This window comes from Christiangramia oceanisediminis (assembly GCF_022570735.2).
In the GTDB taxonomy this organism is placed as follows: Bacteria; Bacteroidota; Bacteroidia; order Flavobacteriales; family Flavobacteriaceae; genus Christiangramia; species Christiangramia oceanisediminis.
Map to the genome: position 1 here is coordinate 1325533 of NZ_JANCNS010000001.1, position 56531 is coordinate 1382063.

Consider the following 56531-nt stretch of genomic DNA (forward strand, 5'->3'; position numbering starts at 1 on the left):
GTGAAACCAAATTCAAACCTACCCTGGTAAACGGAAACCGTGTTTTGAGGATATCGGCCTACAATACGCTGGAAAGTCCGCTGGAGGCCTGGCTGGTCACGCCGGAGATCAAACTTTCAGAAACCGAAAATGAAAGGCTGAGCTTCGATATTCGCTCCTCCTATGATAATGGCCTATTGTTGAAGGTTTTTATAAGCCAGGATTTTTCAGGTGATATCCGAACGGCTACCTGGATCCCGGTAGATGCAGAGATACCTTTAGGACCTTCGAACCGCAATTCCACCATTTTTACAACTTCCAGGATCAACCTGTCCTGCCTGGAAGGGAAGGTCTGGGTCGGCTTTCAGTATTTGGGCTCGGCGCCAGATAAGACCACGACCTATGACCTCGATAATTTCAGGCTAACGGGAGATTGATATTGGGTTTGGTATGGAGGCTGCTTTTTTAAAGATGCTGAAACAAATCCGGCCTGTTTTTTTTTAGCTCACTTTTGACTCCTCTTTCTTCTCCCGGAAATCCAGCGGCTGCAAAACCTTTAATGCTTTTTCCACAGAGGTGATCTTTTCAAAGGTCAATAACAAACGCAGCCCATTCCTGGTTTGTTTTTCCTTCATCTTGCAGGTATGCGGATGTGTTTGCACGTATTGGAGGATCTTCGTGAAATTCTTTGTTTGGTAGAATCTCGATTTCTGGTCGGCGATAAAATAACCCACGAACTTGCCTTGTTTCATCACCACTCTTTCGAGGCCTAAATGAGATGCGATCCACTTGATACGAACCGAATTTAAAAGGTCTACCGCCTGTGCAGGTAATTCGCCAAAGCGGTCTACCAGTTCAGCTTCATATTTCTGAAGTTCCTCCTCGTTCTTCAGCTCATTAAGCTTGGTATAAAGGTTAAGGCGTTCGGTAATATTGTTGATATAATCATCGGGGAACAGCAGTTCAAAATCGGTATCGATCTGAGTATCCTTCACGAAATCCTTTTGCTCCACGTCTTCGGTTTCGGCATAAAGATCGCGGAACTCATTTTCCTTCAGTTCTTCGATAGCCTCGTTCAGTATCTTTTGGTAGGTGTCGAATCCAATCTCGTTTATGAAACCGCTCTGCTCGCCTCCAAGCAGGTCTCCCGCACCTCGAATCTCCAGGTCCTTCATGGCGATATTGAATCCGCTTCCCAGCTCCGAGAACTGCTCCAGCGCAGTAATTCGCTTCCTGGCGTCATCGGTCATTGCCGAATAAGGAGGGGTTATAAAATAACAGAATGCCTTTTTATTGCTTCGGCCAACCCGTCCGCGCATCTGGTGCAGGTCTGATAGCCCGAAATTGTTGGCGTTATTGATAAAAATAGTGTTGGCCTCTGGAACGTCCAGTCCGCTTTCCACGATTGTCGTAGAAACAAGTACATCAAATTCCCCGTTGATAAAGCTCAGCATCAGTTTTTCCAGCTTCTTTCCTTCCATCTGCCCATGACCCACGCCAATCTTCGCGTCAGGAACCAAACGTTGTATCATCCCGGCAACCTCTTTAATATTTTCAACCCGGTTGTGTATGAAAAAAACCTGTCCGCCACGCTGTATCTCGTAAGAGATCGCATCCCTGATCACTTCCTCGTTAAATCGAACCACATGGGTTTCGATAGGATATCGGTTAGGTGGGGGAGTGGTGATGGTAGATAAATCCCTGGCTGCCATTAAACTGAACTGAAGCGTTCTAGGAATTGGTGTTGCAGTTAGCGTTAGTGTATCCACATTTTCACGGATCGTCTTCAGTTTATCCTTGACAGCAACCCCGAACTTTTGCTCTTCATCCACAACCAGTAAGCCAAGGTCTTTGAATTTTACCGATTTGTTCACCAGCTGGTGAGTACCAATAATGATATCTACTTTACCATCTTCAAGATCCTGTAAAGTTTCCTTACGCTCCTTTGCTGTTCGGAAGCGGTTCAGGTAATCGATGCGAACAGGGAAATCCTTGAGTCTTTCGGTAAATGTTTGGTGATGCTGAAAAGCTAAAATGGTCGTTGGAACCAGGACTGCAACCTGTTTGTTATTATCCACAGCCTTGAAGGCAGCACGAATCGCCACTTCCGTTTTTCCGAAGCCAACATCCCCGCAAACAAGCCGGTCCATAGGTCGTTCGCTTTCCATGTCCTTTTTAACCGCTTCGGTGGCCGAGCTTTGATCTGGAGTATCCTCGTACATAAAAGAGGCTTCCAGTTCGTGCTGGAGATAGGAATCTGGATCATACCTGAAACCTTTTTCGAGCCTTCGCTTCGCATATAACTGAATAAGGTCATAGGCAATATGCTTGACCCTCGCCTTGGTCTTTTTCTTTAGATTTTTCCATGCGTTGCTACCCAGTTTATAGATCTTAGGAGGTTTCCCGTCTTTCCCATTAAACTTGGAGATCTTATGCAGGGAATGTATACTCAGATACAGGATGTCACGTTCACCATAAATGAGCTTGATGGCCTCCTGTTTTTTTCCTTCTACATCTATCTTCTGAAGTCCGCCAAACTTCCCAATCCCGTGATCTATATGAGTCACGTAATCTCCAACTTCGAGGTTGGTAAGTTCCTTCAGGGTAATGGCCTGCTTCTTGGCATAACCATTTTTCAAGTGGAATTTATGATATCGCTCAAAGATCTGGTGATCTGTATAACAAACCATTTTGGAATCTTCGTCGATGAACCCCTGGAACATTGAAAATACCGGGGTCTGGTATTTTACTTCCTTTTCCTGGTCGTCAAAAATATCATGGAAACGCCTGGCCTGTTGTTCACTTACACAACAAATGAAGTTGGTGTAACCAGCCTCCTGGTTTTCGATCAGGTTTTCGATAAGTAATTCGAACTGTTTATTGAAGGAGGGCTGTGGTTTGGTGTTGAACAGGATCTGTTTTCCAGGCTTCATATAGGCCTGGTTGCTCAGTTCTACAGCTGTATATTCCAGAAGCTGTTTTTTTATAAGTGCTTCATTACAAAAAAGTTCTTTTGGTTCGCTGTGCTTGATATCTTCTGAAAGACCTTTAAAGGCTTCTTCAGCTTTTTTAAAAAGCTTGTTCACTGAAGCTGAAAGCAGGTCCAGGTTCTTGATAAAAACAACCGTTTTTGGAGAGATATATTTGAGAAAACTTTCCCTTACTTCGTCAAGGTGCTTGTTTTCCACGTTCGGCATCACCGAGATCTTTTTCTTCTTATCGGTTGAAAGCTGTGTTTCCACATCAAAAGTTCGGATGCTGTCTACCTCGTCACCGAAGAATTCGATACGGTAAGGCTCGTCATGGCTAAAGGAGAACACGTCTATGATCCCTCCACGAACTGAAAATTCACCGGGTTCGGTCACAAAATCCACTCGTTTGAACTGGTATTCAAATAGTACCTCGTTTACAAAATCGATACTAAGCTCGTCCCCAACGGCTATTTTTAGGGTGCTTTTGTCCAGTTCTTTTCGGGTAACCACTTTTTCGAATAGCGCATCAGGGTAGGTAACGATGAGAGCCGGCTTTTTTCGTGAATTGATACGGTTAAGGACTTCGGCCCGCAGCAGTACATTGGCATTATCGGTTTCTTCGATCTGGTAAGGGCGCCGGTAACTTCCCGGGTAAAAAAGAACGTTCTTCTCACCTACGAGCTGTTCCAGGTCGTTGAGGTAATAAGCTGCTTCTTCCTTGTCATTAAAGATCATGAGAAAAGGCCTATCCACTTCCTTAAAGGCATTGGCTACCACGAAAGAAAGGGCCGAACCTACAAGGCCTTTAAGATGTAATTTTTGATCTAAATTTTCAGATTTGGAAATAGCATTCTGCAATTCCTGCTGCAGCGGGGATTGTGCAAAATTTTTGGCGATAAGACTCGTACTCATTAGCGCAAAGATAATTGGCAACAAAAAGTCCTACAACTACATAAAGTATTTTTAACGATTAAATAGCATTCAGCCATTTTTACCATTTTGCTAACGCAGTTTCCACGAAATCTTAGGTATTTTCACTCAAAATGAAATTGTTTATGGGATTCGAGGAGTTTGATGTTTTCGTGATAGGTACCGGAACTGCCGGTAAAAGTGTGGCTAAGGAATGCGTGGCTGAAGGTTTGAAAGTAGCCATTGCCGATAATAGGGAATTTGGAGGAACCTGTGCCAACAGGGGGTGTGATCCTAAAAAAGTCCTGGTGGGGCTTACCGAGATCCTGGAACGTGCCCGGAAAATGCAGGGAAATGGGATCACCAAAATGCCAGAGTTCAGCTGGAAGGATCTCATGGAATTCAAAAAGAAATTCACCGATGCCGTTCCCGCTGCTACCGAAAAGGACTTGGAAAAGCTAGGCATCAAAATGTACCACCAGTCCCCTAAATTTTTGGATGAAAATACCCTTTCTGTCGAAGGAAAGACGGTAACGGCAAAAAAGATAGTGATCGCTACCGGTCAGAAACCTCTTGAATTGCCTATCCCTGGAAGACATTTTCCAATAACAAGTGATGATTTCCTGGAACTGGAGGAATTACCGGAGAGTATGATCTTCATAGGTGCCGGATATATTGGGATGGAATTTTCTCATATAGCAGCAAGATGTGGAGTGAAGGTTACCGTCATAGATGGGGAATCCAGGGCGCTGAATAATTTTGATGAAGATATGGTGGAATACCTCAGCCAGGCTTCTGAAGATATCGGGATCGAATTCATTTTTGATGCTGAAGTGACCGAAATTGAAAAACTTCGGAAGAATTACCGGGTTACAGCCAACCAGAATGGAAAGGAGATTTCCTTAAATGCAGGAATGGTCGTGAATTGTGCCGGGAGAGTGCCTGCTATTGATGAACTCGACCTGGAAAAGGCAAATATAGAATTCAATAAAAAGGGGGTTGTGGTGAACGATCGCCTGCAGTGTCCAGGTAATTTGGATGTCTACGCCTGTGGTGACGTTTCGGCTAGTGAAGGTTTGCCATTAACACCGCTTTCCTCCCAGGAAGCACGCATCGTCGCTGCCAATATCCTGGATAAGGACAGGGCTCAGAAAGTAGATTATCCTCCGCAGCCGTCGGTGGTATTTACACTGCCCAATTTAGCTTCGGTAGGACTTAATGAAAAACAGGCGCGCGAAAAAGGATATGATTTTACGGTGGAAAAGAAGAATGTCCCGGGATGGTTCAATGCAAAGCGCATCAACGATTCCTATTACGCCTATAAAACACTGGTGGATAAAGAGACCGGACTCATCCTGGGCGCACACCTGGTAAGTAACGAGGCTTCTGAAATGATCAATATGTTCGTAATGGCCATGTGCGGTAAACTGGATTGCAGGACTCTTAAGGGAATGATCTTCTCCTATCCCAGCTGGGCCAGCGATATCAAGGCGATGGTCTAAAAATTCAAGATTCAAGAATCAAGATTCAAGATTCAGGATTCAGGATTCAAAATTTTGGATTCAGGATTCAGGATTCCGAATTGAGCATTTTGGAGATGGGGTTGGTTTTCCTGTTCAGGAAGCCGTGATAAGCCACATTTAAAAAAAGCAGGACCGCACCGGCAATAGCCGTATTGGCAATAAGATCTTCGTTTCCGTTATGTCTTACATAGATAGCGATGAGTGCCCAGATGCCCACTGCAGCGAATTCCCTCATATTTCTTAACCAGATCATCAAAAGATTGATTATCACCGCGACTCCTATCATGATGACGGTCCATTCAACTTCAGAAAAGAGAGCTCTGTCCCAGCCAACCATGGCAAGATATGAAGCCATGTTGGCTATGGAGGCCACCGCGATCCAGCCCGAATACAGGCAAATAGGCCACCAGTAGAAGGCGATCACCTTAATTGGGGCATCCCAGCGTTCCATATTATTGTTGATCACGATCTTGAGCAATTTGGCGAGGATCAAAAACATGATAATGACCGAAATCGCTACATATTCATAAAGCCAGGCCACCAGCCAGAGGCAGGTTCCCACATTGGCTATTATAAACCAGCCGGAAGTGTCTTTTATAAAATCGGTATGTTTTCCATTCGTATAAGCCTGGTAAACCATAAAAGTTGCGAATGCCAGCAGTGATAGATAAATGAGCCCCCAGATCGAAAACGCGTATCCGGCTGGAGTAAAAAGATTGGCGTACTTGTCACTAATTTCGCCTACTGTGTTTCCATTGAAGATTCCGCTTTGAGCGAAATAGTTGAAAATGATGGCCAGGACGACCGATAGCAGGTTAAAAATCGCAAGCCTTTTAAGCATAACATGGTTTTTTAGTTCACTAAAATTACCTCTTTTCCTGTGATCGCGAAAACCTGCTCCTTTTCACCCGGATCCAGGAAGTAATTTCCGGTAAACTCTCCAAATGCTGGGAGGATTAGTTGGTCTTCTGATAGGAAAAAACAGGATAATTTGAGCAATTGCTTTCCGGGGCCCTTCATTTTATAGCCGGGATGTATATGGCCGCAAATATTGAAGTCCTGTATTTCGCCCTGAGGATGGTGAGTTAACAGGAATTCGCCGGCTTTTACCTGCTCATGGACCGAAATTCCCAAATCCTCATATAAAAGCGGGGAAATAATATCATGATTTCCGGCAATTAAGTGAATCTGGTTATTAATGCCATTCACCCAATTGCTGAAAAGGTCCCATTCCATATTTATGGAGCTATGAAACAGGTCGCCCAGGAAAACCACATGTTCCGGATCGAACTCCTTGAGCAAAAGATCCATTTTATTAAAATTGATCTTGATCGCCTCCACGGGAACCGCACTACCATGTTTCCTGAAATGTGAAACCTTTCCCAGGTGTACATCTGCGATAAGCAAAACTTCCTGTTCTACCCAGTATGCTGCGCCAGTTGGGTGAAGCACAAAATGCTCACCCTTGATCTTAATTGTGAAACTCATCTTATAGTTTACAAATGATTTCGGCCGCTCGCTCTAAAGTTTCATCGGTCTTGGCGAAACAGAACCTTAGTTGTTTATGATCTTTTTTATCGATGTTGAAAACTGAAACCGGGATGGAGGTCAGCTTATGTTCTTTTACCAGTCTTTCGGCAAAGTCAACATCACTTTCATCAGAAATGTTTGAATAATTCAGAAGCTGAAAATAGGTTCCGGAAGAGGCTGTGAACCTAAACCGGGAATCTTTGATCAGTTTCAGGAAGTAATCTCTTTTTTCTGATAAAAGGAATTCAACCTGAGGTAATGGGTAGGGTCTTTTAAATATTCAGAATAAGCTTTCTGCATGGGGTGATTCACTGAAAATACGGTGAGTTCATGTATTTTCCTAATCTCCCGCATCAATTCTTCGGGGGCTGCGCAATAACCGGTTTTCCATCCGGTATTATGGAAGGTCTTTCCAAAGGAAGCGCAAACAATGGCTCTTTTTGAAAGGTTCTTAAATCTTGATGCGCTGTGATGCTCAAGATCATCAAAGATCAAATGCTCATATACTTCATCGCTTAGAAGAATGATCTCAGTATCCTTTAAGATCGATTCCAATTCGGTCATGTCTTCTTTGCTAAGAACAGTGCCTGTTGGATTATGGGGCGTATTGATGATGATCATCCTGGTTCGTGAAGAAATGGAGTTTCTTACTTCCTGCCAGTCAACCTTGTATTCTTCTCCTTTTAGCTGGATAAGAACAGGTTTACCACCATTCAGTCTTATACAGGGTTCATAACTGTCGTATGCAGGTTTGAGGACGATGACTTCATCTCCTTCAGTAACAAATGCCGAGATGGCATCAAAAAGTGCCTCGGTAGCTCCCGAGGTAATCGTGATTTCGGTTTCTGGATCATATTTTTTGCCGTATAAAGATTCGATCTTCGTGGCAATTTCCCGCCGTAGATCCAGTACGCCGGCGTCGGGAGGATATTGGTTGTAGCCATCCCGCATGGCTTTAGATACCAGTTCTTTTAGTTCCTGGTCGGTTTCGAAATTCGGAAATCCCTGGGAGAGATTAATGGCTTTATATTTCTTAGCCATCTGGCTCATCACAGAAAAAATGCTGGGGCTAGTATTAGGTAACTTTGAAAAAGATACACTTAGGTCCGGCATGTTGGTTAATTTTCATTGAAATTGCATAAAAAAACCCGGACTTCAAAGCCCGGGTTGTTTCTATTTCATTAAACAAAAGTTAATTACTTCACGCTTGCTTTTAAATATTCGCGGTTCATCCTTGCGATATTCTCTAACGAGATGCCTTTCGGGCACTCGATTTCACAGGCTCCGGTGTTGGTACAGTTACCAAAACCTTCCTTGTCCATTTGCTCTACCATTTGTAAGACCCTACGATCTGCCTCGACTTCACCCTGAGGAAGCAGCGAGAACTGGCTTACCTTGGCAGAAGTGAATAGCATGGCGCTGGCATTTTTACATGCCGCAACACAGGCTCCACAACCAATACAGGTAGCCGCATAGAAAGACATATCGGCGTTTTCCTTTTCAATAGGAATGGAATTCGCATCCTGGGTGTTTCCAGAAGTGTTAACTGAAATATATCCACCCGCCTGCTGGATCCGGTCAAACGAACTTCGGTCTACAACCAGGTCTTTAATAATTGGAAATGCCTTGGCACGGAATGGTTCAATCACGATAGTATCACCGTCTTTGAATCGTCTCATGTGCAGCTGGCAGGTTGTTACCCCGCGGTCAGGACCGTGTGGCTCACCATTGATCTGAAGGTTACAGGATCCGCAAATCCCCTCACGACAGTCATGATCAAAAGCTACAGGCTCATCTCCCTTATCTATAAGTTGTTCGTTAAGAACATCCATCATTTCAAGGAAAGACATATCTGGGGAAATATCAGAAACCTGGTAGGTTACAACTTTTCCCTTGGTGTTAGCGTTCTTTTGACGCCATATTTTAAGTGTAAGGTTCATATCTTCAATTTGAAAATATGAAAATTTGAAAATGAATCAATTCGATTGAACAATTTTCAAATTCTCAAATTATTTATAGCTCCTTGTTTTTACTTCTATATTCTCATAGTTGAGTTCTTCTTTATGCAGGATAGCTTCTGAAGGATTACCGGTGTATTCCCACGCCGCTACGTACATAAAGTTCTCGTCATCACGAAGGGCTTCCCCTTCTTCTGTCTGGTATTCTTCCCTGAAGTGACCTCCGCAGGATTCATTTCTGTGCAAGGCATCCTTAGCGAAAAGTTCACCCAGTTCAAGGAAATCGGCTACACGTCCTGCTTTTTCAAGTTCAGCGTTCATTTCGTTAACCGATCCAGGTACGCGTACTTCTTTCCAGAATTGTTCTCTTAGTTCTTTTATTTCAGCAATAGCTTCATTAAGACCCTGCTCATTTCTGGCCATTCCAACCTTGTTCCACATGATCTTTCCAAGTAATTTATGGAAGTGATCTACAGATTTAGTTCCTTTATTATTGACCAGTTTTTCAAGTCTTTCACGAACTTCGGTCTCGGCAGCCTCGAATTCAGGTGTATCGGTCGAGATTGCACCGGTCCTGATATCATCGGCCAGGTAATTTCCAATAGTATAAGGTAATACAAAGTAACCATCAGCCAGACCCTGCATTAAAGCTGAGGCTCCAAGCCTGTTGGCTCCGTGATCTGAGAAGTTCGCCTCTCCTATCGCGTAACATCCTGGAATGGTGGTTTGAAGGTTGTAATCTACCCAAACACCACCCATCGTGTAGTGAACCGCCGGATAGATCATCATTGGAGTTTCGTATGGGTTCTGATCCACGATCTTTTCGTACATCTGGAACAGGTTACCATATTTGGCCTCAACAACCTCTTTACCTAGTTCCTTTATTTTAGCGTCTGAAGGATTGTCTATTTTTCTTGTGGTCGCCTCTTCTTTACCATATCTCATGATGGCAGAGCTGAAGTCCAGATAAACAGCTTCTCCTGTTTTATTTACTCCAAAACCGGCATCACAACGCTCTTTGGCTGCTCTGGAAGCCACATCACGTGGAACCAGGTTACCAAAAGCCGGATACCTTCTTTCCAGGTAGTAATCTCTTTCTTCTTCTGAAAGTTCGGTTGGTTTTTTCTTTCCTTGCCTGATCGCCTCGGCGTCTTCCTTCTTCTTCGGAACCCAGATCCTACCGTCGTTACGAAGAGATTCAGACATCAGCGTTAGCTTGGACTGGTGATCTCCCGAAACTGGAATACAGGTTGGGTGGATCTGTGTAAAGCAAGGATTAGCGAAATAAGCTCCTTTCTTATGAATTTTCCAGCTGGCAGTTACGTTGCTTCCCATGGCGTTGGTAGAAAGGAAGAATACGTTTCCATAACCTCCTGAAGCCACTACCACCGCGTGTGCTGAATGTCTTTCCAGTTCACCGGTTACCAGGTTTCTTGCAATTATTCCACGAGCCTTTCCATCAACTTTCACAATGTCCAGCATCTCATGCCTGTTGAAGGCCTGTATCTTTCCACGGTTGATCTGGCGGTTCATTGCCGAATAGGCTCCCAGCAATAACTGTTGCCCTGTTTGTCCCTTGGCATAGAAAGTTCTGGAAACCAAAACCCCACCAAATGAACGGTTATCTAAAAGACCTCCGTATTCACGAGCGAAAGGAACTCCCTGCGCTACACATTGGTCGATAATATTACCTGAAACTTCGGCAAGCCGGTAAACGTTCTCTTCTCTGGAACGGTAGTCCCCTCCTTTGATAGTATCGTAGAAAAGTCGGTAGATGGAATCTCCATCTCCCTGGTAGTTCTTGGCTGCATTGATCCCTCCCTGAGCAGCGATCGAGTGCGCTCTTCTTGGAGAATCCTGGTAGCAGAATGTTTTTACGTTGTAACCCAGTTCAGCAAGGGTTGCCGCGGCACTTCCTCCCGCCAGTCCGGTTCCAACAACGATCACGTCAATATTACGCTTGTTGGCCGGATTCACAAGGTTTATTTCGTTCTTATGATTGGTCCACTTTTCTGCCAATGGGCCTTTAGGTGTGTTCGATTGAAATGTTCCCATAGCTTAAATTTTTTCTAGTACAAAGTGAATATAAAAAGGTATTACGGCGAAAGCCAGCGGAACGAGGACTGCAAAAGCATATCCAAACTTCCTGATAAACCCGTTGTACTTCGGGTGATTCACTCCAAGTGACTGGAAACCGCTAGAAAAACCGTGAGACAGGTGGAAACCAATTGCCAGCATTGCAAAGGCGTAAGCAATTGCCCAGATCAAACCGTACTGCGCATCCTGAAAGGTTTTTATTGTAAGCGTGTAAAGATCCTTTACTTCTTCACCATTAGCCGTTGTATATACGGTATCATCCAAACCTCCAAATTTCATCTCGCCCCAGAACATGCTCATATGCACTACTATGAATGCAAGTATGATAGTTCCAAGAATCCCCATGTTTCTTGAAGACCACATTGTATTTGTGGAAGGCTTGAAGCTAACATAGGATTGAGGTCTTGCCTTTCTATTGTGAATAGTTAGTAATAGGCCGTCTATCGCATGAAAAAGGATACTGAAATAAGTTAAATATGAAAGTACCTTCACAGCGGGATTGGTGGTCATGAACAAAGCATATTCATTAAACTGGTCCCGAGCTCCTTCACTAACTGGTATTAGAAGCTGAAGATTTCCAAAAAGATGTCCTACTAAAAACAGGCACAGAAAAAGGCCGGTGAAAGCCATCCAGTATTTTTTTGCCAGTGATGACTTTAAAAGCGCAGATTTCGCCATAAATTGTATGAATTATTAAGGTAAAGCGGAGCAAAAATACACTTCATTCTTTTTTTTAACAAACTTTGACTGCCTTTTTAAGGTCAATTTAGAACTAGTTTAAAGTACTTTAAGTCTTGTTGATTCTTTTGAATTCGAGAGGCTTGTAGAATTATATGTTTTTAGCCGATAATTCGGGGCTAACCGGTTTTTGGCAAAAGCTTAACTGCACTTAAAATGCCAATTTTGTAATTTTCAATTTCAGCATGGAGCTATGAAAAAGAGAATTAACGAGCTCATAAGGTTGCTTTCAGAAACCTTTGAGGGGGAACCCTGGTATGGCCAGTCGGTTATGAGAAAGCTGGAGAATGTTCCCTATAAAATTGGATATAAGACCTGTGTGCCTGATTCTCATAGTGTCGCGGAGATCCTGGGTCACCTTATTGCCTGGAAGAATTATGTGGCCAGAAAATTAAATAAGGATGAGAATTGTCAAATTGTCATAGATTCGAACCAGGATTGGCCGAGTATCGAGATAAAATCCCGGGATGAATGGGAGAACCTTAAAAGGGAACTGGTCGCTGCCCAAAGTGAGATCTATAACTTTCTCGATAAGATAGAAAATGATAATTTTCTTGATGAGAAGGTAAAAGGTAAAAATTATACGTACGAATATCTTTTAAGAGGTGTAATCCATCATGATATTTACCACCTCGGTCAAATAGGTCTTATTGAAAGCCAATTAAAACGAAAGGAACAGGAATCCGGTGTTTTTAAAGCTTAAAATAGTTCAGTTAGATGGAATTTATAGATTACTACAAACTCCTGGAATTAGAAAGATCGGCTACCCAGGCCGATATAAAAAAGGCCTACCGAAGGCTTGCGCGTAAATATCATCCAGACCTCAATCCAAACGATAAGGATGCTCAGAACCGTTTTCAACAGATCAATGAGGCCCATGAGGTATTGAGCGATCCTGAAAAGCGCAAGAAATACGACGAATACGGCAAGGACTGGAAACATGCCGAGCAGTTCGAAGAAGCTAAAAGACAGCAGGCTGCCAGTGGTGGCGGTTTTGGTGGCGGATTTGGCGGTGGCCAGTCTTATTCCTATTCCGGCAGTTTTGACGATGATACCTTTTCAGATTTCTTTGAGCAAATGTTTGGTGGAAGGGCCAGGGCAGAGGGAGCCCATCGCGGCAGGCATTTCAAGGGACAGGATTACAATGCAGAACTTCAGCTTAGGTTAAGCGATGTGTACGAAAGCCGAAAACATACGCTTACCGTAAACGGAAAAAATATTCGGCTTACTATCCCTGCAGGAGTTGAAAATGGCCAGACCATCAAGATCAAGGGCCATGGCGGGCCCGGCGTTCAGGGTGGTCCAAAGGGCGACCTGTATATCACCTTCAATATTTTGAACGATACCTCCTTCCGAAGAGAAAAGGAAAATTTATATTCAACCGAAGAGATCGATCTTACCACTGCAGTGCTCGGCGGGGAAATTCAGGTGAAAACCTTTGATGGTCGTGTAAAGCTGAAGGTGAAACCAGGCACCCAGAATGGAAGTAAGATCAAACTTTCCGGGAAGGGATTTCCGAAGTATAAAAAACCGAACCAGTTTGGTGACCTATATGTGACCTACAAGATCAAGTTGCCAGCGCAGTTAAACGAAAAACAGAAGGAGCTATTCCGGGAACTTCAAAAAACAGGATTATGAACAGGGAAGACCTAATTGCAACCGAAGAAATATGTGTTCGTTATAAGGTGGAACATCAGTTCATCAGCTCATTGTTCGAAAGCGGGATCATAGAGATCGTGAAAATTGAAGAGGTGGAATATATTCCGCAGGAACATTTGAGCGAATTCGAAAAAATGATGCGTTTACACCGGGACCTTGATATCAACCTGGAAGGTTTGGAAGCGATAAGCCATCTTTTAAGACAGATCAGGCAACTTCAAAAAGACAACAGGCGACTCAGGAACCGTTTGGGGTTATATGAATAACTTTTAATTTGTAAGCCGTCAAATTTTCGGACTTGTTGGCATCTGGATGCTTCCTGCATATGAGCCTAGCCTGCTAAGCATTACATCTTCTATATATTTTCGGGCGTCTGCTTCGGTTTTCAGATTTCGACAGCCAATGATTTGCAGGCATTCAGGAGAATTAAATAAATCCAAAATAAAACCGGCATCCTTGTGGATGCCGGTTCAATCAAAAGTATTTCAGATTCAAAACTTTTATTATTTCACTTCGAATTTTGTGGTAGCTGTTTTTCCATTCTGGTTAAGTTCCAGAACATATTTGCCCTTTGGAATATAGAATTTCTCGTCTTCTGCCTTTCCTATTCTTAGTTTATCATCTTTTTTCTCGAGTTCTTTGGAGGCCTTTTCCGTAATGCTCAGGTCATATTCACCAGTATTGAATCCTTTGTCAGCTTGCAGTTCAAATTCCTGAAGTTTCAATCCGTCTTCGGTCTTCACCGTGAATTTTGCAGTTCCTTCCTTGGCGGCATACCAGGTGAAACCTAATTCGGGCTGGTAAGGATCCATCCAGTTGTTATAGGAGTTACCCCATCTGGATGAAAATCGAATACTTTCCTGTGCAGAAATGCTAAGGGCGTCTTTCATTTCATCCTTGTTCATTTTCGAAACCGGGGCAATATCTGCGAGGTAAATGGAGCGTCCGTGAGTTCCTATTACCAGGTGATCCTCTTCAGGATGAATCCTCAGGTCATGAACCGCCACATTTGGTAAATTCGTGCTGAATGGTTGCCAGCTTTCTCCGCGGTTTAGTGAAACATACAATCCGTTATCGGTTCCAAGGTAAAGTACCTCTTCATTGTCTTGATCTTCGCGAATTACATTCACTGGAGACAGTGGCAGGTTGGAACTGATCTTTTTCCAGTTTTGTCCATAGTCTTCAGATACATAAACATATGGAGTAAAATCGTCCCAGCGATAGCCATTCAGGGTAGCATAAACACGTTCTTTTTCGTGTTCAGAAGCGATCACGCGCGAAACCCAAAGATCCTGAGGTAAATTTTCACTGATTTTAGTCCAGCTTCCGCCGCCGTCTTTGGTCACATGAATATGCCCATCGTCACTCCCGGTATAGATCAAGCCGAACTGGAATGGTGACTCGCTGATCATGGCAAGGGTTCCGTAAGGCACGTCGCCTTCACATGCACCACCGGTAAGATCTTCTGAAATAGGGGTCCAGGTATCTCCCTGGTCCATGCTTCTCATTAATTTATTGCCGCCCAGGTACAGGATATCCTGGTTATGCGGTGACAATAAAATAGGCGTTTGCCAGTTAAAACGATAAGGACTTTCACCTAACTCATGTTTTGGCTGAATGTATTTTCTTTCGCCAGTTTTACGGTTGATCCTGAAGTAAGAACCAAACTGAAAACCGGTATATACGATATCCGGGTTGCGGGAGTCTATCTCGACCTGCATGCCGTCACCGCCCATTAGTCTTTTGTAATTATAGTCACCCGAAGCATTCCAGGAAACTCCTTCTTCGTTGGTGTGAGGTCCAACCCAAACCCCGTTATCCTGAAGTCCCCCGTAAACATTATAAGGTTTTGCATTGTCTATGCTCACCGTATAGAATTGCCCAACCGCGGGAGAATTTTTAAGGCTCCAGTTTTGGCCATCATCATATGAAATATTAATTCCTCCATCGTTCCCGTCGATCAGGTGTCCGCTTCTTTCGGGGTTGATCCATAGAGCATGGTGGTCTGCATGTACATTAGCAGCATCGATAGAAGTAAAGCTCTTTCCGCCATCTTTCGATTTAAGGATTGGCACTCCATAAATGTAAATGGCATTTTCATCCTGCGGATCCACGTGCACCATACCAAAGTAATAACCGTAGCTATAATAAAGATCATCCAGGTAATCTTCGTGGGTTCGATTCCAGGTTTTCCCACCATCGGTACTTTTATAGACTTCAGCGCCAATTACCGGGGTGTCGAACATGGCTGTAGATGCATCTTCCAGGTAAAGGGCAAGATCTTCAGGATCGGCATCCTGTTTTCTTACCATGTCTTTAACCGATTTTGCGGTATACTTATCCTGGAAGTTATTGGAACGAAGATATTTTTCAAGGTCCTCGTCTTTAAGCTCCAAAAATTCTGAACGATTCATGTTCTTGAAATCATCTTTCTGAAGGCCTTCCTGTTTCTCTTGCTTTTTGTCTTCTGCCTTTCTTCGATCCTGGTTATCTACTATTGCATATACGATGTCATCATTGAATACGCTTATTCCTATACGACCAACCCCATCTCCTGTAGGAAAACCTGAAGATTCGGTAGAGATCAGCTCCCATGTATTACCGGCATCGGTACTTTTATAGATGCCACTGTTTTTTCCACTTTCCCGGAAATCCCAGGCCTTACGGTCCTTATCCCAGGCGGCTGCGTACATTTCCTGGTAATTATCAGGGTTTACGGCCACGTCAATAATCCCCGTGTTCTCATCGATATACAGGTTTTTATTCCAGGTTTTTCCACCATCGGTGGTCTTGAAAATTCCGCGTTCAGTGTTCGAAGAATAAAGATGCCCGGTTACACCAACCACAACCTCGTCAGGTTTCTCCGGGTTGATCAGGATTCGGCTTATATGGTGAGAATCCGGCAGTCCCGTGAATTCCCAGGTTTCTCCTTTGTCATTAGATTTTAAAAGACCAATTCCGGCGTAGGATGAACGGGAAGCATTCACTTCTCCTGTACCCACCCAAATGGTCCCGTTTTTCCAGTCTACAGCAATATCACCCACATTTTGGGTAGGACTATTGTCCATGACCGGGGTGAAGGTAGTTCCATTGTTATTGGTGTACCAGACACCTCCCGTAGCGTAGGCCGCGTAAAATTCGGTTGGATCATCCGGATTAACGGCAAAATCGACGATCCTTCCGCTCATAACCGTGGGCCCAATATTCTTTAATGGGATGTTTTTAACGATCGAATTTTTAGTAAGGTCTTCTTTTTGCTGAATAGACTCTCGCAAGGCAGTCCCTTCGGTGGCAGGTTGTTGTGCCAGAAGAGGGGAGATTGAAAGAAGTAAAAGGCTGAAAAATTTGTAACTGTGTTTCATAAGATATTTAGTGAGAGCCCTAAAATAACAAATGCAGGGATTAACTGAAATTTTAATTTCCTTTTATAGCATTTGAGCTTAAATCCATTAATTTTGAAAAAATTGAAAAGATTTTTTTATGAAATATGATCGAATTGACTCCAAACTCTTTATAAAAAACCGGGAAAACTTCATGCGCCAAATGAAGCCGAGCAGCCTCGCGGTTTTTAATTCTAATGATATCTACCCTATCGGAGCAGACAGTACAATGGCTTTTCAGCAGAACCGGGACCTCTTTTACCTGAGTGGAGTAGACCAGGAAGAAAGCATTCTAGTGCTATTTCCTGATGCCCCGGAAGAAAAGCATCGCGAGATCCTTTTCCTTACCGAAACCAATGAACATATCGCGGTTTGGGAAGGGGCCAAGCTAACCAAGGATGACGCCTTTGAGGTTAGTGGTGTGAAAACGGTTTACTGGATGAAGGATTTCGAAAAGATTTTTTTCGAGGTGATGACCCAATGCGATACGGTATACTTTAACACCAATGAACATTATCGTGCCGCCCATAAAACTGAAACCAGGGACGAACGTTTTATCAAGTGGTGTAAAAAGAAATATCCTGCTCACCAGGTGGCGAAAGCCAATCCTATTCTACAAAGATTAAGATCTGTAAAAGATCCAATCGAGCTGGAATTAATGCAGAAGGCCTGTAATATTACCGAAAAAGCCTTCAGAAGAACGCTCGGATTTGTAAAACCAGGAGTCTGGGAATACGAGATCGAAGCTGAATATTATCATGAAATGATCAGGAATCGTTCCCGCGGATTTGCCTACACGCCAATTATCGCCAGCGGAAAGAACGCCTGCGTACTTCATTATATTGAAAACAACCAGCAATGTAAGGATGGTGAGCTTATCCTGCTGGATACGGGTGCAGAATATGCGAACTATTCGAGCGACCTTAGCCGAACCATTCCGGTTTCCGGAAGGTATACCGACAGGCAGAAGCAGGTGTATAACTCGGTTAATAAAGTAAAGAAAGAAGCCACCAAAATGCTGGTGCCGGGAACGCTTTGGAAAGAATTCCATGTTGAGGTTGGTAAAATGATGACTTCAGAATTATTGGATCTTGGGCTTTTAGATAAGGCGGATGTTCAGAATGAGAACCCGGACTGGCCTGCTTATAAAAAGTATTTCATGCATGGCACCTCTCATCATATAGGTCTGGATACCCATGATTACGGAATTTTAACCGAGCCCATGAAAGCCAACCAGGTATTCACGGTGGAACCCGGGATCTATATTCCTGAGGAAGGTTTTGGAATTAGGCTGGAAGACGATGTGGTGATACAGGCCAAAGGAGAACCTTTTAATCTTATGAGAAATATTCCAATCGAGATCGAAGAGATCGAGGAACTTATGAATTCCTGATCTTACCAGGATTTTTTAATATTTAAAACTATGCCGCGAATTCCTGGAGGTTATTTCCAAGATTCGCGGCTTTTTATTTTATGGCCAATATAGAATTCAAAGGAGCGAGGATCAATTTTAAGGTTTACGGAAGCGGAGTCAAGAGACCACTGGTACTTTTACACGGATTCCTGGAAGATCTCCAGATCTGGGAACCGATTGTTAAGGAAATCAAAAATGAACGGCAGGTTATTTGTATAGATCTACCCGGTCATGGAAAGTCTGAAGGAATTTCAGAAGTGCATAGTATGGACCTGATGGCTCAGGTGGTTTATGAAGTACTCAATAGCCTGGAAGTGCAGGAGATAAGCATAGCGGGCCATAGTATGGGAGGCTATGTGAGTTTGGAATTTCTGAAGAATTTTAGTATGATGGTAAAGAGCATCGTGCTGATAAATTCAACACCTGCTGAAGATTCTGTGGAAAAGCGCCTAATACGTGAAAGATCTGTTAAACTGGTAGGTCGAAATAAAAAGGCATACATCAGGATGGCGATATCAAATCTGTATTCTGAAAAATCCAGGGATAGGTTTGAGGCAGAAATCGAGAATTTACAGTTACGAGCCTTAAAAATGAAAAGTAAAAATGTTCAGGCAGCGTTAATTGGTATGAAAATTCGTACAAATTATTTAGAGGTCTTGAAAAACTATGAGGGACAAAAGATGATCCTGGCATCAGAAGAAGATCCAATCCTTGAATTCAGTGAAATAGAAAGGATCTCAGGAGAAACGAACTCCGAGTTTTTCAGATTGGAAAATGGTCATAATTCCTACATGGAGGACCTATCAAATTTGATGCAAAAAATGCATTTCATCGATTAATTAACGCTTTTTGTCGAACCATTAACTTTTTTTTATACTTTAGAAATCTAGAAACCAGAAATTTAAGCCTACACATGAAAGAAATACAACCTGCTTTGTTTTCGTTAGGAAAAGTTTTCTGTAATATTTTTGGACATAAATTAAAGGTATCGAAAAATATTACCAACCACGTGCATGAGTACAAGTGTGCGAAGTGTGGGATGGAGATGACCGATACTGCAGATGGCTTTTTAGCAAGATTAACTCCAAAATTCAAGGAAACCAATGCTTACCTGGCGAAAATTCATGAGAAAAGAAAAAGACTTTTTCTAGCCAAAGCTTCCTAACTTCTTTGCCTTTACCGGTATTCTATGATTTGTTGGTTGCTATCGAAATCATATCCAACGTAGACAGGAGCAGCATTCTCTGATATATGTTGAAAAAGCATCTCATTATATATATTGGTTGATCCAACTTCATAGCACACTATCCAAAATCTTTTTACGTTTTCTCTCGGTGTGATTAGTACACCGTTTTTCTTGTAAGCTTTTACACTGTACTCGCTTGCATGGAAGGCCTTATTTCCACCAGAAACCGTTCCATACGGATAGCTTATCAATTCATTGTATCCATTGGTCTGAAAAACAGTAACCTTATAATCTATGGTTTTCGTCGAATCTTCTGCGTAGGCCCGCACCTGGTATATGAAGTCTGGCTTGGGTGTTAAATCCTTAAAATCGTAAAGATTTTCTCCGGAACAGGAAACTAAGGATGCCGTAAGTATTAGGAGAATTATTTTATACATATCAGGCTTAATTTTTCGCAATATATTAAGATGTCTATTGAAAAATGTATTATTGTCATAAATTCCTAGATATCGGCTATAAAAATTCAAAAATTTCAGGTTTTCTTATACTTTTTCTAGTTTCTATGAATTCTTCTGAAATCTTCGGCCAGGCTAATGATCTTGAGGCCGGATTATATAACGTGGGAGTTGGCAGTATTCTGGGCGGCGTAGGGGCTGTTATTAACAAAGAACCGGACGAGAAATTTGGAAAGACATTTTTAAAAGGCCTGGGTCAGGGTGCTCTGGGAGGATACCTTGTTTTTGAAAGTAAACGATTAGTTAGATCCTTTGCCAGGACTGGAAATTTTAATTATGTATGGCCTTCTAAAATTGTAAATTCAGCAGGGGCCTCTATTATCGAAAATGCAGCTGCCAATAGGGATTTCTGGGCTCGCTGGCATTTAAATATCGCATTTAACCGCATTGAGATAAATACCAAGGAAAGTTTTAAAGTTAGTCTTAGAATTATGCCATTCGATCTCGCCGCGACTGCTTATCAGGCTATCGATGCAACTCCAGACTGGAATATGAGTTTTAGAACTGGAACCTTTGTCTTTCGAAAAAGGGTGATTTGGGATGATCCTGGTTATCGAGGATCTGCATTTGGTAATAGTATACAGTTATTGCATGGTATATCTGGGAATATGGCTCTTCCGCATGAAATTATTCACACCTATCAGTATGAACAATTATCGGGATTCAACAGCTTTTTATTTGATTTTGAGGAAAAGTATAAAAACAAAATTGCTCAGAAAATACCTATAGTAGGTACTTACCACAAAATTTTCTATTCAGATTATAATCTGCTATTAATGAATATAACCAGTTTAATTTCCAATCCAAATAGAGATTCCAGCGGTTTTATCGAATCTGAAGCAAGATATTTCGGAAGTGAGTTTCCATATAATTAATCTTCCTTGTTCATCGAATTCCAGCCTCTCGCGATCAAAGGCAATTTTTGATTCGCCCTGGTGATCAAATGCATTCCTTCGCTCTCTTCTGTGATGTGACCAATCACGGTGAGGTTTGGATTCCCTTTTATCTTATCGTAATCATTTTGGGAGATGGTGAATAACAATTCGTAATCTTCACCACCACTCAGCGTAACCATCGTGCTGTCTATCTCAAATTCCTCACAAACCGATATCAATGCCGGGTCAAGAGGGATCTTTTCTTCGAACAGGTTAGCGCCAACTTTTGAATTCTTGCAAAGATGAATGATCTCAGAGGAAAGACCGTCGCTGATATCGATCATCGAAGTTGGCTTTACCTCCAGTTCCTTGAGGAGTGGCGGAATGTCTTTACGGGCTTCAGGCTTCAGCTGTCTTTCGATCAGGTAGGTGTATTGGTCAAGATCTGGCTGTGCATTTGGATTGGCCTTAAAAACCTCTTTCTCGCGTTCCAGCACCTGTAGTCCCATATAAGCGGCTCCAAGGTCTCCGGTCACAACAAGAAGATCGTTTGGCTGGGCTCCATTTCTGTAAACAATATCATCGGCTTCAGCCATTCCAAGAGCAGTTACGCTTATAAGAAGACCAGAAGTAGACGAAGTGGTATCACCGCCAACCACATCTACATTGTATATTTTTGCTGCGAGTTCAATTCCTGAGTAGAGTTCTTCCAGGGCTTCCACTGGGAACCTGTTGGATACCGCTATGGAAACCGTGATCTGTGTCGCAGTGGCATTCATTGCATAGATATCCGAAAGATTTACCATAACAGCCTTATAACCCAGGTGTTTCAGAGGCATATAAGCGAGATCAAAATGAACACCTTCTACCAACAGGTCGGTAGAAACTACCGTATGTTTGTTATCAAAATCGAGAACAGCGGCGTCGTCACCTATGGCTTTAATCGTAGATTTCAATTTCGGTTTAAAGTTGGCTGTAAGGTGGTCTATCAATCCAAATTCTCCTAATTCTGAAAGGTTCGTCCTGTTTTCCTGACTATTCTCAAACATGTGATTCGCTTTTGTAGTGCAAAAGTAAGCATATAAATAAGAATCGCATGTTAACATGCCGGCTGGTTTTGCTCTCAGAAAGGGATTGAAACAGAAGGTTTGGCTGTTGGTTTTTTAATTGAAGGGCTCTATGAAGGAATTCTCAAAACATATGTTTAGTCTATGGTTAAACACATGCTTTGTAGTATATTTGTGCCCAATTTAGACTTAATCTTTATTGCTTATGATCAAGGTTAGCGAAGAGGCTAAAAATAAAATTTCCACCCTAATGGGCGAAGAAGGATTCAACATCAGGGATCACTTTGTTCGTGTGGGTGTGAAGAGCGGCGGTTGCTCTGGTCTTTCATATGAATTGAAGTTCGATGAAAGTCAGGCAGAAGGTGATAAGCTGTTCGAAGACAACAACGTAAGGATCGTAGTTGATAAACGCAGCGTACTTTATCTGGCCGGAACTATCCTGGAATATTCAGGAGGTCTCAATGGCAAGGGTTTTGTATTCAATAACCCGAACGCCCAAAGAACCTGCGGATGCGGGGAGAGTTTTTCTCTGTAAGTTCCGGGGTCAAGGTTCAAGATTTAAAATTTAAAAATGGGAAAAATAGAACATTTTGAAGATCTTGAAGTTTGGCAAAAGGCTAGGGAACTTTGTAAAAAGGTATTTGAAATAAGAAATGGCTCAGAACTAAAATCTGATTTTAGATTGTATGATCAGATAAATGCTGCTTCTGGTTCTATAATGGACAATATAGCAGAAGGTTTTGAACGAAACGGAAATAGGGAATTTATTCAATTTCTGTCCATATCTAAGGCGTCTTGCGGAGAAGTAAGATCTCAGCTGTACAGGATTAAAGACAGGAATTATATTTCTTCAGAAGAATTTGAAAATCTTAGAGAAGATTTGAGGTCCCTGAGCAAACAAATTGGAGGTTTTATCACTTACCTGCAAAAAAGTGATTATAAAGGAACTAAGTTCAAATAGTTTTGAACTTTAAATCTTGAATAAAGAATTATCAGAATATGGCATATACTGAAGACGATTTAAAGAAAGAGCTCGAAACCAAGGAATATGAGTATGGATTTTATACCGATATAGAATCTGATACTTTTCCTGTTGGTTTGAACGAGGATATCGTTAGGGCGATTTCTAAAAAGAAAGAGGAGCCGGAATGGATGACCGAATGGAGACTGGAAGCATTCAGGGAATGGCAGAAAATGGAAGAGCCTGAATGGGCAAATGTGAAATATCCGAAGCCGGATTTTCAGAATATTTCCTACTATTCGGCGCCAAATAAAAAGCCGAAATACGATAGCCTGGACGAGGTAGACCCGGAATTGCTCGATACTTTTAAAAAGCTGGGTATTTCCCTGGATGAACAGAAGAAACTGGCTGGTGTTGCAGTAGATGTGGTGATGGACTCGGTTTCGGTTACTACGACTTTCAAAAAAACGCTGGCTGAAAAAGGTATTATCTTCTGCTCAATTTCTGAAGCGATTCAGGAACACCCTGAACTGGTGAAGAAATATCTGGGATCGGTAGTTCCAAAGAAGGATAATTTTTATGCAGCATTGAATTCGGCGGTATTCAGCGACGGGTCTTTTTGCTACATTCCAAAGGGTGTTAGGTGCCCAATGGAACTTTCAACTTATTTCCGAATCAACCAGGCCGGAACCGGTCAGTTCGAGAGAACTTTGGTTATCGCCGAACCTGGAAGTTATGTAAGTTACCTGGAAGGTTGTACCGCTCCTATGCGTGATGAGAACCAGCTGCACGCTGCAGTGGTGGAGCTTATCGCCTTAGATGACGCCGAAATAAAATATTCTACCGTACAAAACTGGTATCCCGGAAATAAAGAAGGAAAAGGTGGGGTTTACAATTTCGTGACCAAGAGAGGACTTTGCGAGAAAAACGCGAAGATCTCCTGGACTCAGGTTGAAACCGGTTCTGCAGTTACCTGGAAATATCCAAGTTGTATACTTAAGGGAGATAATTCGGTTGGAGAATTCTATTCGATTGCCGTAACCAATAACTGGCAGCAAGCCGATACCGGTACTAAAATGATCCACCTTGGTAAAAATACCAAGAGTACGATCATCTCGAAGGGTATTTCTGCCGGACAGTCTCAAAATTCCTATCGTGGGCTGGTACAAATAAACCCAAGAGCAGAGAACGCGAGAAACTTTTCACAGTGTGATTCCCTGTTAATGGGTAATAAATGTGGAGCTCATACTTTCCCGTATATCGAGGTTAAGAATAAATCGGCGAAGGTAGAACACGAGGCTACCACCAGTAAGATTGGTGAAGACCAGATCTTCTACTGTAATCAGCGAGGAATTGATACTGAAAAAGCTATTGCGTTAATCGTTAACGGATTCAGTAAGGAAGTACTTAATAAACTGCCTATGGAATTCGCAGTGGAAGCTCAAAAATTACTTGAAATTTCACTAGAAGGTTCAGTAGGATAAAAGCTGCCGAACGAGCTGTTATGAGGAAAATTTTGGGAATTCTGTTGTCGATAATCGTTCTAAGCTCCTGTCAGGATGAAGACCGGAAGGAGTTGATGGATCAGCCTGAAACCGAAGAGGTACAGGATAGTATACAGGTGTTGGAAGGCGATTTCGTTTTAGGAAGTAGTACAGCGGTTTTGCGCGGGAAGGATTTTGTATATGCCGTGGCAGTAGATTCGATGTCGAGGGTACTTGCCAGAAGGATCCAACCCCTCAAACAGGATGACTTTGATATGATTCCGGTAACAGTAAAAGCAAAGATAGAGGTGAATCCTCTCCAGGGTGGTCTGGACGAAATGATCAGGATACAGGAGATCATTGAAATTCCGGAAATCCAGGAAAAAGATACAATAGAAGAATAATAAAAAGAAGAATTAATCCATCTGCTCAATGGCAGATCCAGAATTGATAAAAATGCTTACAATAAAGAATTTACACGCCAGTATAGAGGATAAGGAAATACTTAAAGGTATTAACCTGGAGATCAAACCAGGAGAGGTTCATGCCATTATGGGGCCTAACGGTTCGGGGAAGAGTACTTTATCCTCAGTTATTGCAGGCCGAGAGGAATATGAAATGACCGAGGGCGAGATCACTTTTGAAGGGGAAGACCTTGCAGAAATGGATCCGGAAGAAAGAGCGCATAAAGGAGTTTTCCTTTCATTTCAGTATCCTGTTGAAATACCTGGTGTTTCGGTAACCAACTTTATCAAAACAGCCATCAACGCGCAGCGTAAAGCTCATGGTAAAGAAGATATGCCGGCCAATGAAATGCTGAAGCTGATCCGTGAAAAATCTGAAATGCTGGCTATAGACCGAAAATTCCTTTCTCGTTCACTTAACGAAGGATTTTCGGGAGGTGAGAAGAAGCGTAACGAGATCTTCCAAATGGCTATGCTGGACCCGAAGCTTTCCATTCTTGACGAAACCGATTCAGGTCTGGATATCGATGCGCTAAAGGTCGTGGCCGATGGAGTGAACAAATTACGCCGCGAAGATAATGCGGTGCTGCTTATTACTCACTACCAGAGATTATTGAATTATATCGTACCTGATAAGGTTCATGTACTGGTAGACGGGAAGATCGTGAAGTCTGGTGGTAAGGAACTAGCCCTGGAACTGGAAGAAAGAGGATACGACTGGGTAAAGCAGGAAAAGGCAGTTTAATCAATTTGAAAATTTGAAGATTCTTCAGTTTGATAATTGGAAAGTTCGATGTTATAGAAGGTTTTATCGTTTTTTAAACCTTGAGCATTGAACCCTAAACATTTAAATGGAATGGAATTAAAAGATAAATTAGTATCATCATTTTTTGCCCTTGAGGAGGAATTCGATTCAGAGAATGGAATCTACGATATCCGTAACCAGGCGATCAAGGATTTTGAGAACCTTGGGTTTCCGGGAAAAAAGGATGAGAACTGGAAATATACTTCTTTGAATGCTGTGTTAAAGCATGATTATAGTTTATTTCCAAAAAAGGAAGATGCCCTTGAATACAGGGATATTAAGAAGTATCTCATTCATGATATAGATACCTATGACCTGGTTTTTGTAGACGGGATCTATTCGTCTCATCTTTCTCAAACCACGCATGACAAGATCGACGTATGCCTGATGTCTTCTGCTCTGAGCAAGGATAAATACAGGCCTTTGATCGAGAACTATTATAATAAGCTCGCTCCAAAAACCGGTCTTAATTCTTTGAATACGGCTTTTGCAAGGGAAGGAGCTTTTATTCATATTCACAGGAATCTGCAGGCAGACAAGCCTATACAGATCATCAATTTCGCAACGGGTAATGAATCTGCGCTGATGCTTCAGCCCCGTAACCTGGTAGTAGTTGATGAGAATTCACATGTTCAGATCATTGAAAGACACCAGAGTCTAACCGATCACCCGGTGCTTACGAACTCGGTGACCGAGATCTATGCCGGAAAAAGGGCGTTTGTAGATTACTATAAGATACAGAACGATAAGGATTCTGCTTCCCTGATCGATAATACTTTTATCGAACAGCAGGGAGAGAGCAACGTTTCAGTACATACTTTTTCTTTCGGCGGAAAATTAACGCGTAATAACCTTAATTTCTATCAGAAAGGGGAGCGTATAGATTCTACGATGAAAGGGGTTACTATTATTGAAGATAAGCAGCATGTAGATCACAATACCCTGGTTCACCATATCGAACCAAATTGTGAAAGTCACCAGGATTATAAAGGTATCTATGGTGATCGCTCTACAGGTGTTTTCAACGGAAAGGTGGTTGTAGAAAAGGAGGCCCAGAAGACCAATGCCTACCAGGCAAATAATAACATTCTGGCCGATGACAAAGCAACCATTAATTCAAAACCCCAGCTTGAGATCTTTGCAGATGATGTAAAATGTAGCCATGGTTGTACCATAGGGCAGTTAGATGAAGAGGCATTATTCTACCTTCAGTCCCGCGGAATCCCAAGAAAAGAGGCTCGTGGACTTTTAATGTATGCTTTCGCCAATAATGTACTGGAAAGCGTGAAGATCCCTGAGGTTAAAAAGCGCATTAATAAACTTATCGCTTCAAAACTTGAAGTAGAACTGGGCTTTAACCTGTAAATTATAATTTTTAAAACCAAAAAGGATGAGTCAGCAAACTCAGGCTACAACATTTGATGTGGAAAGGATACGCGAGGATTTTCCTATTCTGAAACGTTCAGTCAATGGCTATCCTTTGGTTTATTTCGATAATGCGGCCACCTCCCAGACACCAAAACAGGTGATGGATGTGATCGTTGATTATTATTCAAATTACAATGCCAATATACATCGGGGTGTGCATTCGCTTTCACAGGAGGCAACCGATAAGTATGAGCAGGCCCGGAAAACCGTACAGCAGCATTTAAATGCTGAAAAGGCCCATGAAATAATTTTCACATCAGGAACCACCCATGGGATCAATCTGGTCGCCAATGGTTTTGCTTCGATCCTGAAGGAAGGTGAGGAGATACTGGTTTCGGCTATGGAACATCATTCCAATATTGTTCCGTGGCAAATGCTCTGTGAAAAAACCGGGGCTAAGCTTAAAGTGATCCCTATGAATGACAGGGGAGAGCTTATTTATTCAGAATTTGAAGAAATCCTGAGTCCTAACACGAAACTTGTCTTTTTGAATCATGTTTCCAATGCATTGGGAACGGTGAATCCTATTAAAAAGATCATAGATAAGGCCCATTCGGTAAACGCAGCGGTTTTGATTGATGGTGCCCAGGCGGCTCCTCATATCAAGGCCGATGTACAGGAGCTGGGTGTGGATTTCTACGTGATTTCAGCCCATAAGATGTGCGGTCCAACCGGGGTTGGTGTCCTTTACGGGAGAGAAGAGTGGCTCGAAAAACTACCACCTTACCAGGGCGGTGGTGAAATGATCGCTACAGTTTCGTTCGAAAAGACCACCTATGCAGGTCTTCCGCATAAGTTTGAGGCTGGGACGCCTAATATTTGCGGAGGGATCGCTTTTGCTGCGGCTCTGGATTATATGAACGCTATTGGTTTTTCTGAAATTGCCGGGTATGAACAGGAGTTGCTGGAATACGCTGCGAAGAAATTGAAAGAGATCGAAGGCATGAAGATCTACGGCGAAGCTTCAGAAAAGACAGCGGTGATCTCCTTTAACATCGAGGGTTTACATCCTTACGATATAGGTACCCTGCTTGATAAAATGGGAATAGCCGTTAGAACCGGTCATCATTGCGCACAGCCTATTATGGATTTCTTTAAGATCCCGGGTACTGTTAGAGCATCCTTCTCCTTCTATAATACTTTCGGGGAGATAGACAGGTTTATCGAAGCGGTAAAAAAGGCTAAGATGATGCTTCAGTAAACCAGTTTTATTTTTTTGATGAAATCATTCTAACTTCCAGATCATCAGGTATCGGGAAGTGACTGGAAAGAAAAGATATAAGTTAAATAAATTGAAAAGAGGTGCAAGTTTGGCGCCTCTTTTTGTATTATAAACTGGTTAAATTTCTATTATGAAAAAGATAGTTTTCATTTTAGCAATTCTGGTATTTTTCATTACAGGATGTTCATCGAATGGCTCTGAAGATGTTGAGCAGATATACTATGAAATGTATTCAAGGGGCTCTTCGACTACCATAAATATCTCACCGGAAAAGATCGAAGTTATTTCCACTGGCCTTAAATCAGATAAAACATCCATGAAACTGAAGAAGGAAGAATGGGACGGCCTGGTTGAGACCATAAAAGTGCTGGATATTGAGAAATTAAAAGATTTAGAGGTGCCAAGTGATCTTAGGGCCTCAGATGCCAGTCCTCATGCTGTGCTGAAACTGAGTAAGAATGATACGGTCTTTGAGACTAAAAACTTTGATCACGGAAATCCACCACAGTCCATAAGACCATTAGTTCAGGCTATTTTAAGATTGTCAGAAAATGTTGAATAGCAGTACTTCTTATTGTACTTTTGCCTAAAATTAAGGTATGACTATAAAGGAGAAACAAGAACAGATCATAGATGAGTTCTCGATGTTCGACGATTGGATGCAACGCTATGAATACATGATCGAACTCGGGAAAACATTGCCTGTGATCGATGAAAAATATAAGATCGATGAAAACCTTATAAAAGGCTGCCAGAGCAAGGTTTGGGTTCATGCAGAGCTGGATGGTGATAAACTTGTTTTTACGGCCGATAGCGATGCGATCATCACCAAAGGGATCGTAGCTATTTTGATAAGGGTTTTCTCCAATCAGCATCCTTCAGAGATCATCGAGGCGGATACCGCATTTATCGATGAGATCGGCCTTAAGGACCACCTTTCTCCTACTAGGGCCAATGGCCTGGTAAGTATGATCAAACAACTTAAAATGTATGCAGTTGCATACCAAACTCAATTGAATTAAAATGGAACAGGAAATAGATACTCAGGAACTTGGTGAAAAGATCGTAAAGGTTTTAAAGACCATTTATGACCCGGAAATACCAGTTGACATATATGAGCTTGGGCTTATTTATGACGTGATGGTAAGTACAGATTATGATGTAAAGATCTTAATGACCCTAACCACACCTAACTGTCCGGTTGCCGAGAGCCTTCCCCTAGAAGTGGAAGAAAAAGTAAAATCCCTGGATATGGTTAAGGATGCCGAAGTGGAAATAACCTTCGATCCGCCATGGAGCCAGGATTTGATGAGCGAAGGTGCAAAACTGGAGCTTGGATTATTATAATTAAACAGAATTATGGCAGAAGAGATCGTTAACAGGGTCGCTCAAAGTAAGCTAATAACCTTTAACCTTGAAGACTATTATCCAAAAGGTCAAAGGTTTGTTTTTGATATAAGTGAATGGCTTCTGGAGGGCTTTGTTCTAAAGGAAAAGGATTTTAGAGAACAGGCCAAAAATCATGACTGGTCTCAGTATAAAGATCAGTTCGTGGCGTTGGATTGTTTAACAGATGCTATTGTTCCGGCCTGGGCCTATATGCTAATTGCGACTTATTTGGAGCCTTATGCAGCTAAGGTCGTGATCGGGGATCTGGAAAACCTGGAAAGTCATTTATTCCAGGAGGTGATAGATCGTCTTGATGTAGAGGCTTTAAAAGACAAACCGGTAATTATTAAGGGTTGTTCAAATAAGCCAGTTCCAAAAAATGCGTATATTTTCCTTATTAAAAAGCTCCAGCCTGTTGTGAAAAGCCTGATGTATGGCGAAGCATGTTCATCAGTTCCTTTGTTTAAACAACCAAAAAATTAAGTATGAAGAAAATTTTACTTTTTGCTGTCGCGGTCTTAATGACTTCCGGGATAGCCTTTTCACAGGAAGAAGCGAATGATACAATCCCAGACGGCTGGAGAACCGAAGGTAACGTCCAGTTGCTTTTCAACCAGTCTGCCTTTAATGATGAATGGACAGGCGGGGGTGTATCCAGTATCGCTGGTAACCTTTCCATCAATTATAAGTTCAACTACAAAAAAGACGATTTTACCTGGAACAACATGATCTTTGCAGATTACGGGCTTACCAAGTTAAAAGATGATGAGTATACCCGTAAGACCAGTGACCGACTGGAATTGACTTCCATCGCCGGGAAACAGATCAAGGAATCTAATTACTACTGGTCTTATTTCCTGAATTTCCGAACCCAGTTCGATAAGGGTTATAATTTCAGTGAAGACGCTGAAACCGGAGAGACCATCAGAACCGAAATCTCCGATTTTATGTCCCCGGCTTACCTGCAAACCGGTCCTGGACTTATGTATAAAAGAGGTGATAATTTTGTGCTGAATTTTGCGCCGGCTACAGCGAGGTTCATCTTTGTAAGTAAGGATTTTACCACACGTCCTGGCTATGTTGATGGCGAATATTTTGGAGTAGACGAGGGTAAATCCATGCGATTTGAGCTTGGTGCGTCTCTAAGCGGATACCTTCAGTATGAGATCCTTCAGAACGTGATGATGGAGCATACGCTTAACCTGTATTCAAATTACCTGGATAAACCCGGGAATATCGATATTGACTACCTGCTGAATGTAGACATGGGCATAAACGATTATCTTTCGGCTAACCTGGTTTTCCAGGCGATCTATGACGATAATGCAGTTGGAGCTTTCCAGATCAGGGAAGTATTTGGACTTGGGATCAATTTCGGGTTCTAAAAATAAAAAAATATATTCTGAAAAGGCTCGCAGGGATCTGCGGGCCTTTTTTCAGTTAAATTTTTGTTGAAGTCTGGCCTGCTTTAAGGCTGAAGTAATGTATTGATTACCTTTGTATTTATGATTGAAAAAACCGATTTATCCTTTGAAAGAGCTGTTCTTATCGGAATTGTAACCCGGGAACAGGATGAAGATAAACTAGAGGAATACCTGGACGAGCTGGAATTCCTCACCTATACTGCCGGGGGTGAAGTGATCAAACGCTTTTCCCAGAAGATGGATGTGCCCAATCCCAAGACCTTTATCGGCACCGGGAAGATGGAAGAGGTGCGTGAATTCGTCAAGGAGAACGATATAGGAGCGGTTATTTTTGATGATGAATTATCACCGGCCCAGCAAAAGAACGTTGAAAAGATCCTGAAAGTAAAAATTCTTGACAGGACCGGGTTGATCCTGGATATTTTCGCACAGCGAGCCAAGACCAGTTACGCAAGAACCCAGGTAGAACTGGCTCAATATGAATATTTACTGCCACGACTTGCGGGAATGTGGACTCACCTGGAAAGACAACGTGGTGGTATTGGAATGCGTGGTCCCGGTGAAACCGAGATCGAAACCGACCGTAGGATCGTTCGGGATAAGATATCCCTGCTTAAGAAAAAGCTTGCGACCATCGATAAACAAATGGAAGTGCAGCGCGGGAATCGCGGCCAGTTGGTTCGTGTGGCGCTGGTTGGATATACCAATGTTGGAAAATCAACCCTTATGAACGTGGTGAGCAAAAGCGATGTATTTGCTGAAAATAAACTGTTCGCGACCCTTGATACCACCGTTCGTAAAGTGGTGATACGAAATTTGCCATTTTTGCTGACTGATACGGTTGGATTCATTCGAAAACTTCCTACCCAGCTGGTAGAATCCTTCAAATCTACCCTGGACGAGGTTCGGGAAGCCGATCTGCTTTTACATGTAGTGGATATTTCCCATCCTAATTTTGAAGATCATATAGACTCCGTGAACCAGATCCTTACCGAGATCGAGGCGTTGGGTAAACCAACCATTATGGTATTCAATAAGATCGATGCCTATAAACCTGAAAAGCTGGATGAAGACGACCTGATGACCGAGCGAACTTCGGCGCACTACAGCCTTAAGGAATGGAAAAAGACATGGATGAACAGAATGGGTGAAAATGTGCTTTTCATTTCGGCTTTAAATAAGGATAACCTGGAAGATTTCCGCAAGAAGGTATATGAAGCCGTACGAGAGATCCATATTACCCGTTTTCCTTATAACAACTTCCTGTACCCGGAATACGATAAATACGGAGAACAGAAGGAGTAGCTTAATAAAGCCTTAACAGCTAATTGTATAGATTCTTCCTAAATTTAAAAGCAACCAATATGTATAAATTATGAAGAGTTATATTTTAATTGCGATATTTCTATTTACTACGGGCATTTTTGCCCAATCCCTGGAGGGATCCTGGAAGCTTGTTGAAGAGAACGGCCGGGAGATCACAGATAAGGAAGTGATTCGCATCTACCAGGACGGGTATTTTGCTGAAGGGGCTAAAAAGACCGAAAACAACGCTTTTCTCTGGGCCCAGGGAGGTGAATATGATTCGGGTGATTATACCGAAACCATCGATTTCCATACCATGAATAAAGACCTGGTTGGGGTAGATATTGATCCGAAACTTACCTGGGAAGGTGATGACCGGATAAAGATCAATAACGTAAAGGAATTGCAGGTTTGGGAAAGGGTGTCTGACAACAAAAATGAACTTACCGGAAACTGGGTGATCACCGGGAGACAGCGAAATGGAGAAATGAGAAGATCTACGCCTGGTGACCGAAGAACCATCAAGATCCTTGCTGGTGACCGCTTTCAATGGGTAGCCTTTAATTCGGCTACCGGGGAATTCATGGGAACCGGAGGAGGTACTTATTCCGCAGAAAATGGAAAATACACCGAAAATATCCAGTTTTTCTCACGAGATGACAGTCGGGTTGGAGCCAGCCTTGGTTTCGATTTTGAAGTGAAGGATGGCGAATGGCATCACTCAGGCAAAAGTTCAAAAGGTGAACCCATGTACGAGATCTGGTCGCCTTATGCCGCCGCTTACCTCGGAAATCAATAACATATTAAGGCCCTTTCGAGGGTCTTTTTTAATAGATAGAATGGCTGAATTCGAATTTGAGTTCGGCCATTATCTTTTTGGAACATATCTTCTTGCCCTTTGAAGGTGTGGAGTGATCGAATTGAGGTTCGGGCAACCCTTTTTCGCGGGCGATTTTGGTATAGTAAACTTCCTTTTCAGGATGTTCGGGATAGACCAGGTTCCATACCGAATTATCATTTTTAAGGTCGATAAGCTTCAGAATAGCATTGATACAGTCTTCCTGGTGCACCAGGTTGATCCGTGCCTTCGGATCCTTAATATCCTTACGCCCGGACAGATATTTTACCGGGTGGCGATGCGGACCAATGAGTCCGCCAAATCTTAGCACAGAAGCTTGGAAATTTTTGTTGTTGAGTAGAACCAGTTCGGCATTATGCAGCTGAATGGCAGTCTTACTGGAGTTATCGGTTTCAGCTTCTTCAGTATAGACAGGAAACTCCGTGCTGTCCTGGTAGACCGAAGTAGAACTGGTAAAGATCACCCTGTTAACGCGGCATCTTTCAATATATGGAACCAGGTTGCTGATCTTTTTAACGAAATCCAGATCGGGATTTTTGCGCAAGCCCGGAGGGATATCTATCACTAACACTTCAACTCCCGATAAAAATGAAGTGATATCTCCCTGTATGCCACTTTCAAAAAGCTTGATGAGGTAGGGAATGATCCCTGCGTTTCGAAGCTCGTTCAAACCATCTCTTCTGGTCACCGACCCTCTCACTTCATGATTGACTTCCCTAAGCCTTTTGCCCAGTTCCATTCCTAACCATCCACAACCTAAAATCCCAATTTTCATTCTTCTAATTTAATTTTATCGTCTTTTTCAAAATCGTAGCATCATTAAGCACAAAAGGCCTTGGGATCATCTCTTCGGTCCTTTCAGGCACCTTCAGTTCTTCATTTTTCAGCAGATCGTAAGCCGATTCATAAAGCACGAATTCCGGCTTCTCTCCCTTTTCGATGCTGAATTCTATCCTGAGCGTATCCCGGTTATCGGCATAATAGGTGAGCAGCCTTTCTCTCCACCTTCTTTTGAACATATGAAAGCGATTGTCACCCAAATAAATATCGCCGGCTTCCAGCGAATTTACCCTGAAATCCTGGAAATCGATGTTTCTGGTTTCATAAAGTTCCAATCGATTCATTGGCCTGTTCGGGGCGATCTTTAAGGAATACCACTGGTTTTCTGTAGTATCGCTTTCCTGTTTTTTTAGCTCGATAAAAGGCTCAGGCAGATCTATCATGGGCGCTTCACTACTATAGGTGAAGTTGCTTCCGTATTTACTGCTGAAATTTGATTCCCCATTAGTGCTTTTCACGGGGTCCTCACCAAAATAGTTTGAGGTCCAGGAATCGATCAAATTGTCATACGAATACCACCTGGCGTAATTATCGTCCAGATCCTGCAGGTAGACCAGGCTGTTGGGTTTAGGCCTTTCAGCATTAAAATCATTATAGAAATGGGCGATAAAGACTAACACATTAAACGTAAGAAAGCAAAGGATCGCAAATAATTTCAGTTTTCTGAAATAAGTGAAAACCGGAAGAAAGAACAGGAACAGAAGGCTGGTAAGCATGGCCGTTACAAATAGCATTTTTAATCCCAGTGCGACTGGCAGGCTGTAAATGAGGCTTAATAAAACGAATATTGCCGGTGATGACAGGAACACCATCAGGATACGGTTAGGATGGTCCAGGCGTATCATGATGAACAATTGTAGTAACCCGAAATAAACCGGAATGATAAGGTAGGAAGCTCCCTCAAGAAAAACCGCCAGAAGCGAACAGATGAGCAGCCAGAGCAGGAGAGGAGCAACAAAGGCCGATGCTCCCCGGGTCTTTTTCCTTACCAGGTGATAGAAAAAGAAGCTGCTGGTCAAAGCCAGGAATATTGCGATGGGGATATACCAGTAGCCGTTATAAGTAAAGCCATGTTCCATTTCGGAATATTCAGGGTAAATGAATAAGCAGAATTTCCAAAAGGCCCAAACCAGCAAACCTGAAAACAACACGCTCATTAACATGGGAACGAAACCCCAGATCACTTCCATGATTTCAAGGCTTTTCTTTTTGAAGCCGTATACAACCAGCCCAAGGAATATAAGGATGGCAAGAATAAGCATAGGCATGATCCAGTCAAAGGGATAGCTGATGAGTCCGCCGAATGGGAGATTCAAATAGATCAGGTCACGGTCGCTTGAGAGCTGATCCAGGTTGATATCGCTGAAATAGTTCAGCAATGGCATCAGGTAAGTTCCCTGGTGGGCAAGACTCACATCATCTAAATTTTCAGGCGTATCGTTGGCGGTATGATAATCGAAATGATCGTCTATAAAGGCAAAATTGTAGCCGTTGATATCGGCTTTTTCACGTAGAACAGTTAGATCAGTATCGTTAGGAAGCATTTTATAAATACTGTAATACAACGAATTGGTAACAGGGTAGGATACGCCGGCTTCCTTAAAAGCCTCGATAAGCCGGGCATTTTTGCCATTCGTCTCCAGGAGCATATAAGGCGTACCACCACTGCCCCGGGCTTCAAAGTTCAGAGCGAGCCTTACATCTGCTGCCCAGGGATGATCTTTTATAAACAAATCGGCGCCATTCAGGCCCAGTTCTTCCGCATCTGTAAAAAGCAGGATAATGTCGTTTTTGGGTGTATTATTGGTTTCCAGGAAAGCTCGAATTCCCTCCAGTATGGTAGCCACGCCGCTTCCTGCATCACTTGCTCCATAGGAAGAATGCGGCTGGGAATCGTAATGAGTCATCAATACCAGGGCATCCTTCCCTTCACTACCTTCTATTCTGGATAAAATATTCTGAGGTTTGGTAAGGATCCCGGCAGCGTTCAGGTTATAAGCTTCCTGTGTTTGAACCACCAGCCCCATTTGCTGTAACTGATCTACTATATAATTGCGAACCTGGCTGTGGGCAGGACTTCCCAGGTAATGGGGCTCTTTGGCTATGGCTTTCACATGTTCTTTGGCACGGGAAAGTGAGAATTCGGTTAGGGCTTTATCCTGGTCGGGTTCGGAAGGAGGCTGGTTGAAATTGAAATTTATCCATACCAGTATGATAATGAGCAAAAAGGCTATGAGGCCGGTAAACTTGTTGTTCATAGGTGGGTTCAAAAATCTTAAAGTTAACCAAGTTTTTAAATTTTTGATGAAAGATTTTTAATCTCTGACCAATCGTTCAAAAAATTGTATATTTAAGTAGTTAGGAATCAAAATAGTAAGCTATGGGTATTAAAAGTTTTATGGGAAAAAGGGCAGAGCCTGAAAAACCTGCAGAAGTACCAATTTCAGTTAAAGATTATATGGCGAAAGACCTGGTGACCTTTCGCGAACATGAAAACATCATGGACGTGATGGAAAAACTTATAAAACATGGTATTTCCGGAGGTTGTATCGTTAACGAAAACAATGAATTACTGGGAATGATCTCTGAAGGAGATTGTATGAAACAAATTTCAGACAGTCGTTATTACAATATGCCCATGACCGACCTTACCGTTGGTAAACGTATGAATACCAATGTAGTGACCATAGATGGAAATATGAATGTGCTGGAAGCCGCTAACCGCTTTACCGAGCTCAAATTCCGTAGGTTTCCAATCGTAGAAAACGGAAAGCTGATCGGGCAGATCAGTCAGCGGGATGTATTGAAAGCAGCTGTAAGATTGCGCTCTAATACCTGGAACCATTAAACATTCTTTCTTCTGTCTTTTCCAGATTAATAGCTGAATGATGGTTAGTGCGAGGATGATCATGAACCAAAATAGCAGAAGTTCAAATGCAGTCTCGGGGAAGGAAACCGACTGGGATAAGAAGGCCATTGACCCTAGAACGATCAGTAGGATACTGCCGACGGAAAGTATCAGCTTACTGGCAAAATTTGAAGTCTTTGTTTTAGATTTTATTGCTGGTTCCGGTCTGAATGAAGTCTCCAGTACTTCTGATAATTTATTTAAGGAATAGGCGCGTGGAGAAACTTCGCCATTTTCTATTCGCTGAATTGACCTCAGGCTAAGACCTGTCTTCTCCCCAAGTGCGGCCTGGGTAAGTCCTTTTGCTTGTCGCGATTTTTTTACTTTTTCGGCTATTTCTTCTTTTTCCAGATTCAATTCTGTTGAAAATTTTAATCTTTTCCTTACGCCATTCTTACGACATTCCAGTGACATCGGCCTGTGAAGATAAAATTAAGAATAATAAAGCATAGTGGCTTCTTTAATAATATTTATCCCAGTTGGGCTTACGACATTCAGGCTTCACTACATTTTTAGCGAAAAAAACCTCTATATAAAAGCCTAATTTTGGTTGAAAATGTCAAGGATGCTTGCTATCATAATTTGCCTACTCGGAACCTGGTTACTTATTAAGTTCACAAAAACAGAATCTTCGGTGCTGGGAGTAAAACCAACGCGGAGAAGACTGTTGCATTTCGTGGCGGGTTTTGGTTTTGCTTCCCTGGCCGGGTTTATCTACTACGGCGCATGTTTATGGTTGCTGAAGGCCGATTGGGAATTCAATCCTAACTATGGTTTTTCAGAAATGCTGGGTGCATGCTTTTGGACGCTTAGGTCGGTCCTGTTCGAAGAACTGGTTTGGAGAGGGATATTGTTGTATTTATTGATGAAATACCTAGGGACAAGAACTGGTATCCTTATTTCTGCGATTAGCTTCGGGATCTTTCACTGGTTCAGCTACGAGATCCTGGGAAATTATGGACAAATGTTAACGGTCTTCCTTTTAACCGGAATCGCGGGGATCATATTTGGATATGCTTATAATTTAACCGGCTCCTTATATCTTCCAGTAAGCCTCCATTTTGGATGGAATTTTGTTTCTATCGTTATTTTCTCGCAGGGTCCATTTGGGGATCAATTGCTACTAATTACCACTCAAAATGAATTGGAAGGATTAATCTCCCTTTTGGTCTTCCTGCTTCAATTGTTCATTTTACCTGGGATCGTGCTTCTATATTTCTACTTTTTGAAGAGGAACAGAAAAATCCCAATAGCAGTTTAATTAATTGTTTTTCCGTCGCATTTCGGGCTGCCTCATGGGCATGGAATCTATGAGGTCGAAAATTTCCTTGGGTTGTACGATCTTTGTTTCTCTAAATTTTGCGCCTCCGTCAAGGCCAATCAGGACAATTTCAAAGTCGGAATCTTTCTTTTTTTGCTGAAATAATTCGGAGTCCTGCCATGCAGTTTGGGCTGGGAAAAGTTCTAGCTGTTTCCCTGGAATGATATGGATCAATTTCAGTTTACGTTCTTTGAATTCTTCCTGCTTCTGCTTAAAAAGTTTTACCTGTTTCTGAAGTAAGGTATTTTCAGCTTCTTCCGTAAAGACCAGCACAAGCCTGTTCTTCCATTGATACTCATCCAGGGACTGGGAAAAAATAGACTGGCTCATAATCAAACAACATAATAAGGTGAAAAATCTCATATCAAAAAGATACAAATCAGGCTGGTAAGATCGACCAAAAGAAATGCTAATTCCTTTTTACCAGGGCATAAAAATCATTTTCCAGCGGAAGGTATCCCTGGTCATAAACAAAAAAATAACGGTTACCTGTCTTAGTAGTATAAATGCTGGTGAAATATTCAAAATCAAATCCGCTGGATAATAATTTACTTCTGGGAACCGAGGTTTTTCCATTTGGATTCAATTCTTCCAGGATGCGGTGATTCCGCCGAAGGGAATTGTTGATATTGCGCACCAGGTTGGTGCTTTCCTTGTTCAATTTATTGTGATAGTTATTCCGGCAGTAGTCGCTGCAGAATTTCTTATCGGTACGGCCACGTAGTTTTTCCCCGCATTCCGGACATGCTTTTTCCATGATCGAAAGATTTTTGTGTAGGGAATTAGATCAGTAATTAAAGATCAATAAGTTACATATAATTTTTAAAAGTTGAGAAAAGGTTGATTTGTTTAAATGGAATAATCCCTTTCTACCTTGCTGATTCTTAATGAATAACTTCTATACCATTTTGTTTTTCCAAGTTCCTGTGCCAGGAGATGCTCTGAATGGTTTTTCCAGTTTTTGATGCTTTCCAGGTCTTTCCAGTAAGAAACGCTGATACCAATTCCAGATCTGGCCGATTCGATCCCCAGGTAACCTGGCTGCTCACTGGCCAGTTCTTCCATTTTTAAGGCCATTTCTTCATAACCGGGATGTTCTGTTTTTAGAACAGAAGTAAAGATGACGGCATAATAAGGTGGATTCGGAGTTTGTGCGATCATGGTTTTTTAAATAAAAGGCTGAGTATTCTTGGTGGTTTGTTTTGATCCTCGTCGAAATATTCCCTTAATTCCGTGAGTTGAAATCCGGCTTTTTTGCCTGTTTCTGTAAATTCTGAAACATGGTGCGTAAAGGTTCGCAGCTCAATTTTACCAGCATCCGATTCAAACCTTGCTTTGGTTCCCAGGTATTGTTTGAATGGATGTAATTCTGAAATAAAGAAATGTCCGCCATGCTTAAGTTTTGAAAAGGCCTGGTCATAAACAAACTGCAGATCCTCGATATGTTCAAGGATAAGGTTGCAGGTCACCAGGTCAAATTTTTCTGAAGTCCAATCCCATTTCTTAGTAATATCGGCTTTTTGAAAATTTACATTTTCATGTAATACCTTCTTTTTTGCAATAGAAAGCATTTCTTCTGAAAAATCTACGGCCAGGATATTGGAAGCTTTGGTCTGCAACCACCCGGTATTTTTCCCGGTTCCGCAGCCGAGTTCAAGAACAGAATCAAATTTCAGTTTTTCAAGACATTTTACGGTTACCAGTTTATCCAGGTCGCGGGTCTTGTTCTTATTAGTATCATATTGAGAAGACCATTGGTCGTATGCTTTTTCAATATTCATTTTCCTAAATATCTTCTACAAAGAAAATCGAATTATTATTAAGATCATAAAGGCCAAATTCGTTGGTCTTCCATGCGGTGTTTAAACGTAGTTTCTCCTTTTTGATCGTTTTGCGTTCTACAAGCTCTTCAAAAATGGGCATCAGATTTTTTACAAAGATCTTAATGACCGAACCTCCCAGAAGCGGATCCTCTTCTGTATCTGCATGCCATTGAAGGTGAATACAGATATTTGCTCTTCGAATCACCGCGTACTTGGAATCTTTATGAAGAAGTTTAAAGCCCAGCTTTTCCTGATACCATTTTACATCGCGGTCTATGTCCTGGCTTGGTAGCACTGGCGATATTTCGAGAAATTCTACCATTTTTATTTCACTGATTTGTAATTATCCTTGTATACACCATAAGAATTTGGGTATGGATAAATCTTATTTATTCCTTAAGCGTCTCGCTTCATGCGATACAGGGGAGTAGATAAATACAATTGCCGGTAATCTATTCTTTGAATTGGTTGCATTACACTTTCCTCACAATAGACGTAATTTAAGATCAACCGGTTTTCTGAAATGTAATTTATTTGCTCTTCATCAATTTTGTTATTTTCATTTTGGCATGCTCATTACCTGGATTTAATTCAAGAGATTTTTTATAATTTTCGATCGCTTTTTGGGTATTACCCATTTCCTCATAAGCTTCTCCCAGGCTATCATAGGAATTAGGGGATTCAGGGTAATTTTTTACATTCAGAGAAAACAATTCTACAGCATCAGATTTCTCTTTATCCTTACCGCTTTGTAGCAATTTATAACCTAATTGGTTTACAAGATTCTCTGGGGGTAGAAAATCCCAGGATAGGCGCTTGGAAAGGGTATAAAATTGTTGGGTTAATTGCTCCATGTTTTCCAAATCGCGATAGGAAATCCCGTATCCTGCAAAAATTTCAGATATTCCATTATGAAATGCAATGATTGGGACTGAACTGTGGTCTTCTTTTTCGAAATATTCTAATTTCGCCGGTAATTCATCCTTGGATTTACTGTTCAGTGACTCATAGAATCGTATATGCCTATCACGATTTCTGATATTTCTTTTTCCCCAATTGGCCGTGGCTATATAAATGAAGCGTTCAAAAGATTGTTCAGTCACTGAATCTAACTTCTTGTCCATGGTTTCTGAATCCCATGTCCCAAAACTTGGATCAACCGCAATAAATGAATTGAAAATGGTATTTTCTTTCATATAAGTATGGGTAGCCAATAATCCGCCTAAAGAATGCCCGAAAAGTATGCGATAGGGTTCAGTCCTATAGTTTTGATCCAGCTGAGGTATTAGTTCTTCTTCCAGAAAGCCTAGAAACTTATCTCCACCGCCTGTATTATTTTCTCTAACTGTAATGATTTTATCTGGTGTGTAATCCCTTCTTCTATCAACATTTTGGATACCGACTACGATCATCTCCGGAATTTTCCAGTTTCTATATACATCAGAACTCATGTAGTTTACGATTCCTGATATAGATTTAAAGTGTGAATTTCCATCAAGTACGATTAGTACGGGATATTTTTTATAGGACGATTCTTTATCATGATAGGAATCAGGAAGACTAATCCAGTATTCTCTGTCTTCATTCAGAATATCAGACTTAATTGAATGAATGCTACCAATTACAATTTGTCCTGTTTCCTGAGATTTTACCTGATGAATACCTACTACCAAAAGCAGTATTACAATGAAATTTTTATACATTCTTCTGATTTCTAAACGTCTGCTAACTGATTTTTAAACGGTAATCCAATTTAAGTTAAATCCTTGAATTCTAATTGACGCTTTGATTTACGGTGGTTTATTTATTTACAAACGTTTACAAACGAAAGTAAACACATACAAATATTTTTTATACAACTATGCCTGATGAACTGTAGCATATTTGTCCTGTTGAAATGAACGAATGATTTTCAACTGCAATAAATTCTATAGTTATGAGCACTTTAAGAAACTCAGTACAATTGATCGGACATGTAGGTAATGATCCGGAAATCGTGAATCTTGAATCAGGAAAGAAACTGGCCAAGTTTTCAATCGCCACTAATGAGATCTATAAAAATCAAAAAGGGGAGAAGATCACCAACACTCAATGGCACAATATCGTAGCCTGGGGTAAAACAGCCGAGATCGTGGAAAATTATGTTCCAAAGGGAAAAGAAGTAGGGATAGAAGGGAAACTGACTACCCGAAGCTATGAAGACAAAGACGGGCAAAAACGATATATCACTGAAGTGGTATGCAACGAGCTCCTGCTATTAGGCAAGTAATTGATGATGATTTATAAATAGAAACCCTCCATTTAGCGGAGGGTTTCTTTTTTGATCAATGTTCTGATGCCTGCCCGGCGCCCGATGGGATTCGTATATCTTCTACAATATTCTGTACCTCTTCAGGCGGCGCTGGTGTAAGCCTGGAAATTACTAATGCAGTGATAATGTTCAGTGTCATAGCGATCACTCCAAAGCCTTCGGGAGAGGTGCCAAACCACCATTCAGAAGGGGGGAGTGGGTCAATTCCAAAAAAACCGGTCTTGAACCTGATCATATAAAAAAGCATTGTACTAATACCAACTACCATCCCGGCCACAGCACCTTCTTTATTCATACGTTTATCAAAAATTCCCAGGACGATCGCTGGAAAGAACGAGGCTGCTGCGAGTCCGAATGCCAGGGCAACCACCGCAGCGACAAATCCGGGCGGATAAATTCCGAATAATCCAGCAACCAGAACAGCTAGAAGGATGCTTATCCTTGCAGCGAGTAGTTCCTGCTTATCGGTAATTTCGGGCATCAATTGTTTTTTCAAAAGATCATGGGAGATCGAGGTTGAAATTACGAGAAGTAATCCTGCAGCAGTAGATAAAGCCGCAGCCAGTCCGCCCGCAGCTACCAGGGCGATGACCCAGTTAGGTAAATTTGCTATTTCAGGATTAGCCAATACCATGATATCCCTGTCTACATATAATTCGTTTTCTGAATCGCTGGCGTTAGAAACCAGTCGTTCATTACTGGCTCCACGTGCTTCTGTGAATTCAGGTTTTCCTATCACCGCATCGGAATTTGAATACTGAATTTTCCCATCCTTATTTTTATCGGTCCAGGCAATTAATCCTGTATTTTCCCAATTTCGGAACCAGGAGGGCAGAGAACTGTATTCCTTATCCATAACTGTTTCGATGAGGTTGGTGCGGGCAAAAACGGCTACTGCGGGGGCCGTGGTATAAAGAATCGCGATCAGTAAAAGCGCATATCCCGCCGACTTCCGCGCATCCCTGACCTTTGGAACTGTAAAGAATCTTACGATCACATGAGGCAAACCGGAAGTTCCGGCCATTAATGCCAGGGTGATCGCAAAAACATCCCAGGTAGATTTTGAGCCATCTGTATATTCCCTGAATCCAAGCTGAGTATGTAAATTATCTAACTTATCCAGGAGGTAAGTGCCATTTTCTAATTGAGAGCCCATCCCAAACTGTGGAATAGGATTGCCGGTCATTTGGATAGAAATGAAAATCGCCGGTACCATAAAGGCAAAAATGAGCACACAATACTGGGCTACCTGGGTATAGGTGATTCCCTTCATTCCGCCTAAAAAAGCAAAGACGAGTACCACGATCATCCCAATGATTACTCCATTGGTGATCTCGACCTGAAGGAACTGTGAGAAAACAATCCCTACTCCCCTCATTTGTCCTGCCACATAGGTAAAAGAAACGATAAGCGCACAAATAATAGCAACCGTTCTTGCCGTATTTGAGTAGTAGCGGTCACCTATGAAATCGGGGACTGTAAATTTTCCGAATTTCCGCAGATAAGGAGCCAGGAGTAGCGCCAGTAAAACATAGCCTCCAGTCCAACCCATTAAAAACACGGAACCGTCGTAACCAATAAAAGAAATGATCCCGGCCATTGAGATAAATGAGGCGGCACTCATCCAGTCGGCCGCGGTAGCCATTCCATTCGCAAGTGGTGAAACACCGCTTCCGGCTATATAGAAGTCTTTAGTTGAAGAAGCCCTGGCCCAAATGGCAATTCCAAAGTATAAGGCAAAGCTTAAACCTACCAGTAGCCAGGTCCACAATTGTACATCCATAATTTTAAGATCGGGGGATTGAAGATTTATTCATTGTATCCATGCTTTTTATCCAGTTTGTTCATAAGATGGATATAAACAAAGATGAGGATCACGAAAACATAAATGGAACCCTGCTGGGCAAACCAGAAACCGAGTTTAAAGCCGCCAAGACGTACTTCGTCCAAAGCATCTTTGAACAGTATCCCGGCTCCAAAGGATACCAGGAACCAAATACTAAGAAGAATTAGAAGGTATTTAAGGTTAGCCCTCCAGTAAGTCTGGGCATTCGTTCGAGTTTTCATTCGTAAATTTTAAAGTAGATCTTTACGAATATAACAGGATTAATCTAAAAAAGATAAACTTATCAAAGCTTTGAAAAGATAGTTTTGATAAATATTAAAAATAAATTTCCTGTGCCAGCCTGTAGGTATTGGCGTGTGCCTCGATGATCAATTTGATATCCCTGGAATAGCCGCCGCCCATACTGCATTCAACAGGAATCTGAAGTTCATGGCAGGTTTCAAGTACATATCGATCTCTTTCCTTGCAGCCGGAGATCGTACAGGACAGCCTACCAAGTTTATCGGTTTCCAGGATGTCGACTCCACAGAGATAGAAGATGAAGTCTGGCTGGGTCTTTTCCAGTAGGTCTGGAAGTGTAGCCTTGAGTGTTTTAAGGTATTCCTTATCCCCGGTACCATCGGGTAATTCGATATCCAGGTCTGATCTTTCCTTTCTGAATGGATAATTTCCCTTTCCGTGCATCGAAAAGGTAAAAACCGAATCGTCATCTTTAAAGATCTCGGCTGTACCATTTCCCTGGTGCACATCCAAATCTATGATGAGGACCTTTTTAGCAAGGCCGTTTTTCTGCAAATATCGCGCTCCTATAGCCTGGTCGTTTAGTAAACAGAATGCTTCGGCCCGACTGGTAAATGCATGGTGGGTTCCGCCAGCAATATTCATGGCTATGCCATTTTTCAGGGCGTAGTCGCAGGCTTTTATAGTACCATTGGCGATGATCTGTTCCCGATCTACCAAAGCCTGTGAAAGCGGAAAACCAGAAACCCGGATCTCCTTTTTAGTCAGTTCCAGGTTTTTTAAGCGCATAAAGTAGTCTTTATCGTGTACGGCAAGAATAGGTTCAGGATCCGGAAATGAAGGTTTGAAGAAATTTTCCTCTTCACAGGTGCCTTCATGTAATAACTGCTTGGGAAGCAGGTCATACTTTTCCATTGGAAAACGATGTCCTTCTGGTAAGGGATGTTTATAAATGGGATGGAAGGCTATTTTGAGCATGAAGCGTAAAACCTCACAGGCTTTCAAAACCTGTGAGGTTTAATTTCAATTTATTGTAGTTCCACTTTGAACCCCTTCTTCATCGGGATTCACAAATACCAGTTTGCCTTCGGTATTTTCGGTCATCAGGATCATTCCCTGGCTTTCCACGCCGCGTAATTTTCTTGGAGCAAGGTTTACCAGTACGGTCACTTTTTTACCAATGATGTCTTCAGCCTTGAAATGCTCGGCAATTCCGGAAACCACGGTTCTTTTATCCAAACCGGTATCCACTTTAAGAACCATTAGCTTTTTGGTTTTTGGCATTTTTTCGGCTTCGATGATGGTTCCTACACGAAGGTCCATCTTGGTGAAATCTTCAAAAGTTGCTGTTTCCTTTTGAGGTTCAGCCTTTTTGTTTTCCATCTCGTTCGCTGTTTTTGTGGCTTCCAGTTTATCCAGTTGTTTCTGAATTTGATCATCCTCGATCTTGCTGAAAAGCAATTCCGCTTTTCCTATTTGATGGCCGGCCGGGATCAGGGCTTCTTTGGTGCCGATAATATCCCAGTCTGGAGTCTGTCCTGAATTTATATCTGACTGATTCAGCATATTTTTCAGCTTTGCTGAGGTAAATGGCAAAAATGGTTCGCTGATTATAGAAAGGGCAGACGCGATCTGAAGGGCTACATACATGATGGTTTTCGTTCTTTCTTCATCGGTTTTTACCAGTTTCCAGGGCTCTTCGTCTGCCAGGTATTTATTTCCTAATCGGGCCAAATTCATCAATTCTGCCTGTGCTTCCCTGAAACGATATCTTTCAATCGAACTGGCAATAACAGACGGATATGCCTTTAGTTCAGCAATGGTCTTTTCATCAACTTCAGAATACTCGCCGGGTTCGGGAACTATTCCGTTGTAATATTTATTGGTCAAAACGATCACCCGGTTAATAAAGTTTCCGAAGATCGCCACCAGTTCGTTATTATTTCTAGCCTGGAAATCCTTCCAGGTAAAATCGTTGTCCTTGGTTTCAGGGGCGTTTGCCGTAAGTACGTATCTTAAAACATCCTGCTGATCTGGAAAATCTTCCAGGTATTCATGCAGCCAGACCGCCCAGTTCCTGGAAGTGGAAAGCTTCTTGCCTTCCAGGTTCAGGAATTCATTCGCAGGAACATTTTCTGGTAAAATATAATCTCCGTGGGCTTTCAACATCACCGGGAAAATGATACAGTGAAATACGATATTATCTTTCCCAATGAAATGAACCAGTTTCGTGTTTTCGTCCTTCCAGTATGGCTCCCAGTCTTTTCCTTCTCTCTCGGCCCATTCTTTGGTGGAAGAGATATAACCAATAGGTGCATCAAACCAAACGTAGAGAACTTTCCCTTCGCCGCCTTCAACCGGTACCGGAATTCCCCAGTCCAGGTCACGGGTTACAGCCCTGGCACGAAGTCCGTCATCGATCCAAGATTTTACCTGGCCGTATACGTTCGATTTCCAGTCGGCTTTATGGCCTTTCAGGATCCATTCCTTCAACCAGTCTTCATACTGGTCGAGTGGAAGGAACCAGTGTTTTGTATTCTTCAGCGTAGGAACGGCGCCGGTAATGGCCGATTTCGGATTGATAAGATCGGTCGCGTTTAATGAGGTTCCGCAGCTTTCGCACTGGTCGCCATAAGCTTCTTCATTTCCACATTTCGGGCAGGTTCCGGTCACAAAACGATCGGCCAGGAATTGTCCTGCTTCCTCGTCATAAAGCTGCCTGGTGGTTTCTTCGATGAATTTTCCGTCGTCATACATCTTTTTGAAAAATGCCGAAGCAGTATCATGATGTGTCTTTCCAGAAGTACGGGAGTAATTGTCGAAACTAACCCCGAATTCCTCAAAGGATTTCTTAATGATCCCATTGTATTTATCAACTACATCCTGCGGACTAACCCCTTCTTTCTTAGCTTTGATGGTAATAGGCACGCCGTGCTCATCACTTCCGCATACAAAGGCAACATCGTGACCCTGCATTCGAAGAAAACGGGAATAAATATCTGCCGGAACATACACGCCGGCTAAATGTCCAATATGAATAGGCCCGTTGGTATAAGGTAAGGCCGCTGTAATCGTAAATCTCTGAGGATTTTTGCTCATTATTCTAATTCCTTTTTAAGAGCCACAAAGTTAAGCAATGAGGCCCGAATACGCGTTAAATTCTTGTAAAAGGCAAAAGCCATCAAGAATTACTATTCTACTTTTACCCGAAACCATTAGAAAATGAGAAAAATATTGATCATTCTGAGCATCATTAGTGTTGCCGCGTGTAATTCAGCTAAAAAATCCACTTCCAGCAATACGGCCAGTTTTACCCTGGAGAATCTTGAAAATATGGATGCTGAAGAGCTTACCAAAGCTTTTCCTGATGCGAACATCGAAGAGGGAAGCGATTTTTATGATGAAGGAACCGATGAAAGACCGTATAGCATTCTTTACCCGGGAACTGCCGACGAACTGCATATCACCTGGCAGGATGAAGACCGAAAAAAGATTCATGATCTCAGGTATACCAAAAACGGTAAATGGACTTCCAAAACAGGTATTAAGATCGGTGATTCCTATGATAAGCTAGTTGCCTTGAACAAGGCGCCGATTTCCTTTTATGGTTTTGGCTGGGATTATAGTGGTGCGGTCGACTGGGAAGATGGAAAACTTAAAAATAGCGATGTTAGGGCTTTCTTGAGTCCACAGAACGAGATTCCCTCTGATTTCTATGGTGACCATGTGATCGAAGCTAGCCCGGAACAAATCCAGGCGCTTGACCTTAAAGTTTCTTCAATTATCATAAATTACAATCTGTAGCCTAAAAACCAGAAGATGGCAGATCATAACAAACTCGGAAAAAAGGGCGAAAAACTGGCGATGGAATACCTGATGCTGAAGGAATTTGAGATCCTTGAGCGCAATTACAGGTTTCAGAAAGCCGAGATCGATATCATTGCCCGGCGAGGAAATGTTCTGATCGCAGCTGAAGTGAAGACGCGGAGTACTCCCGATTTTGGAAATCCACAGGACTTCGTCAAACCTAAACAGATCAAACGCCTTGTAAAGGCAATGAATCATTATGTGGAAGAGAACGACCTGGATGTGGATGTTAGATTTGATATTATTGCCATCATCAAGAATAAGGCTGGCACCAGGATCGAGCATATTCAGGATGCCTTTTTGTATTTCTAGATTGACCTCTCGACTCCGCTCGAGGTGACATAAAAGTATAAAACGTTTGTAATAAGACTGTCAGGTCGAGCGGAGTCGAGACCTCCAGAAAAAAGAAATTACTTGGTTAGATTTCTCAGTCCATTCTGGACTTCGAAATGACTTTATTCAAGTTTATTTTAATTTAACGAATCATATAAAACTGTCAGGTCGAGCGGAGTCGAGACCTAAAGAAATGAAACAGTATTTCGTTTACATACTTGAATGTTCTGATGGTCTGCTCTATACTGGAATCACAAATGATCCAGACAGAAGGTTAGATGAACATAATTCAGGGCTTGACAGGGAATCATTTACTTTCAAACGAAGACCTGTGAAGATCATTTTTCTTCAGGATTTTGGTGATGCTGAACAGGCGATATATTTTGAGAAGAAGATCAAGAGGTGGAGCTCCAAAAAGAAACTGGCACTGGCAAATGGTGAATATGATTTACTTCCACTTCTTTCAGAATGTAAGAATTCCTCTCATTCAAAGAATTATAGAAGAGAGGATAATTAAATCACAATTATGACCTCTCGACTCCGCTCGAGGTGACACTAAAAAGTGGTAGTGGGGAAAGATGGCTATACAGCTACCAACTTGGGTTAAGGAATATTTTTCGGAATAAATACCTCTCGTTTCGCTTGAGGTGACAAAGTAAAGAAAATGGTAGAATATTAATACTGTCAGGTCGAGCGGAGTCGAGACCTAAAGAAATGAAACAGTATTTCGTTTACATACTTGAATGTTCTGACGGTCTGCTTTATACTGGAATCACAAATGATCCAGACAGAAGGTTAAATGAACATAATTCAGGGTTTGACAGGGAATCATTTACTTTCAAACGAAGACCTGTGAAGATCATTTTTCTTCAGGATTTCAGTGATGTTGAACAGGCGATATATTTTGAGAAGAAGATCAAGAAGTGGAGCTCCAAAAAGAAACTGGCACTGGCAGATGGTGAATTTGATTTACTTCCACTTCTGTCAGAATGCAAGAATTCCTCTCATTCAAAGAATTATAAAAGAGAGGATAATTAAATAACAATTATGACCTCTCGACTCCGCTCGAGGTGACACTAAAAAGTGGTATTGAGGAAGGCAGGCTAGACAGCTACCAACTTAGGCTAAAGAATATTTTTCAGATTAAATACCTCTCGCTCCGCTCGAGGTGACATAAAAGTAGAAAACGTTGGTAATAAGACTGTCAGGTCGATCGGAGTCGAGACCTAAAGAAATGAAAAAGTATTTCGTTTACATACTTGAATGTTCCGATGGTCTGCTTTATACTGGAATCACAAATGATCCAGACAGAAGGTTAAATGAACATAATTCAGGGCTTGACAGGGAATCATTTACTTTCAAACGAAGACCTGTGAAGATCATTTTTCTTCAGGATTTCAGTGATGTTGAACAGGCGATATATTTTGAGAAGAAGATCAAGAAGTGGAGCTCCAAAAAGAAACTGGCACTGGCTAAGGGCGAATATGATTTTCTTCCACTTCTTTCAGAATGTAAGAATTCCTCTCATTCAAAGAATTATAAAAGAGAGGATAATTAAATAACAATTATGACCTCTCGACTCCGCTCGAGGTGACACTAAAAAGTGGTAGTGGTGAAAGAAGGCTATACAGCTACCAACTTGGGTTAAGGAATATTTTTCGGAATAAATACCTCTCGTTTCGCTTGAGGTGACATTTCAGTGAATTTAGACCTTTTAATCATTATTCATATTCTTGGGGATTTGAATACCTCTCGACTCCGCTCGAGGTGACATAAAAGTATAAAACGTTTGTAATAAGACTGTCAGGTCGAGCGGAGTCGAGACCTAAAAACAAAAAAAGGCCGGTAGATACCGGCCTTTTCTAATGTTATTAAACTGGGATTACCAGATTCGTACTCGTTCTGCAGGTGGTACGTACATTGGATCTCCTTCTTCGATCACAAAGGCGTCATACCATGCATCGATATTCTGAAGCGGTACATAAGCCCTGTACATTCCAGGAGAATGTGGATCGGTTTTGATCCTGTTCTTCAAGGCTTCATCACGCATTTTGGTTCTCCAAACAGTTGCCCATGAAAGGAAGAAACGTTGCTCTGGAGTGAATCCATCGATCTTTCCAGGATCTCCATGCTCTTCTAAATGGATCTGAAGTCCGTCAAAAGCAGCGTTCACACCACCAAGGTCTCCAATATTCTCACCAAGTGTAAATTCTCCGTTGATGAATACACTGTCAAGAACTTCGATATTGCTGTACTGCTCGGCAAGGTCGGCTCCAAGCTCCTCAAATTGCTCCAGGTCTTTATCGCTCCACCAGTTGTTCAGGTTTCCTTCCGCATCAAAACGCGCCCCGCTATCATCAAAACCATGAGAGATCTCGTGACCAATCACAGCACCAATTCCACCATAATTTACAGCTGCATCAGCTTTATAGTCATAGAACGGAGGCTGAAGAATAGCCGCAGGGAATACGATCTCATTGAAACTTGGGTTGTAATATGCGTTCACCGTTTGCGGAGGCATGAACCATTTGGTCTTGTCAACCGGCTGGCCTAATTCAGACATATTTTCGGCAACTCTCCATTTTTGGGCATTGAGCATGTTCTGGAAGTAGGAACCCCCATTTTCTGGTCCTGTGATCTCCAGATCACTATAATCCTCCCATTTATCAGGATAACCAACTTTTACGGTAAAAGTGCTTAATTTCTCAAGCGCCTTTTTCTTGGTATCTTCGCTCATCCAGCTAAGATTGTTGATCCTGGTTTCGTAAGCCTTCACGATATTGGCGATCATTTCCTGTGCCTTTTCTTTAGCTTCAGCTGGGAAATGTTTGTCTACATAAAGTTTACCAAGAGCTTCTCCTACGGTTCCATTTACAGTGGCAAGGGCTCTTTCATTTCTAGGCCTTTGTTCCTGTGCACCCTGAAGAGTCTTATCATAGAATTCCCATGATTTGCGCTCCAGTTCGGTAGTTAGGGCAGGGGCTGCATCGTTGAAAAGATTCCATTTTAAATAGGCTTTCCAGTCTTCAACTGAGTTCTTAGCGATGATCTGCTGAAGGGCTTTCATATAACCAGGCTGAGAAACGATGATAGTATCCAGGTCTTTTGCACCAATTCCTTCAAAATAAGCGTTCCATTTCATTCCTGGAACCGTTTTTTGAAGTTCAGAAACCGTCATGGGGTTGTAGGTCTTCCTGGCATCACGACGCTCCACTTTGTCTAGCTGAGGTTCAGCCAGGCTGGTTTCAAATGCAAGGATGGTTTCTGCTTCAGCTTTAGCCTCTTCTTCAGAATAATCAATATACTGAAGCATTTCAGCGATATAAGCTTTGTACTTCTCTCTTTTCTCTTTAGAATCTGAATCATCAGCTACATAATAATCCCTGTCTGGAAGTCCAAGGCCAGATGGATAGATGTAAGCAGCGTTCATATTACTGTCTTTTCTATCTGGCTGAACTCCAAATCCGAAGAATCCGGCACTTCCGTATTTGCTCATCTCAACCAGGAAAGCCTGAAGGTCTTCCTTGTTCTGGATCGCATCTATCTTTTCAAGATAAGGTTTTACCGGCTCGATACCCTGCTCGTTCCTGGTAACGGTATCCATAATACTTTTGTAAAGAAAAACGGCTTTAGCCTGGTCGCTGGAAGCGTTTAGGTCTTCGCTTTTTGAAGAGCTTTCCAGCAGGGCCAGTGCATCCTCGTCAGTTCGTTGTCTTAATTCCTGAAAACTTCCCCAGGTGGTACGGTCTCCGGGAATTTCGGTAGAATCGAGCCAGGCTCCGTTCACATATCTAAAGAAATCTTCTTTAGGAGAAGTAGTAGTGTCCATATAGGCAAGATTGATCCCATGAACCTCTTCGTCTTTTTCTACCTTTTTTTCATCATCGTTGCAACTGGTTAAAATACCCAGTCCAAGAAATGATAAAAGCAGTAGGTTATTGATCTTTTTCATTATTGTTAAATTTTATAAATCGCGGCTAATATATTAAAAGAAGCCTTCATTTTATGATTAATTATCTTCAAGGTCATATTGAAGGTCTTTACCCTTCATTACTGCCGGTACTCCTTCGGTCATCCACACCGGTGCAGGCTCACCTTTCAGGTAATGATCAAAGAACTGCATCATTCTAATGGAGAGATCCTGGCGATTCTTCATTTTCCGAAGGTTATGGGCTTCGTCGTTATACACCAGTAACCAGGCTGGTTTATTAAGCCTTCTCATTCCCATGAACATTTCGATTCCCTGGTAGTATGGCACAGCTCCATCTGCATCATTATGCATCATCAGTAATGGAGTCTCGATATCCGGAATTCCGAAAAGCGGAGAGTTTTCCAGGTATAGGTCCAGGCCTTCCCAAAGGTTCTTTCCAATACGGCTTTGGGTTTGCTCATACTGAAACGCGCGGCTGAGTCCGCTTCCCCATCTTATTCCACCATATGCCGAAGTCATATTACTTACCGGAGCACCAGCCATGGCCGCAGCGAATTTATTGGTTTTGGTGACCAGGTAGGCAACCTGGTAACCGCCCCAGCTCTGTCCCTGTATAGCCATATTCTCCTGGTCAATATATTCTAGTTTTTCCAGGGCTTCAACACCGGAAACGATACAATTGTAGGCGCTTTCTCCTGGTTGACCTTCAGAATAAACAATATCCGGAACAAATACGATATAATCATTACTAACCAGGTAAGACATGTTCACCACCGAAGCGCTGGGCTGAGGTGAATAATATCTGTGCAGATTATCACTTCTTCTTTCGTAGAAATAAGCGATGAGCGGGTATTTTTTATTCGGATCGAAATTCTCGGGCTTATAAATAATGCCTTCGAGTTTAGTACCATCGTACGCTGTCCAGGAAAATGCTTCAGAAGTTCCCCATTTAAAATCTTTTTGCTGGGGATTTGCGTTGGTTAGCCTGATGGCATTTGAATTCCTGTTCTCATACAGGTACAGATCAGGATAATTCTGAAAATTGCTTTTACGGTAGATCATTATATCTGCATCTTCGGCCACTGCAACGTCATCCAGCACCATATTTTCCGGGTCCAGAATTTTTTCCATCTTTCCATTTCCAGTGTTCAACAATAGCAAACTTCCTGTTTTGTCCTTTTTATCGAAAGCATTTACCAGCAGGCGATTTTTAAAATATGATGCCTGGTCCCTATTTTCACGGTCCAGCCTCATGCTGCGGTATTCGATCTTGTTTTTCCTTCCGTTTTGAGTAATATTCTTCGGAACTTCATTTTTTTCAAGATCTGCCATCCAGATATCATACTGGTCAAAGATCAGGGCTTTCCCATCTTCTGTAAAGCCGCCAAATCCATAAGAACCTGCAGAGGCAGGTACATCATTTTCCACATCCTGAAAATCGATTTCAAGAGCACCGGTCAGATTCCTTTTTTCATTCTTTTCAAGGTTCAGGACGTACCAGTTCTGGTCTTCACGGTTAAAATAGACCGCATATTTTCCGTTAGGGGAAGGGTTGGGGCTGGCCGAACTTTCTTCCAGAGCCAGTCTTTTTGAACCAATTCTGGTGTCAACGATGTAAAAATCCCTACTCCACGGGTATTTCCACGAGCGCGAAACATCATAGGGTGAGGAAGTATACCCTAAAATATAGCGATGCTCACGGTCTTTATCCAGTTCAAGGTATTCCAGTTCCTCATCGTGAAGTGTCACGATCCGGTAATCTTCGGTGTTCAAATAAGATAAAAAGGCTTTGTCTTCCAACTGCTTTAATTTCACTTTCTGTTCTGGCTGAATGAGCTTGTCCCTGTAATTCCATACATCCACATCTGGCACTTCTTCTTCCAGCAAAGTAGTGTCTACATCAAAATTCCTCGAGGGGCGAGAATAGAAAAATAGTCTTTTGGCATTTTCCGAGAAAAACGGATCCTGGGCTGCACTGAGTTTCCATCCTTTTCGAAGATTTTTTCCGAGGGTATCGGTAACCTGATTTAATGAATTTTCCCGAAGGTGAAAAAGTTCAAATTTCAGGCTGTCCTTTTCGGTTGAATCCCGGGCAGTGATATAGGCCATTTGATCTCCCATCTTGCTAACCGCGATCCCTGAATAGGCGAACCTTCCGGTATCGATCACTTTTTCTGAACCTTCCATTAGGTCATATTCAAAGACCCCGATATCGCCTTTCTTTTCTCCCTTTGTTTTTGAATAGAAGAGTGCAGGTGCATCTTCGGCCATTTTGAAATCCTTTATCTGGAAGATCGTATCGGCTTTTTGGGCTGATAGATCATATACCAGGGCATATTCAGCTTCCAGGGCCAGGTTCTTCTTTGGCTTGGAAACACTGTCTTTAGAGGCTTCTGAAGTCCTGGTAGAATCTTTAGATTTTTCTGGTTTCAGATCCTTGAACTTCTCGATCACAACCCAACCCGAATATTCTTCTGGAGCCTCATATTTTTTCACCCTCTGAATGCTGTCTAAAAGGTTGTTATTTTCCACATTGTAAATAAAGAATGCATTTTTTGATTGCTTCTCTTTCTTTACATCGTCTTTTTTCTCCTGCCTTATTTGTTCATAATCGGGTTTTCTTAGAAAGTAGATATATTTTTCGTCTGCTGAAATAGTAGCATCATACCCGTTATGATATTCAATGCTTTTACCAGATTTTCTATTAAAGATCTTCAGGTAGCCATCACCCCTTCCGGTAGAGGTATTAACCTCGGTTACTATCAGGTTACCCGAATTGGAGATCTGAGAGCTTTGAACAGATTTCCAAAGATCATAGTCTTCATGGGTTAAGGCTCGTTTTTGTTGAGAAAATCCTACTGCTGTTGTGAGCAACAGGAATAAGGCAATACGTAAATACATAAGATAAGTTCTTTTCTTTTAGATGGGAATGAGGGCAAAAGGTTTAATTTTTCTTTAGTTTGGACATATATGCCTCGTCGAACATTTTTTTCATTTCGGTTACTTCTTCCACATTTTCATTCGGTATGGTGATGGAAAGTACATAATGGTGAATCTTCCATTTGCCATTTTCCTTTGTGACCACTCCTGAACCCCTGCAGATTCCCATATGGGTTTCCAGGAGTTCGTCAAACCAGGCCATTCCCATATTTTCATGGATGTAAACATTGCGTTCCAGGGTTTTGAAGTCCCAGGCTTTTCCCGAATCGAAATATGGTTTTGCGAATTTTTTGAATTGTCTCAAATTCCAGTTTTCAGTAGCATCAGTACCAATGAATACAGCATCTTCAGTCATCTGTTCAAAATATTCGTCAAAATTGGCCGAGGCAGCAGCCTTATGCCAGGTCCCCAGGGTTTTATTTACCTGCCGTTCCACCGCTTTGATGTTCTTTTCGGTGTTCTTGACCTGAGCATTCAATGCAGGAAGAAAGAACAGGCCTGAAAGCAGGATGCTAATAAAAATTGATTTTTTCATTGGTACGTTGTTAATTGATATTTTGAGTGGGTTGCTGGTTTTGAATCCTGGCGGCCGAGTCCATTTGCCGTTCCATTTCCTCGAACTCATCCAGTTCGGCTTCAAAGTCTTCGATACTTTTCAAAAAGATCTCGTTAAGCTGAAGCTTAAAATTGTTGAATTCGGTATATAATTCACTGCCGGTTTCGGCGATCTTCCCGGCATCGGGCTCCTGTTTCATCGAGTATTGTTTGAGCAACTGCGCCTTGGTGTTCACTACATTCAACCTGGCTTCCACGGCTACAGATCGCAGGCTATCCGGTATTGAATTAGACAGGGATTCCATGATTTGGGCAATGGCTCCGGCATCGTTCATAAGCTGGTTGACATTGGCATTTTCCAGCTTGTTGATTTCATTCTGGGCCGTTATGAACTCCACCCATTTCAAAGCCTGATCACGCGCTTCTGGTTGAAGAGAAATGGGTTGATCGTCTATTTTTAAAGAGGCCTGGAA

The 56531-nt window shown here is 42.1% G+C and carries 59 protein-coding genes and 1 pseudogene (2 of these 60 only partly in view); 32 read left to right on the forward strand and 28 right to left on the reverse strand.

The window, feature by feature from the left end; all coding sequences use genetic code 11:
- On the forward strand, positions 1-416 hold the final stretch of the coding sequence (locus tag MKO06_RS05950) for a DUF5689 domain-containing protein (RefSeq protein ID WP_241549736.1). It extends 970 nt beyond the left edge of the window; 416 of the gene's 1386 nt are visible here — the last part of the coding sequence; its start codon lies beyond the left edge, outside the window; the stop codon is at positions 414-416.
- Between the two features lie 63 nt (positions 417-479).
- Here MKO06_RS05950 and mfd read toward each other — a convergent pair whose 3' ends face one another.
- Complete coding sequence (gene mfd, locus MKO06_RS05955; protein ID WP_241549737.1) at positions 480-3863, reverse strand: transcription-repair coupling factor; 3384 nt, start codon at positions 3861-3863, stop codon at positions 480-482.
- 143 nt (positions 3864-4006) lie between these two features.
- Here mfd and MKO06_RS05960 point away from each other — a divergent pair, with 143 nt between their 5' ends.
- Complete coding sequence (locus MKO06_RS05960) at positions 4007-5362, forward strand: dihydrolipoyl dehydrogenase family protein (RefSeq protein WP_241549738.1); 1356 nt, start codon at positions 4007-4009, stop codon at positions 5360-5362.
- Between the two features lie 67 nt (positions 5363-5429).
- Here the strand turns inward: MKO06_RS05960 and MKO06_RS05965 are convergent, their stop codons facing one another.
- From MKO06_RS05965 to MKO06_RS05990, 7 genes are all read right to left on the reverse strand, one after another.
- Positions 5430-6224 (reverse strand): tryptophan-rich sensory protein, encoded by a 795-nt coding sequence (locus MKO06_RS05965; RefSeq protein WP_241549739.1) that lies wholly within the window; start codon positions 6222-6224, stop codon positions 5430-5432.
- A gap of 11 nt (positions 6225-6235) precedes the next feature.
- Positions 6236-6871 (reverse strand): ligase-associated DNA damage response endonuclease PdeM, encoded by a 636-nt coding sequence (pdeM, locus tag MKO06_RS05970; protein WP_241549740.1) that lies wholly within the window; start codon positions 6869-6871, stop codon positions 6236-6238.
- A gap of 1 nt (position 6872) precedes the next feature.
- A complete protein-coding gene (locus MKO06_RS17140) occupies positions 6873-7193 on the reverse strand; it encodes an aminotransferase class I/II-fold pyridoxal phosphate-dependent enzyme (RefSeq protein WP_341849952.1) in 321 nt (106 codons plus the stop codon).
- Positions 7124-8026: a methionine aminotransferase gene (locus MKO06_RS05975; protein WP_341849948.1), complete on the reverse strand. Its 903-nt coding sequence runs from the start codon at positions 8024-8026 to the stop codon at positions 7124-7126. Before MKO06_RS05975 ends, MKO06_RS17140 begins: the two co-directional genes overlap by 70 nt.
- A gap of 83 nt (positions 8027-8109) precedes the next feature.
- The gene (locus tag MKO06_RS05980) at positions 8110-8853 is read right to left on the reverse strand and encodes a succinate dehydrogenase/fumarate reductase iron-sulfur subunit (protein WP_241549741.1); all 744 of its coding nucleotides are present in this window, start codon (positions 8851-8853) and stop codon (positions 8110-8112) included.
- Between the two features lie 69 nt (positions 8854-8922).
- Positions 8923-10926, reverse strand: coding sequence for a fumarate reductase/succinate dehydrogenase flavoprotein subunit (locus tag MKO06_RS05985; RefSeq protein WP_241549742.1), 2004 nt, complete (start codon positions 10924-10926; stop codon positions 8923-8925).
- Positions 10927-10929: 3 nt separating this feature from the next.
- Positions 10930-11646, reverse strand: a complete 717-nt coding sequence (locus MKO06_RS05990) for a succinate dehydrogenase cytochrome b subunit (protein WP_241549743.1) — start codon at positions 11644-11646, stop codon at positions 10930-10932.
- A gap of 253 nt (positions 11647-11899) precedes the next feature.
- Here MKO06_RS05990 and MKO06_RS05995 point away from each other — a divergent pair, with 253 nt between their 5' ends.
- From MKO06_RS05995 to MKO06_RS06005, 3 genes are read left to right on the forward strand one after another with little or no spacing between them, the layout of a single operon-like run.
- Positions 11900-12409: a DinB family protein gene (locus MKO06_RS05995; RefSeq protein ID WP_241549744.1), complete on the forward strand. Its 510-nt coding sequence runs from the start codon at positions 11900-11902 to the stop codon at positions 12407-12409.
- Between the two features lie 14 nt (positions 12410-12423).
- Complete coding sequence (locus MKO06_RS06000; protein ID WP_241549745.1) at positions 12424-13344, forward strand: DnaJ C-terminal domain-containing protein; 921 nt, start codon at positions 12424-12426, stop codon at positions 13342-13344.
- Complete coding sequence (locus tag MKO06_RS06005) at positions 13341-13631, forward strand: chaperone modulator CbpM (RefSeq protein ID WP_241549746.1); 291 nt, start codon at positions 13341-13343, stop codon at positions 13629-13631. The genes MKO06_RS06000 and MKO06_RS06005 overlap by 4 nt, the downstream gene beginning before the upstream one ends.
- 237 nt (positions 13632-13868) lie before the next feature.
- Here the strand turns inward: MKO06_RS06005 and MKO06_RS06010 are convergent, their stop codons facing one another.
- Positions 13869-16727 (reverse strand): VPS10 domain-containing protein, encoded by a 2859-nt coding sequence (locus MKO06_RS06010; protein WP_241549747.1) that lies wholly within the window; start codon positions 16725-16727, stop codon positions 13869-13871.
- Positions 16728-16845: 118 nt separating this feature from the next.
- On the opposite strand from MKO06_RS06010, the gene MKO06_RS06015 reads away from it, so the two are divergent.
- The 3 genes from MKO06_RS06015 (at position 16846) to MKO06_RS06025 (ending at position 19324) form a co-directional block, all read left to right on the forward strand.
- Positions 16846-18138, forward strand: a complete 1293-nt coding sequence (locus MKO06_RS06015; protein ID WP_241549748.1) for an aminopeptidase P family protein — start codon at positions 16846-16848, stop codon at positions 18136-18138.
- Between the two features lie 80 nt (positions 18139-18218).
- The gene (locus MKO06_RS06020; RefSeq protein WP_241549749.1) at positions 18219-18998 is read left to right on the forward strand and encodes an alpha/beta fold hydrolase; all 780 of its coding nucleotides are present in this window, start codon (positions 18219-18221) and stop codon (positions 18996-18998) included.
- Between the two features lie 74 nt (positions 18999-19072).
- Positions 19073-19324 carry a hypothetical protein gene (locus MKO06_RS06025; RefSeq protein WP_241549750.1) on the forward strand — a complete coding sequence of 84 codons (252 nt, stop codon included), beginning with the start codon at positions 19073-19075 and terminating at the stop codon, positions 19322-19324.
- A gap of 11 nt (positions 19325-19335) precedes the next feature.
- On the opposite strand, the gene MKO06_RS06030 is transcribed toward MKO06_RS06025, so the two are convergent.
- Positions 19336-19782: a hypothetical protein gene (locus MKO06_RS06030; RefSeq protein ID WP_241549751.1), complete on the reverse strand. Its 447-nt coding sequence runs from the start codon at positions 19780-19782 to the stop codon at positions 19336-19338.
- Positions 19783-19907: 125 nt separating this feature from the next.
- Here MKO06_RS06030 and MKO06_RS06035 point away from each other — a divergent pair, with 125 nt between their 5' ends.
- Positions 19908-20735 (forward strand): hypothetical protein, encoded by an 828-nt coding sequence (locus MKO06_RS06035; protein ID WP_241549752.1) that lies wholly within the window; start codon positions 19908-19910, stop codon positions 20733-20735.
- Here MKO06_RS06035 and thiL read toward each other — a convergent pair.
- The gene (gene thiL, locus MKO06_RS06040; RefSeq protein ID WP_241549753.1) at positions 20732-21784 is read right to left on the reverse strand and encodes a thiamine-phosphate kinase; all 1053 of its coding nucleotides are present in this window, start codon (positions 21782-21784) and stop codon (positions 20732-20734) included. The two genes, MKO06_RS06035 and thiL, sit on opposite strands and share 4 nt — an antisense overlap.
- 223 nt (positions 21785-22007) lie before the next feature.
- On the opposite strand from thiL, the gene MKO06_RS06045 reads away from it, so the two are divergent.
- From MKO06_RS06045 to MKO06_RS06110, 14 genes are all read left to right on the forward strand, one after another.
- On the forward strand, positions 22008-22337 hold the full coding sequence (locus MKO06_RS06045) for a HesB/IscA family protein (protein ID WP_241549754.1): 330 nt from the start codon (positions 22008-22010) through the stop codon (positions 22335-22337).
- Between the two features lie 36 nt (positions 22338-22373).
- Positions 22374-22763 carry a four helix bundle protein gene (locus tag MKO06_RS06050; RefSeq protein WP_241549755.1) on the forward strand — a complete coding sequence of 130 codons (390 nt, stop codon included), beginning with the start codon at positions 22374-22376 and terminating at the stop codon, positions 22761-22763.
- 38 nt (positions 22764-22801) lie between these two features.
- Positions 22802-24247, forward strand: a complete 1446-nt coding sequence (sufB, locus tag MKO06_RS06055) for a Fe-S cluster assembly protein SufB (RefSeq protein WP_241549756.1) — start codon at positions 22802-22804, stop codon at positions 24245-24247.
- A gap of 20 nt (positions 24248-24267) precedes the next feature.
- Positions 24268-24651: a hypothetical protein gene (locus MKO06_RS06060; protein ID WP_241549757.1), complete on the forward strand. Its 384-nt coding sequence runs from the start codon at positions 24268-24270 to the stop codon at positions 24649-24651.
- A 52-nt stretch (positions 24652-24703) separates the two neighbouring features.
- A complete protein-coding gene (sufC, locus tag MKO06_RS06065) occupies positions 24704-25456 on the forward strand; it encodes a Fe-S cluster assembly ATPase SufC (RefSeq protein ID WP_241551031.1) in 753 nt (250 codons plus the stop codon).
- Positions 25457-25567: 111 nt separating this feature from the next.
- On the forward strand, positions 25568-26881 hold the full coding sequence (gene sufD, locus MKO06_RS06070) for a Fe-S cluster assembly protein SufD (RefSeq protein WP_241549758.1): 1314 nt from the start codon (positions 25568-25570) through the stop codon (positions 26879-26881).
- A gap of 25 nt (positions 26882-26906) precedes the next feature.
- Entirely contained in the window at positions 26907-28145 is a 1239-nt protein-coding gene (locus MKO06_RS06075) for an aminotransferase class V-fold PLP-dependent enzyme (RefSeq protein WP_241549759.1), read from the forward strand.
- Between the two features lie 151 nt (positions 28146-28296).
- Positions 28297-28728: a hypothetical protein gene (locus MKO06_RS06080; RefSeq protein WP_241549760.1), complete on the forward strand. Its 432-nt coding sequence runs from the start codon at positions 28297-28299 to the stop codon at positions 28726-28728.
- Positions 28729-28765: 37 nt separating this feature from the next.
- On the forward strand, positions 28766-29188 hold the full coding sequence (locus tag MKO06_RS06085) for a SufE family protein (RefSeq protein ID WP_241549761.1): 423 nt from the start codon (positions 28766-28768) through the stop codon (positions 29186-29188).
- Between the two features lies 1 nt (position 29189).
- Complete coding sequence (locus MKO06_RS06090) at positions 29190-29513, forward strand: iron-sulfur cluster assembly protein (protein ID WP_241549762.1); 324 nt, start codon at positions 29190-29192, stop codon at positions 29511-29513.
- A 12-nt stretch (positions 29514-29525) separates the two neighbouring features.
- On the forward strand, positions 29526-30038 hold the full coding sequence (locus MKO06_RS06095; RefSeq protein WP_241549763.1) for a DUF2480 family protein: 513 nt from the start codon (positions 29526-29528) through the stop codon (positions 30036-30038).
- Between the two features lie 2 nt (positions 30039-30040).
- Complete coding sequence (locus tag MKO06_RS06100; protein ID WP_241549764.1) at positions 30041-30940, forward strand: DUF3078 domain-containing protein; 900 nt, start codon at positions 30041-30043, stop codon at positions 30938-30940.
- 120 nt (positions 30941-31060) lie between these two features.
- Positions 31061-32284, forward strand: a complete 1224-nt coding sequence (hflX, locus tag MKO06_RS06105) for a GTPase HflX (RefSeq protein WP_241549765.1) — start codon at positions 31061-31063, stop codon at positions 32282-32284.
- A gap of 70 nt (positions 32285-32354) precedes the next feature.
- The gene (locus MKO06_RS06110; protein ID WP_241549766.1) at positions 32355-33083 is read left to right on the forward strand and encodes a hypothetical protein; all 729 of its coding nucleotides are present in this window, start codon (positions 32355-32357) and stop codon (positions 33081-33083) included.
- Positions 33084-33111: 28 nt separating this feature from the next.
- Here MKO06_RS06110 and MKO06_RS06115 read toward each other — a convergent pair whose 3' ends face one another.
- Both MKO06_RS06115 and MKO06_RS06120 read right to left on the reverse strand, forming a co-directional pair.
- The gene (locus tag MKO06_RS06115; protein WP_241549767.1) at positions 33112-33918 is read right to left on the reverse strand and encodes an NAD-dependent epimerase/dehydratase family protein; all 807 of its coding nucleotides are present in this window, start codon (positions 33916-33918) and stop codon (positions 33112-33114) included.
- Positions 33919-33922: 4 nt separating this feature from the next.
- Positions 33923-36241 carry a M20/M25/M40 family metallo-hydrolase gene (locus MKO06_RS06120; RefSeq protein WP_241549768.1) on the reverse strand — a complete coding sequence of 773 codons (2319 nt, stop codon included), beginning with the start codon at positions 36239-36241 and terminating at the stop codon, positions 33923-33925.
- Between the two features lie 122 nt (positions 36242-36363).
- On the opposite strand from MKO06_RS06120, the gene MKO06_RS06125 reads away from it, so the two are divergent.
- Together MKO06_RS06125 and MKO06_RS06130 are read left to right on the forward strand one after the other, a co-directional pair.
- Positions 36364-36831 carry a CBS domain-containing protein gene (locus MKO06_RS06125; protein WP_241549769.1) on the forward strand — a complete coding sequence of 156 codons (468 nt, stop codon included), beginning with the start codon at positions 36364-36366 and terminating at the stop codon, positions 36829-36831.
- 37 nt (positions 36832-36868) lie between these two features.
- Positions 36869-37102, forward strand: coding sequence for a hypothetical protein (locus MKO06_RS06130; protein WP_241549770.1), 234 nt, complete (start codon positions 36869-36871; stop codon positions 37100-37102).
- 17 nt (positions 37103-37119) lie between these two features.
- Here the strand turns inward: MKO06_RS06130 and MKO06_RS17160 are convergent.
- A pseudogene (locus MKO06_RS17160) lies at positions 37120-37305 on the reverse strand (helix-turn-helix domain-containing protein); the annotation flags it as partial.
- 151 nt (positions 37306-37456) lie between these two features.
- Here MKO06_RS17160 and MKO06_RS06135 point away from each other — a divergent pair.
- Positions 37457-38152, forward strand: coding sequence for a CPBP family intramembrane glutamic endopeptidase (locus MKO06_RS06135; RefSeq protein ID WP_241549771.1), 696 nt, complete (start codon positions 37457-37459; stop codon positions 38150-38152).
- Here MKO06_RS06135 and MKO06_RS06140 read toward each other — a convergent pair whose 3' ends face one another.
- The 6 genes from MKO06_RS06140 to MKO06_RS06165 form a co-directional block, all read right to left on the reverse strand.
- A complete protein-coding gene (locus MKO06_RS06140) occupies positions 38153-38542 on the reverse strand; it encodes a DUF4174 domain-containing protein (RefSeq protein WP_241549772.1) in 390 nt (129 codons plus the stop codon).
- Between the two features lie 79 nt (positions 38543-38621).
- The gene (locus MKO06_RS06145; protein ID WP_241549773.1) at positions 38622-38969 is read right to left on the reverse strand and encodes a hypothetical protein; all 348 of its coding nucleotides are present in this window, start codon (positions 38967-38969) and stop codon (positions 38622-38624) included.
- Between the two features lie 92 nt (positions 38970-39061).
- Positions 39062-39373, reverse strand: a complete 312-nt coding sequence (locus tag MKO06_RS06150; protein ID WP_241549774.1) for an antibiotic biosynthesis monooxygenase family protein — start codon at positions 39371-39373, stop codon at positions 39062-39064.
- Positions 39370-39993 (reverse strand): class I SAM-dependent methyltransferase, encoded by a 624-nt coding sequence (locus tag MKO06_RS06155; protein WP_241549775.1) that lies wholly within the window; start codon positions 39991-39993, stop codon positions 39370-39372. Before MKO06_RS06155 ends, MKO06_RS06150 begins: the two co-directional genes overlap by 4 nt.
- A gap of 4 nt (positions 39994-39997) precedes the next feature.
- Positions 39998-40357: a VOC family protein gene (locus MKO06_RS06160; protein ID WP_241549776.1), complete on the reverse strand. Its 360-nt coding sequence runs from the start codon at positions 40355-40357 to the stop codon at positions 39998-40000.
- Positions 40358-40565: 208 nt separating this feature from the next.
- Positions 40566-41738 (reverse strand): alpha/beta hydrolase-fold protein, encoded by a 1173-nt coding sequence (locus tag MKO06_RS06165; RefSeq protein ID WP_241549777.1) that lies wholly within the window; start codon positions 41736-41738, stop codon positions 40566-40568.
- Positions 41739-41971: 233 nt separating this feature from the next.
- On the opposite strand from MKO06_RS06165, the gene MKO06_RS06170 reads away from it, so the two are divergent.
- Positions 41972-42304, forward strand: coding sequence for a single-stranded DNA-binding protein (locus MKO06_RS06170; RefSeq protein ID WP_241549778.1), 333 nt, complete (start codon positions 41972-41974; stop codon positions 42302-42304).
- Positions 42305-42359: 55 nt separating this feature from the next.
- Here the strand turns inward: MKO06_RS06170 and MKO06_RS06175 are convergent, their stop codons facing one another.
- From MKO06_RS06175 to metG, 4 genes are all read right to left on the reverse strand, one after another.
- On the reverse strand, positions 42360-44129 hold the full coding sequence (locus MKO06_RS06175; RefSeq protein WP_241549779.1) for a sodium:solute symporter family protein: 1770 nt from the start codon (positions 44127-44129) through the stop codon (positions 42360-42362).
- A 26-nt stretch (positions 44130-44155) separates the two neighbouring features.
- Positions 44156-44413 carry a DUF4212 domain-containing protein gene (locus MKO06_RS06180; protein WP_241549780.1) on the reverse strand — a complete coding sequence of 86 codons (258 nt, stop codon included), beginning with the start codon at positions 44411-44413 and terminating at the stop codon, positions 44156-44158.
- A gap of 94 nt (positions 44414-44507) precedes the next feature.
- Complete coding sequence (locus MKO06_RS06185; RefSeq protein WP_241549781.1) at positions 44508-45410, reverse strand: histone deacetylase family protein; 903 nt, start codon at positions 45408-45410, stop codon at positions 44508-44510.
- Positions 45411-45455: 45 nt separating this feature from the next.
- On the reverse strand, positions 45456-47531 hold the full coding sequence (gene metG, locus MKO06_RS06190) for a methionine--tRNA ligase (RefSeq protein WP_241549782.1): 2076 nt from the start codon (positions 47529-47531) through the stop codon (positions 45456-45458).
- Between the two features lie 123 nt (positions 47532-47654).
- On the opposite strand from metG, the gene MKO06_RS06195 reads away from it, so the two are divergent.
- The 5 genes from MKO06_RS06195 (at position 47655) to MKO06_RS06215 (ending at position 50190) form a co-directional block, all read left to right on the forward strand.
- The gene (locus tag MKO06_RS06195; protein ID WP_241549783.1) at positions 47655-48236 is read left to right on the forward strand and encodes a hypothetical protein; all 582 of its coding nucleotides are present in this window, start codon (positions 47655-47657) and stop codon (positions 48234-48236) included.
- A gap of 15 nt (positions 48237-48251) precedes the next feature.
- The gene (locus tag MKO06_RS06200; protein ID WP_241549784.1) at positions 48252-48611 is read left to right on the forward strand and encodes a YraN family protein; all 360 of its coding nucleotides are present in this window, start codon (positions 48252-48254) and stop codon (positions 48609-48611) included.
- Between the two features lie 214 nt (positions 48612-48825).
- On the forward strand, positions 48826-49149 hold the full coding sequence (locus tag MKO06_RS06205; protein ID WP_241549786.1) for a GIY-YIG nuclease family protein: 324 nt from the start codon (positions 48826-48828) through the stop codon (positions 49147-49149).
- 197 nt (positions 49150-49346) lie between these two features.
- On the forward strand, positions 49347-49670 hold the full coding sequence (locus MKO06_RS06210; protein WP_241549788.1) for a GIY-YIG nuclease family protein: 324 nt from the start codon (positions 49347-49349) through the stop codon (positions 49668-49670).
- Positions 49671-49866: 196 nt separating this feature from the next.
- The gene (locus tag MKO06_RS06215) at positions 49867-50190 is read left to right on the forward strand and encodes a GIY-YIG nuclease family protein (protein ID WP_241549790.1); all 324 of its coding nucleotides are present in this window, start codon (positions 49867-49869) and stop codon (positions 50188-50190) included.
- A gap of 324 nt (positions 50191-50514) precedes the next feature.
- Here the strand turns inward: MKO06_RS06215 and MKO06_RS06220 are convergent, their stop codons facing one another.
- The 4 genes in view from MKO06_RS06220 to MKO06_RS06235 are tightly spaced (at most 57 nt apart) and all read right to left on the reverse strand, a layout consistent with a single transcriptional unit that may run on beyond the window.
- Positions 50515-52584: a M13 family metallopeptidase gene (locus MKO06_RS06220; RefSeq protein WP_241549792.1), complete on the reverse strand. Its 2070-nt coding sequence runs from the start codon at positions 52582-52584 to the stop codon at positions 50515-50517.
- Positions 52585-52641: 57 nt separating this feature from the next.
- Positions 52642-55464, reverse strand: coding sequence for a S9 family peptidase (locus tag MKO06_RS06225; protein WP_241549794.1), 2823 nt, complete (start codon positions 55462-55464; stop codon positions 52642-52644).
- A gap of 43 nt (positions 55465-55507) precedes the next feature.
- Positions 55508-56038, reverse strand: coding sequence for a nuclear transport factor 2 family protein (locus tag MKO06_RS06230; RefSeq protein WP_241549796.1), 531 nt, complete (start codon positions 56036-56038; stop codon positions 55508-55510).
- Between the two features lie 10 nt (positions 56039-56048).
- A protein-coding gene (locus MKO06_RS06235) for a hypothetical protein (RefSeq protein ID WP_241549797.1) crosses the window boundary here: on the reverse strand, positions 56049-56531 show its 3' portion. The gene runs 102 nt beyond the window's last position; 483 of the gene's 585 nt are visible here — the last part of the coding sequence; its start codon lies beyond the right edge, outside the window; its stop codon occupies positions 56049-56051.

Coding starts and splice junctions, on each gene's coding strand:
- MKO06_RS06125 (WP_241549769.1), top strand. CDS start 36,364: ATGGGTATTAAAAGTTTTATGGGAAAAAGGGCAGAGCCTGAAAAACCT.
- MKO06_RS05990 (WP_241549743.1), bottom strand. CDS start 11,646: ATGGCGAAATCTGCGCTTTTAAAGTCATCACTGGCAAAAAAATACTGG.
- MKO06_RS06215 (WP_241549790.1), top strand. CDS start 49,867: ATGAAAAAGTATTTCGTTTACATACTTGAATGTTCCGATGGTCTGCTT.
- MKO06_RS06205 (WP_241549786.1), top strand. CDS start 48,826: ATGAAACAGTATTTCGTTTACATACTTGAATGTTCTGATGGTCTGCTC.
- MKO06_RS06025 (WP_241549750.1), top strand. CDS start 19,073: ATGAAAGAAATACAACCTGCTTTGTTTTCGTTAGGAAAAGTTTTCTGT.
- MKO06_RS06160 (WP_241549776.1), bottom strand. CDS start 40,357: ATGGTAGAATTTCTCGAAATATCGCCAGTGCTACCAAGCCAGGACATA.
- MKO06_RS06110 (WP_241549766.1), top strand. CDS start 32,355: ATGAAGAGTTATATTTTAATTGCGATATTTCTATTTACTACGGGCATT.
- MKO06_RS06090 (WP_241549762.1), top strand. CDS start 29,190: ATGGAACAGGAAATAGATACTCAGGAACTTGGTGAAAAGATCGTAAAG.
- MKO06_RS06180 (WP_241549780.1), bottom strand. CDS start 44,413: ATGAAAACTCGAACGAATGCCCAGACTTACTGGAGGGCTAACCTTAAA.
- mfd (WP_241549737.1), bottom strand. CDS start 3,863: ATGAGTACGAGTCTTATCGCCAAAAATTTTGCACAATCCCCGCTGCAG.
- MKO06_RS05975 (WP_341849948.1), bottom strand. CDS start 8,026: ATGCCGGACCTAAGTGTATCTTTTTCAAAGTTACCTAATACTAGCCCC.
- MKO06_RS06095 (WP_241549763.1), top strand. CDS start 29,526: ATGGCAGAAGAGATCGTTAACAGGGTCGCTCAAAGTAAGCTAATAACC.
- MKO06_RS05985 (WP_241549742.1), bottom strand. CDS start 10,926: ATGGGAACATTTCAATCGAACACACCTAAAGGCCCATTGGCAGAAAAG.
- thiL (WP_241549753.1), bottom strand. CDS start 21,784: ATGTTTGAGAATAGTCAGGAAAACAGGACGAACCTTTCAGAATTAGGA.
- MKO06_RS06185 (WP_241549781.1), bottom strand. CDS start 45,410: ATGCTCAAAATAGCCTTCCATCCCATTTATAAACATCCCTTACCAGAA.
- MKO06_RS06200 (WP_241549784.1), top strand. CDS start 48,252: ATGGCAGATCATAACAAACTCGGAAAAAAGGGCGAAAAACTGGCGATG.
- MKO06_RS06035 (WP_241549752.1), top strand. CDS start 19,908: ATGAATTCTTCTGAAATCTTCGGCCAGGCTAATGATCTTGAGGCCGGA.
- MKO06_RS06010 (WP_241549747.1), bottom strand. CDS start 16,727: ATGAAACACAGTTACAAATTTTTCAGCCTTTTACTTCTTTCAATCTCC.
- hflX (WP_241549765.1), top strand. CDS start 31,061: ATGATTGAAAAAACCGATTTATCCTTTGAAAGAGCTGTTCTTATCGGA.
- metG (WP_241549782.1), bottom strand. CDS start 47,531: ATGAGCAAAAATCCTCAGAGATTTACGATTACAGCGGCCTTACCTTAT.
- MKO06_RS06030 (WP_241549751.1), bottom strand. CDS start 19,782: ATGTATAAAATAATTCTCCTAATACTTACGGCATCCTTAGTTTCCTGT.
- MKO06_RS05995 (WP_241549744.1), top strand. CDS start 11,900: ATGAAAAAGAGAATTAACGAGCTCATAAGGTTGCTTTCAGAAACCTTT.
- MKO06_RS06165 (WP_241549777.1), bottom strand. CDS start 41,738: ATGTATAAAAATTTCATTGTAATACTGCTTTTGGTAGTAGGTATTCAT.
- MKO06_RS06005 (WP_241549746.1), top strand. CDS start 13,341: ATGAACAGGGAAGACCTAATTGCAACCGAAGAAATATGTGTTCGTTAT.
- MKO06_RS05965 (WP_241549739.1), bottom strand. CDS start 6,224: ATGCTTAAAAGGCTTGCGATTTTTAACCTGCTATCGGTCGTCCTGGCC.
- MKO06_RS06195 (WP_241549783.1), top strand. CDS start 47,655: ATGAGAAAAATATTGATCATTCTGAGCATCATTAGTGTTGCCGCGTGT.
- MKO06_RS06150 (WP_241549774.1), bottom strand. CDS start 39,373: ATGATCGCACAAACTCCGAATCCACCTTATTATGCCGTCATCTTTACT.
- MKO06_RS06140 (WP_241549772.1), bottom strand. CDS start 38,542: ATGAGCCAGTCTATTTTTTCCCAGTCCCTGGATGAGTATCAATGGAAG.
- MKO06_RS06170 (WP_241549778.1), top strand. CDS start 41,972: ATGAGCACTTTAAGAAACTCAGTACAATTGATCGGACATGTAGGTAAT.
- MKO06_RS06045 (WP_241549754.1), top strand. CDS start 22,008: ATGATCAAGGTTAGCGAAGAGGCTAAAAATAAAATTTCCACCCTAATG.
- MKO06_RS06000 (WP_241549745.1), top strand. CDS start 12,424: ATGGAATTTATAGATTACTACAAACTCCTGGAATTAGAAAGATCGGCT.
- MKO06_RS06210 (WP_241549788.1), top strand. CDS start 49,347: ATGAAACAGTATTTCGTTTACATACTTGAATGTTCTGACGGTCTGCTT.
- MKO06_RS06015 (WP_241549748.1), top strand. CDS start 16,846: ATGAAATATGATCGAATTGACTCCAAACTCTTTATAAAAAACCGGGAA.
- MKO06_RS05980 (WP_241549741.1), bottom strand. CDS start 8,853: ATGAACCTTACACTTAAAATATGGCGTCAAAAGAACGCTAACACCAAG.
- MKO06_RS06115 (WP_241549767.1), bottom strand. CDS start 33,918: ATGAAAATTGGGATTTTAGGTTGTGGATGGTTAGGAATGGAACTGGGC.
- MKO06_RS06100 (WP_241549764.1), top strand. CDS start 30,041: ATGAAGAAAATTTTACTTTTTGCTGTCGCGGTCTTAATGACTTCCGGG.
- MKO06_RS06080 (WP_241549760.1), top strand. CDS start 28,297: ATGAAAAAGATAGTTTTCATTTTAGCAATTCTGGTATTTTTCATTACA.
- MKO06_RS06175 (WP_241549779.1), bottom strand. CDS start 44,129: ATGGATGTACAATTGTGGACCTGGCTACTGGTAGGTTTAAGCTTTGCC.
- MKO06_RS06130 (WP_241549770.1), top strand. CDS start 36,869: ATGATGGTTAGTGCGAGGATGATCATGAACCAAAATAGCAGAAGTTCA.
- sufC (WP_241551031.1), top strand. CDS start 24,704: ATGCTTACAATAAAGAATTTACACGCCAGTATAGAGGATAAGGAAATA.
- MKO06_RS06230 (WP_241549796.1), bottom strand. CDS start 56,038: ATGAAAAAATCAATTTTTATTAGCATCCTGCTTTCAGGCCTGTTCTTT.
- sufB (WP_241549756.1), top strand. CDS start 22,802: ATGGCATATACTGAAGACGATTTAAAGAAAGAGCTCGAAACCAAGGAA.
- MKO06_RS06050 (WP_241549755.1), top strand. CDS start 22,374: ATGGGAAAAATAGAACATTTTGAAGATCTTGAAGTTTGGCAAAAGGCT.
- MKO06_RS06225 (WP_241549794.1), bottom strand. CDS start 55,464: ATGTATTTACGTATTGCCTTATTCCTGTTGCTCACAACAGCAGTAGGA.
- MKO06_RS06085 (WP_241549761.1), top strand. CDS start 28,766: ATGACTATAAAGGAGAAACAAGAACAGATCATAGATGAGTTCTCGATG.
- MKO06_RS06020 (WP_241549749.1), top strand. CDS start 18,219: ATGGCCAATATAGAATTCAAAGGAGCGAGGATCAATTTTAAGGTTTAC.
- MKO06_RS06145 (WP_241549773.1), bottom strand. CDS start 38,969: ATGGAAAAAGCATGTCCGGAATGCGGGGAAAAACTACGTGGCCGTACC.
- MKO06_RS06060 (WP_241549757.1), top strand. CDS start 24,268: ATGAGGAAAATTTTGGGAATTCTGTTGTCGATAATCGTTCTAAGCTCC.
- MKO06_RS06135 (WP_241549771.1), top strand. CDS start 37,457: ATGCTTGCTATCATAATTTGCCTACTCGGAACCTGGTTACTTATTAAG.
- MKO06_RS06220 (WP_241549792.1), bottom strand. CDS start 52,584: ATGAAAAAGATCAATAACCTACTGCTTTTATCATTTCTTGGACTGGGT.
- pdeM (WP_241549740.1), bottom strand. CDS start 6,871: ATGAGTTTCACAATTAAGATCAAGGGTGAGCATTTTGTGCTTCACCCA.
- MKO06_RS05960 (WP_241549738.1), top strand. CDS start 4,007: ATGGGATTCGAGGAGTTTGATGTTTTCGTGATAGGTACCGGAACTGCC.
- MKO06_RS06155 (WP_241549775.1), bottom strand. CDS start 39,993: ATGAATATTGAAAAAGCATACGACCAATGGTCTTCTCAATATGATACT.
- MKO06_RS06075 (WP_241549759.1), top strand. CDS start 26,907: ATGAGTCAGCAAACTCAGGCTACAACATTTGATGTGGAAAGGATACGC.
- MKO06_RS06120 (WP_241549768.1), bottom strand. CDS start 36,241: ATGAACAACAAGTTTACCGGCCTCATAGCCTTTTTGCTCATTATCATA.
- sufD (WP_241549758.1), top strand. CDS start 25,568: ATGGAATTAAAAGATAAATTAGTATCATCATTTTTTGCCCTTGAGGAG.